Source organism: Sphingomonas mucosissima (genome assembly GCF_002197665.1).
In the GTDB taxonomy this organism is placed as follows: Bacteria; Pseudomonadota; Alphaproteobacteria; order Sphingomonadales; family Sphingomonadaceae; genus Sphingomonas; species Sphingomonas mucosissima.
Genome location: NZ_NBBJ01000006.1, coordinates 166,809 through 215,634, shown reverse-complemented (window position 1 = coordinate 215,634; position 48,826 = coordinate 166,809). Strand labels below are relative to the sequence as shown.

Below are 48,826 nucleotides of genomic sequence, written 5' to 3'. Positions count from 1 at the left end.
CGCCCACCCCGCCGCCGCCGCTCACCCACCTCCATTCCCTGGCTGCGTCATCGCCAGCGGCAAGCACCACCGCGCCAGCCACATTAGAGACCACCGCACCGCCGCCCGCGCAGGCCGGCGCACTGACCGCCTCGCCGCTCCCGCAGGCAAAGACGAGTGACGCGGCAAACGCTACGCCGATTACGGGAATGCCGGTATCGGCTCCCGAGCTAACCGCTGCACCGCCCGCGCCGACATTGACCGGGGCGGCGCTCACCAGCGCGCCCGACAAGGTCACGCCTCCGCAGGCGCCCCTCGCCGCTCCAGCCGCGCCGGAGCCGGAAGTCGCCGCGCGCGCGGGCCATGTCGGCCATGCGACCGGCGTTGCGATCGCCAAGCGGATCACCGCCGGCGGCGAGGAGCTGACGGTGCGCCTCAACCCGGCCGAGTTCGGCAAGGTCGAGGTGCGCATGGCATTCGACGATCGCGGCACGCTGCGCGCAGTCATTGCGGTCGAACGACCGGAAGCCCTTGAGCTACTGCGCCGCGACAGTGCCGATCTGACGCGCGCCGTTGTTGATGCCGGCATCCGCGCCGATCAACAGAGCTTCCGCTTCGACGCGCGCTCGGGCGGCGGCGATGCGCAGGGCTTCTGGCAGCGTCAGCAACAACAGCAGCAACGGCACCAGCAAAGCGGTGGCCATGGCAGCGAGAACCACGTCAGTGCTGGCCCGCAAGAGCCCGCTTATCAACAGCTCCGCACCGCCGGACGCGTCAACCTCATGGCTTGAGGATCAAGGCCGATGACCAACATTCTATCGACGAACACCAACTTGCCGGCCGCAGCGCAAAGCGCAGCGATGACCAAGACGACGGGCGACTTCAACATGTTCCTGAAGCTGCTGACTACGCAGATGCAGAACCAGGATCCGCTCGATCCCATGGAGACATCCGAATACACGCAGCAGCTTGTTCAATATTCTCAAGTCGAGCAGACCATCCAGCAGACGGACACGCTGAAGAGCATCCTGTCGCGGCTGAGCACGCAGGATATTGCACAGGCATCCAATTTCATCGGCCGAGAGGCTGTATTCGCCTCGTCGCAATCCGGCCTGACCGCGGCCAGCCCGGCAACGTGGAGCTATCAGGCAGAGCGGCCGATTACGTCGCTGGTCGCGACGGTAACCGATGCGACCGGCAAAGTCGTGGATACGCGCACGGCCAACGCCGACGGAAAGCAAGGGCGTTTCCATTGGGATGGCACCACCATGGCGGGCACGAAGCTGCCCGAGGGAGCCTACACGCTTGCCGTGGCCGGAAAGGATGAGGCAGGCAACAACGTGAAGGTAAACGTCAGCAGCGTCGGCACCGTGCGCGACGTGACGGCCGGCGCCGGGGGCGTCAACCTGGGCGTCAACGGCATCACGCTGCCGGCCTCGGCACTGGTCAAGGTGGGTGAGCCGGTCGGCTGACGCTCACCTGCCGCTACCATTGGAAACAAAAAGGGCGCGGTGATCGGTGATCGCCGCGCCCTTTACCTTTTAGACGGTGAGGCGATTACGCGCGCGTGGCTGCGACCTGCGTCACCAGAACGCGGTGCACGCCGCCGGCGTCATGCAGGGCGTTCTTGAGGTCCCCGGCAAGCTGTTCGGCGTTTACCGGCATCATCGGGGATGCATAAAGCCGGCCAAACTCCAATGCGGCCGCCACGCTCGCGGCGCGAACAACAGGCAGCTGCGCGCTTAGCTTCTCCGCCGCCGCCGCATCGCCCGCTTCCAGCACCAATGTGATCCGAAGAACCCCGTCGGATCGCGCGCCATCAACGATCGGCACACGGATCTCCTCGAGCGGCACGAGGTGCACTTCTGCCCCGCCCTCGCCCCCCGAAGCAGCCGCGGTTGTCGCCGGAGCAGCCAGCGCAAGCGCAGCCACGGCAGAAAAGGTTACATGACGCACGGTGCCGGTTCTCCAAATGTGGCCCCGGCTATCACGCCGAAGAGGATGCCACCTCTCTATAATAGAAGAAATTCATGCACCGGAGGCGTTGTTGAGCCACGATCAGAAGCCCGCACGTATGCGCGTCGTCAGCAGCGGCGGCTCCACCGCAGGGCGCCGCCGCGGTGACGACCCGACCATCATTGAACATGGTGCGCCCGCGGGCGGTCCCGGCAGCGCCTTGATCAGCGAGGGTGTTCCAGCGCAGTCCAGCTCGCGCGGCTCACCCGTGCTGCTGAGCGTGATCTTCATCCTGGGCTGCGCCGCCGGTGCCATCGGCCTCACGTTGTCAGGCGTGATCTGATGAGGACGGCGGCTCTTCTCGCGGCAACGGCAATGATCGTGGCCGCGGCACCGGCGCAACCGGCAGCTGACCACCCGTCGCCCGCCGATGCCCCCGCGTCGGCGCCGTTGCCGCCAGCCAGGCTTCCCGGGTTCGCGGCAGCTTTGGCCGACCAGCCCATGGCTACAGGCCCGGCCGCTTGGAAAGTGATGCCCGATGCCGAGGCATGGGCAAATCTTGCGAACACCGCTCGCGACGGCCGTCAGGCTGCGCGCTGGGCCTACGCACGCAGCCTGCTGGGTCTCAGCCGTGGCCCGGAGGCGCTGGGCGTGCTTGAGGTCATGCGACAGGATGATCCTGATCTGGCGCTCGTCCCGGCATATCAGCTTGCGGCAGGCATCGCGTTGACGTTGTCCGGGCGTAACGTCGAAGCTCTCCAGGCACTCTCGGGGCAGGAACTGTCGAGCAATCCGGAGGCGTGCCTGTGGCGGCTGCGGACGCTGGCAAAAAATGATCTTGCCGGGGACGCCACGCGCCAGTTCAATTGCGCGCTTCCCGCAATCAACGCGCGCAGCGGCGAAGCGCGCGCGCCCTTCGTGCTGGCGGCGGCACGCGCTGCGAACATGCTCGGGAGGCCTGCGCTTGCGCTGCAATGGCTCCAGCAACTGCCGGACCGTCACCCATCCGCGAACCTGCTGCGCGGCAAGGCCTATCTGGCTTTGAACGAAGCTCAGGCCGCACGCCTGAGACTGGCCCGTGTGGAGCAGAGCGGTTCACCGGTCGAGCGCATGGACGCCAAGCTGAGCACGATCGAAGCTGCGGTCGCCAGCCGAACCATGCCGCCGGCAGCCGCGCTGCAGAAGCTCGACGCCATTCGCTTTTCCTGGCGCGGCGGCGAGATCGAGGAGCGCGCACTGCGTCTGACGATGCAGATCAGCGAGCAAAGCCACGATCTCCGCCATTCCCTCGAGGCCGGCGCCAGCCTGGTTCGGTACTTCGACCTGTCAGGCACCAATGCCGCGCTGCTGCCAGCGCTGCGCGCGCAACTCGCAAGTGCGTTGGCTCCGGACAGCGGCCTGCCGATCGATCAAGCGGCGGGGCTCTATTGGGACTTTCGGGATCTCGCCCCGGCGGGAGCCGAGGGCGACTTGATGGTGGCACGTCTTGCCAACGGGCTTCAGGCCGCTGGCCTTTACGCGCGCGCCGCCGAACTACTCGGATATCAGCTGAGCCAGCGGACGAAGGATGTGGCGCAGGGACCATTGTCGGTTCGGGTCGCTAGCCTTCATATCCTCGCCGGGCGACCCGATCGCGCGCTCCAGGCGCTGCGCACCACCGATGCGGTCAACTACCCGCAAGACATGCGGTGGGAGCGCAAGCGCGTAGAAGCCGCCGCCCTGCACCTCGCCGGAAAAAGCGCCGAAGCAATGGCAGTCTTGCAGGACGTTCCCGATGGCAGCCGCATCCGCACCGAAATCCTCTGGAGAAAGCAGGACTGGAGCCAGCTAGTGGCAGCGGCGGAGCCTCTGCTGCCCAAGGCGAAAAACTTGACCGACGTCGACCAAGCCGTGGTCCTGCGCCACGCGATCGCGCTGGCGATGCTTGGCCGGGAAGACGCGCTCGCCCAACTCCGGAGCCGCTATCTCGCCGCCTTCGCGTCGCTCCCGACGCGGGACTCGTTTGACACGCTTACGCGTGCGGCAGGATCGCTGGATGCGACCAGCATCAGCAAAGCCATGGCAGCGTTGCCGAATGCCAGCCCCGCGGGCGACATCGCCGACTTGCTGGACGCAAAACCGGCCGCAGGCGGCCAGACCGCCGCCTGACGCACGCAACAACCCGCTCAAACAAGAAAGGCGCGAACGTGGTTCGCGCCTTTCTTCTATTGTCAAAGATGATCGCGCGATCAGCGCAGATAGCTTGCGAGACTAAGCCCGGAGAGCTGCCCGAACACCGAGTAGCTCGCCTGAAGCGTTGCCTTCTCTTGTGCCAGGTTGATCGCGACTTGGCCCAGATCGGCATCCTCGTTCCGGCTGATGATGTCCTTGAGCAAGATCGTGCGCTGCTCCGCGCGGGTGCTGAGCGTCTCGACCTGCGCCTGCTTTCGGCCAACCTCACCGCCGATTTCCCGCACGCCCGCCAACGCGGTGCGCAGCTCGTCCAGAGACTGAGTGAGGATCGCGCGCTGCTCCGCTGTCGGCACCTCACCGATCTCCCCGGCGCTCGCCAGCGTCCGAAACGCCTGCAGCATTCCGCTGCCCAGCTCCTTTGCCGTTACGCCATACTGAATATCGAGACTGTCGGCGACGCGCGCCGATACGCGCACTTCGTCGTTCCCGAACGCAGTCTCCGGGGCGACGGCAAGCGTGTCCTGCAAGCTTTTCGGCCGGAACGGCTCCTCGGTCTGCGATCCGCCAAATAGCGGCAGCCCGCCCTGCGAAGCGTTCAGCGAGATGCGGAATTGGGAAAATGCGGCATTGATCGCCTCTTTCAGTCCCGTTCCGCGATTGGTGCCGATGACCTGGACGATGCTTTCGGACAGGCTTTGTCCCGCATTATCGATCCCGCTGATGTTAGCGTCGTAAAAGGACAGCGTCGTGGAAAGCCGCGTTGTCACGGTCTCATGCGCTTCCTGCTTCGCCACCAGCGTGCGCGTGCTGAGATTGCGAACCGTCTCGGGGCCCAGTGCGGCAAGGCTGGTCGCCTTCTTGCCCGAGGCCAGCTGCAATTGCGTAACCGACAGCTTCTGCTGCGCACGTTGAACGGCGTCAGACATGGTGCGCTGGAGCGGAATGGTGGCGACACGGTTCATGTTGATATCCTCAGCGGATCATGCCGAGCAGCGTGTCGTACATCTCACTTGCCGTGGTGATGACGCGCGCGGCGGCGGAATAGCTGTTCTGGAACACGACCATTTGGGCGAGTTCCTCGTCGATGTTGACCCCGGCGTAGCTGTCGCGCCGGTTCACCGCATCGTCGCGGCGGGCCGCGGCGGCGCTTAGCGTGCTCGCGGCCTGTGCGGCCTGTGTTCCGGCGCGCCCGAGCAGCAGGCTGGAGAAGCGGTCAAGCGTGACCACCCCGTCCTTGCCGAGGTCGCGCGCCTTGCCGAGCTGTTCGGCAAAGGCGGTCGCCCCGCGGATATCCGCCGCGCCGAGCGCCTTCTGGCCAACGGCGGCATCAGCCTGAAACCGCGCCAGCGGCAGCCGGGTGGCGTCATTGAGGATTTCAGGCCGCACCTTCCCAAGCGCCAGCCCGCCCGCCGCTCCCGTCAGTGACGAGATGGCGGAGAAGGAAAGTCCCGTGCGGAGCCGGTTCGTGGAGTCGGATGGAATGGAGAGCGATGCGCCGGGAACGGCCGCATCCGGCTCAAATCGGAACCGCCCCCGATCATCAATCGCGAAGGTGCCGAACTGGCCCAGCGGGCTGGCGTTCAACTCGGTTGCCAAATCCCCGAAGCTCGGGCCACCCGAGCCCGTAAGGGTGTGGCGCGTCAGCACGCGTCCGGTGGAATCGCGCAGCACGATTTCCGCGGTTTCGCCCGTGCCGAAGCCATGCGGATCCTGCGCGGCAAAGCCTGACGGCCCCAACGTGCTGCGGTCGCTGCGCACAAGATCGTTGAGGCCGAAATAATGCGAAAAGCCCAGCCCCCCACGGTCCGATGGCGCATTCCCGTCCTGCGCCACGACCACGCCGTTGCCGGAGCCGTTCGCCCGGAAGGACAAGGTGCCGTTCGCCCCGAAGCTGGCGATTGCGGCGCCGCCCAGACCTGCGTTGATCGCAGCGATTGCATCATTGACGGTGGCGCCGGCGCCTAGCGCGTCGAAGTCGATCCGCGTTTTGGCGACCAGCGTGCCGTCGGCCTTGGTCACCGCAAAGGTCGCGGCTCCCGTGAAGCCCAGCCGGTCGCTGCCGACGAGCGGCGTTGCCCGTCCCTCCAGGCCTGCGGGCGGCGGCACACTGGTATTAGCGTTCGAGACGGCGTTCAGGGTTTCGGCCATTCCCGCAAACAAGGCGCCAAGCTTTTCGGAAAATTCGGGCAATGCCCGGTCGCGCACGTCGAGCAGGCCGCCGAGCCTTCCGCCGACGGCCGGCGAATCCAGCTTTTCGCCGGTGGAGGCGCCGGCCTGGCCCGCGCTATCCGCGAACCGTAGGTCGATCACGGGATAGACCGGCTGCGACACGCCCTCGCCCGACACGGGATAGGCAAGCTGGCGTAGCCGCTTGTCGAGCACCACGGCGCCCGACGCGCTCTCCAATGCCAGGCGGCCATCCGGCTGCGGCCGGACGACAACCTTCATCAGCCCGCCCAGCTCCTCAACAGCGATCATCCGCTGGTCCTCGACACCTGCAGCGCTCCGGCCCGTGCCGGACAGGCGCGACACGGTGTCGTTCAGATCATGGATCTGCTTCAACAGCCCGTTGATGCGATCAACGGTGTAACCGACCTCCGACTCCACATCGCCGCGCAGGCCGCTCACGTCGCGGTCGAGCTGCTGCAAGGTGGTGATCGCATCGTCAACGTTGGCGGTGAACACCGCAACGCTTTGAGGCGAGCCCGGCGCCGCCGTCATGGCGATCGCCGAAGACGAGATCGCGTCGAGCCGCGCCGGCAGCCCCGAGGCATCGCCTGGCGCACCCAGCAATGATTGCAGGCGATCGAGGTAATTGGCGGTCACGTCCGCCCGCCCCATGTCGCCCGCCCGTCGATACACGGTGCCTTCAAGGAACCGATCTGCGATGCGGTGTGGCTCGCCCGCGATCACGCCGTTGACCTGCCCGGCGGTGACGCCGGTGGAAATCGAGACCCGCTGGCGCGCGTACCCGGGCGTGCTCACGTTGGCGATGTTGTTGGACACGGTCCGAAGTGCGGCCTGGGAAACGCCCAGTCCGGATAATGCCGATCCAAGAATATCGCTAAGTGACACGCCCGATTACCTCCGCCCTGACAGGCCTATCAACGCTTCAGATTGCTGACTTCCTGCAGCATGTCGTCCACCGTGGTGATGATCTTGGACGACGCACTGTAGGCGCGCTGGAACCGGATCATGTTCGTAAACTCGGCCGCCAGATCGACGTTGGATGCTTCCAGCGCGCCGGCCGAAATATTGCCCGAACCGAACGTGCCCGGTGGGTTGATCGCGAAATTGCCCGACGCGTTCGACACGGCATAGCCGTTCCCCGGCAGCCGGGTCAGGCCATCGGGATTGGGGAAGGTGGCGAGCGGAAGCTGGAACACGGCGCGCGCCGTGCCGTCTTCAAAGATCGCACTCACCTTGCCGGTCGCGGTGATGTCGATGGACGCGATATTGCCCAGCAGGCCGCCGTCCACCGCAGACGTGATCAGCGCGGATTCGCTGCCGAACTGGGTTAATCCGTTGAGGCCGCCGTCCGTCCCAAGCTCAAGCGAGATCGGTACGGAGCCTGCGTTGTTGGTCCACGTCGGCGTGATCGCGTTGAACAGCGCGGGCGATGACCCTGCCCGATCAAGGCTGCCGTCCGGGTTGAAGCGCACGGTGCCGCTCGCCAGCAGGCCACCAGGCGCCGTGACGGCAGAGGCTGGGTCCGAATAGGCCTCGGCCTGCCATTCGTTCGGACCGGTCTTGATAAAGCCCAGCGTCACGCGGTGCGATCCGCCTTGTGCGTCCGAAACGTCGACCGAACGCGAGAAGTGCGAGGCCGTGCTGCCCGCAGCGATGTTGCCGGGCGTATAGGCGCCGCCAAAGGTCTCCTGCGCGGAGCTGAGGTTCGCGCGCATCTGGATTCGCGTAGTCGGCGTGGCGGTGCCGGTCAGCTCGCTGAGGCGCACCGGCTCCAGCGCGTTGAGGTTGCCGGTATTCGTGTAGCCTCCGCTTGCATCAAGGCGCCAGCCTTGCAGGTAATACCCGCTCGTATTGCGCAGGAAACCGGCTTCGTCCGGCTTGAACGAGCCGGCGCGGGTGAATGCAGTTGCGCTGTTCTCACCGATGCCGCTCCGGGTTACGAAGAAGCCGCCGCCTTCGATTGCCAGATCCGTGTTGCTGCTGGACGCCTGCAAAAGACCCTGCTTGGAAATCAGCGCCTGGGGAGCCGCGGAAACGCCGCCCGCCGAATAATTGCTGCGCGAGCGCCCGTCCGTCACCAGCGTGCGGAACTGCGTTTCCACGGCCTTGTAGCCGATGGTGTTGATGTTGGTGATATTGTCGGCAACGCCGGCCATGGCGCTGGCTTCGGCGCTCAGACCCGAGACGCCCGAATAAAGAGCGGAGTAAAGGCTCAACTTCAATCTCCCGCGGGGAATGGCATCGGCTGTCCGAATGCCCGCTTCAGCCATCATAGGAAGAGATTGCCAGGTCGGGCGCCGGCTCCGCAGAAATACTGCAGGCGGCAAAATTTGCCGGGCTGCGCACCCACCCCCCGCCGCGTCTCCTATAATCAAGGCACAGCAGGAAAGGCTTTGGTCGATGTCGCTCAAAATCACGCTTCGCGATGGCGAAAAGATGGTCATCAACGGGGCGGTCGTGCGTTCGGCCGGCCGCACCGAACTCCATGTCGAAAATCACGCGGCGATCCTCCGCGGGCGCGAGATCATGAGCCCGGACGAGGCAACGACGCCCGCACGCAAGCTCTACTTCGCCTGCATGATGGCTTATATTCAGCCCGAGCAGATCGAGCTGCACCAGGATCAGATCCTGATCCTCCTGGGCGATCTGCTGGACGCGTTTGAAACTGCAGAAGCCAAGGGCACCTGCGCCAGTTTCGCGCGCCGCATCGCGACGGGCGATTTCTACCGTGCGCTCGACGATTGCCGCACCCTCCTCGATTACGAGGCGTCGGTGCTCGCGCGCGGCAGCGGCCTGGCCGCCTGAGGGCCTTGCGATGCAGACGCTCGCCTCTGCGGCTCGCGCCATTCGCGACCTGCCGCGCGATCGCCGCTACGGCCGTGTCGTCGCGGCGCGGGGTGCGCTGATCGAAGTCGAAGGGCTGCGGGGCGCGGCGCAAATCGGATCGCGCGTTGCCATCTCCACGCCGTCCGGCCTGATCGACACGGAAGTGACGGGTCTCGATCACGCGCTGGCGCAATGCCTGCCGTTCAGCGATCCCCAGGGCGTCTCCTCCGGTGCTCGCGCCGAATTGGCGGCAGGACAGTTCGTGCTGCGCCCCAGCGCTGCCTGGCTTGGCCGCATGGTCGACGGCCTCGGCCATCCGATTGACGGAAAAGGTCCGCTGGCGCCGGGCGCCGAACCGCGGCCGATCAAGGCGTCCCCTCCCCCGGCGGCCAGCCGGGCGCGCGTCGGGGAGCGGATCGAGACAGGCGTTCGCGCCCTTGATGTCTTTGTGCCGCTTTGCCGCGGCCAGCGGCTGGGCCTCTTCGCAGGCTCAGGCGTCGGCAAGTCGGTTCTCCTGTCGATGCTCGCCCGCTGGACCAACTGCGACGTGGCAGTGATCGGCCTGATCGGAGAACGCGGCCGCGAGGTTCAGGAGTTCGTCGAGGACGATCTCGGCGAAGAGGGCCTCGCGCGCAGTGTTGTCGTGGTGGCAACCTCCGACGAGCCGGCGCTGATGCGGCGCCAGGCAGCGTGGACGACGCTGGCGATTGCCGAGCACTTCCGCGACCAGGGCCTGAACGTCCTGTGCCTCATGGATTCGGTCACCCGCTTTGCCATGGCGCAGCGCGAGATCGGCTTGGCGAGCGGCGAACCGCCGGCCGCCAAGGGCTATACGCCAACCGTGTTCGCGGAACTGCCGCGGCTGCTGGAGCGCGCCGGACCGGGCCTTCCCGGCCAGGGTTCGATCACGGGGCTGTTCACCGTCCTTGTCGATGGCGACGATCACAACGAGCCGGTCGCGGACGCCGTGCGGGGCATCCTTGATGGCCACGTGGTGATTACCCGGCGCATCGCCGAGCGCGGGCGCTATCCCGCGATCGACCTGCTGAAATCCGTCTCCCGTACCCTTCCGCACTGTCAGACGGAGGCGGAGAACGCCATCCGGCTAGAGGCACGGCGCATCCTTTCTACCTACGCCGACGTCGAAGAGCTGTTCAGGCTCGGCGCGTACAAGGCGGGGTCGAACCCCGAGGTCGATGAGGCGATCCGCCTCGCGCCCGAAATCGAGTCCCTGCTGAAGCAGGGCAAACAGGACAAGGGCGAAGGCGTCGCGACGTTCAACGCGCTTGCCGAGATGATGAAGCCGGCCGAATGAAAACGCCCTTTGACCCTGCCCTGCGCGTGCTTCAGCGCGAAATGGACGACATGCGCACCTCGATCGGCGTCGCGGCGGATCAGCTCGCGCAGATCGAGCGCCGCCGTGCGACGATCGCTGAAGCCCTCAGCACCGAGCAGACGCTGGCGTCGGCCGATTGGTGGATGCCCGCGACCGCTTATTTCTCCCGCGCCCGCGCGGAGCGCACACGGCTCGCCCATGTCGCCGCCGATACGAGCACGCACTTGGCCGCGCTGCGGAACAAGGCCGTGGAAAGCTATGGCTCCTTGCGTGCCGTTGAAGTAGCCGCGGATGACCACCGTTCGGAAACCGCGCGCACGCTCGCCAATGCCGAACAGGCGCGCATCGATGATTTCGCCTCGGCGCGGATCGCGAGGCAGCTTCGCCAGACTCGTCGCGGCAATGACCGAACACCCGCAGGAGGTGCGGCATGATCTCTCACCTTGATCTGAAGCAGCTGTCTGCTCCGCAAAAGGCGCAGCTCATTTACGGCGAGGCACGGTCGGCGGTTTCCGATCGCCTGTGGCGTGCAGCGTTGGGTGAACCCGACCGGACGGACGCTGTCAGCGATAGCAAGGCGCCGTCGGGACTTGGTCTCAATTCGTTGCTTGCGATGTTCGAAAGCAAGGCCCCGCCCTCCTCCGGCACCAGCGGATTCCAGTTCAGAACCGCACCGGCCGAAATCGGCCGAAGTGATCCGAAAGTGGCCGAGGACAGGCCGGAGATATGCTCCACGGGGCTGGGCCCGAACGCCAAGCACCTCCCCGCGCTTCAGCGCGCGGCCGACCGCACCGGACTGCCCGCCACGGCTCTCGCCGCCATCGTCAACGCGGAAGCCGGCAAGGGGCGCGACGGCGCCTGGCAATGCTATTCCCGCAATCCCCGCTCCAGCGCCGCTGGCCTCGGCCAATTCCTGAGCGGCACCTGGGAGCAAATGGCCGAAACCAAGGGAACGTGGCTGAACGACGTCGCGCGGACGCGCGGCTGGCTCAACAATCGTGGCCAGGTGACGTCCGAGTGCAGATCACAGCTGCTCTCGCTCCGATATGACCCGGAAGCGTCTATAAACTCCATAGCGGATTATGCGCGCACCAACCTGGACGGTCTGCGCCGGGCAGGCGTGACAACCGGCGACGATGCGAAAGGTATCGCCAAGGCTGCGTACATGGGCCACCACCTGGGCCTTGGCGACGCCGTCAAGTTCTTAAAGGACGGGTTGAACCCGAGCCGCGCGGCAACGCTGCTTAATGCTCAGATCGGGCGCGGCAAGGCGGGCCAGCAGATCGCGGCAGCAGGCTGCGCGACCGCAGCCCACCGCCAATGGCTGCTGTCCTACGTCGATCGCAACGTGCGACCGGATCGCTTCGCCGCCTGATCGTAGGCGTATCTGCCGCGTCGAAAGAATTTTCGCCTGCGAGCAACGGAAGCTACGGAAATATACTATAGTGAAGTCGTCGCCAGTTTAGGCAGGGGCTGATTCGATATCCCGTTTGATCGGCAATGCAGTTTATCCATGCCGCATTCGACGACGACGCTTCCCAGCAATACTGTATAACTCCGCATCCCTTAGGGTTTTCTACCTATGGGTAAAGTTTAACGGCGTTAAGACCTTTGGACCCAAAAGCATCTTCGCAACGGAGCGACGGCAACTGCCAGGGCGCTCACCAAGGGAAGAAGCTCAGATGTCCAAGATCACGATCGCGCTGGAAGCCGCCGTCGCTACCGTTATCGAAAACTCGCCCAAGGATGTGCGTCAGACTGCACGCCAGCGGGCCAATGTTGACCGCGCTTTCGCGGGCATCCTGAAGCTGATCGCACCGCGCATCCGCCACTTCATCCGTCAGTACGGCCTGGTTGCGCACTGGGACGATGCCGAGCAGTGCTGCGCCATCGCCGTCCACCGCGCCATCGAGGCTTACGATCCCGCCAAGGCGCAGTTCACGACCTTCGTGAACTGGCAGCTGCGCGGCGAGCTCCAGAGCCTGCGCTTCCGCCTGATGACCGACCAGCGCCCCTCGGCGAAGAAGGTCGAAGCGACCACCGTGTCGCTGCACGCCATCACCGTCGGCACGGAAGGTGAAGAAGCGTCGCTGGAAAGCATGATCGAGGACGAAAACGCCCTGTCGCTGACGGAGAGCGCTGCATCCGAACAGATGGCGGGTGACCTGCGCGCCGTGCTGATCGGCCGCTACGTCGATCACCTGCGCGACGTCGGCATGGAGCAGCTGAAGCGCGCCGCCCGCACCAAGCGTCCGGCCGCCCAGGACCTCGCCAAGCCGCGCTTCAAGGCGCCGAACCATGGCATCGACCCCGCCGATATCGCCGACATGGAAGCCAAGCTCGCGCAGCATGTGCACCTCGTCGAGCGCCGCATCTTCGACGACACCTGCCTTGACGATCTGGAGCAGGAATTTGGCATCGCTAAGGAGCGTCTGCGCCAGACCGCGAAGCGCGCTGCCAAGACGATTGCTGAGCTCGCCGCTGCCGAGCCGCGCTTCGCGTCCGAGCTGAACCGCAAGCTGCCGCAGCGCCGTCGCCCGAGCAAGGCTGCCGTACAGCCCGCCGTCACCATCGTTCCCGATCAGCATGCCGCTCACAACCTGCTGACCAATGTCGTCGCCATCACACCGGAAGCTGGCGAGCCGCTGGCCGAGAGCATCGATGCCCGCCTGGCAGCAACCCTCACCACGCTTGTCAGCGAGACGCTCAACTGACGCCTTGCTGACAGCCCGGCCGAAAGGCCGGGCAAGCGATTGGTCAAGCGCCGCCGACGCCACCCCGTCGATCACGGCACCGCCCGCCTCGCCGTCGCTGCGGCACTCTGCCTAGTGAAAGAGCCCAGAAGCCGCGGCACGTGACGTCGGGGCGTCTGGGCTATTCTGCGTCGGCCTCTCCCGTAGAAAACGGGCCAAATACTCGTCGCGTTGTCTGGCTTAACGGCCCGCCCCGCCCCATCAGCGCCGCTGAGAGATGCTACGACGCTGGCCCCGACACGGCTTCCCAGCACATCCACATACGACGACGCCAGCGCGGCGCCGATCAGCCGCGCGGGCTCTATAATGAACCATGATTGTTCGTTCGCCGTCTGGTGCCGACCAGAACGACCTGGATGCTGGTCCCGCGGAGCTTCCCCACTTCCCCGGGCCGCTTAGAATGGTTGCCCTCGCCGTTGCGCGAGACGCCAAAGCGCTGTTGTCGCCCGCCGGCGCACCCTGGCTAAGCGTTTCCCGACACCAAGTACGCGGACCGGCCCGGCTCTCGCTTTGGAACGCATGCTATGTTCCGGATCCCGACCTGCTGCCTACTCAAAGGGCCAGCGCGAGAGCCAGTGACACGCTCCGCTCGATCGAAAGCAACGCCGCCGCGCTCATCGACAATCTGGCAAGCCGCTGGCCTGTCACGCATATGCCGCCAGCGCTGGGCTTCATCACCGACGGTGTCGGGATCGGATTCTCCCCGGACGATCCGTGTCCCTCCAGGCCCGGCTGGCTCCTCAGCCAGCTGAGCGGCGAAACGGGGCTAACAATCGTGCTGCCTTTCGCAGGGCGCTCTCCCTGGCGATCACTCCAGCCCGCACGTCCTGATCAGTTGCGCCATTGAAGCGCGCTTCCGAGCAGCGGCGCGTGCGCAAATAGCCGCATCCGATCAGATACGCTGATCGGACTGGCGCTCCGTCGAAACGAAGCGCCGCACCGCTCGGGGGCGGGCGACGCTACGTTCAATCAGCAGGAAAATGATACTCGCGCACCTTGGCCGTCCTTACGGCCGTGCGCTCCTGACGGGCTGACCACCCATCGGCGGCCGGGCGACCCGGTTAACGGCGGCGCTCTTGCGCGCCAGCGCCATGCTCAATGCCGCCGCACCCTTCGGCGTCATGCTGGCGAGGATCATCGCGGTCGAGCGCTCGCGCATCTTGTGCGCGACCTTCATCTGCACGTCCATGTCGAGTTGCTCGAACACGACAGCCGCCTTGGCCGGCTTCATCGCCTGGTAGATGCGGGCGAGCTCCTCGAATTGGTCGTCCTCGCTCTCTCCCTTCGACAGTGGCGAAGCAGCAGCGGCGGCTTCGGTCTGCTCGCGCTTCGCCAGATCAGCCTTGATCCGCTCCTCCGTCGCCAAGGCAGCCTTTTCACGAAGGTCCAGCACCCTGGTTCGCTTGGCAGCCTCCTGATCGCGGCGGCCCATGTCCTTCGCGATGGCTGACCCCAACCGCGTGCGCGGGGCGGCATTCACCTCGGATGCAATGCCAACGCCCTGCGCCAGCGCCGAGAGCGACGCGGCCGCCGCCGTCATCATCAACAAGGAAGGCTTGCCGATCACGCCGCCACCTCTTCACTGTCGCGCACGGTGTTAGCGGCGCCAGCCGCTTCAACGAGCCGCTCGGCAGTGGCGTTAGCGATGCCGATCATCACGCTCAGCTCTTCCGCGATCTCCTTGCCATTTGCGAGCGTGCGCGAACTCGAGGCGCAATCATGCAGCGTCTGGCGAAGCTCGGACAAGACCAGGCGCGCCTGGGTGGTGGACGCGTCAAGAGCACCGACGACTTCGGTCAGCGCGCCGTCCTTCACCGCGCGCAGGCTGCGCATCATGCGTACGCTCTGCACCAACACTGCCGAGCAGAAGATCATGGTTGCGACGCTGGTTAGAATCTGGAAGCTCATTTCCGAAAACCTTTTGCTATGTCCGTGACCAGCCGCACCGCGACATTGTTGCTGCGTTGCCCGACATGGGCCCGCGCGAGCGGAATGCCGCCGCATTGCAGTTCGAGCGACTCGCCCGGCGCTGTGTGAAGCGCGATTGTCTGACCAACCTTGAGGCTTCGCACCTCCGCGAGCTCCATCATCGTCTCGCCCAGGACCACGTCCGTCAGCACCTCGGTCTGGCGGATGGCTGATGCCATGTGCGCTTCCCAGATGTTGTCGCGTCCCAGCTTTTCACCCATGAACCGCTGACCCAGCTTGTGCCGAACCGGCTCAATCGTGGCGTAGGGCAGCAACACGCTGAACCGCCCGCCGCGCCCCTCCATGTCGACGCGGAACGTCGCCACGGTGCAGATGTTGGTTGGCCCAGCAATCGCCGCGAACCGGGGGCTGGTTTCAATCCGCTCCAGCTTCATCGTGTTGGGCGTGATGGGCTGCATCGATGCGCTCATGTCCGCCAGCGCGAGCTGCAGCATCCGCGACACCAGGTTGGTCTCGATCGTCGTGAAGCCGCGACCATCGATGACCGGCGATGCACCACCCTGTCGCCCGCCAAGCAGCGCGTCGACGACGGCGTAGATTAGGCCGGAATCCACCGTGATCAGGCCATAATTCTCCCATTCTTCCACACGGAAGACGCCAATCATCGCGGGCAAGGCCACCCGGCTCATGAAATCGCCAAACCGAATGGACGTGATCTCATCGATGCTGACGTCGATCGCGTCCGATGTCAGGCTGCGCATTGAAGTCGCAAAGCTGCGGATCATGCGGTCGTAGACCACCTCCAGCATCGGCAGCCGCTCATGGCTGATGATGTTGGATTCGATAACTGCCTTGAGGCCGCTCTTGGGCGCCAGCGGCTGGCCGACGTCGCCAAACAGCGCATCGATGCCGGCTTGGTCAAACGCCAGATCGCTCTCCGGCGATAGAACCGGCGGCTCGGGGAGATCGAAATCCTCGAGCTCCTGGAACTCGCCGCTCACTGCTGGATCAGATCTTGGATGAGCACATCCTTGACCTGCCCTTTGCCCATCACGTCGCCTGCGCGCACCAGCATCTCTTCCTTGATCCGGAAGACCGCTGCCGAACCTGCCAGATCCTCTGGGCGTAGCTCGCGCAGGAACGGCTGATAAGCGTCGAGGATCAGCGGCAGCTTGGCCTTGATGCCCTCGGCCTCATCCGCGCTCGCGGGAACAAGCATGAAGTGCAGCTTGATGAAGCGCGCGCCGCCATCGGCGCTACGAAGGTTCACCACCATGGGCGGAACGTCGACGAACTCGGCCGCCTCCCCCTCGCCTTCCTTGCCATGCTCCTCTTCCGCTTTCCCGTGATCGGCCTCGGCAGCCTCCTCGCCGTGGGCGGCAGGCTTATCGTCGCCGCCCATCAGGGCAAAGGCGCCACCACCGCCGCCAAGCAGCAGGACTGCCCCTGCGGCTGCGATGATTATCTTCTTCTTGCCGAACTTCCCGGCCTTTTCCGGGGCGGGCGTGGCCGCCACTTCACTGGCTTCTTTCGACACCTGCTTATCCTTGTGATTTCCGCGCTGCCGAAGCCCGGCCCGCGATTTCCCTCCTATTATAGAGGGGTGGCCCGGCAATTTTTGCCGAGCGACAGGATCATGAAGCTTTTTTCAAAGGGCGAGAGATGGACATCTCCTCCTATGTTCTGTTGAGCCACGAGCAGGCGTTGCGACGCCGGCTCGATGTTGCGGCCAACAACATGGCGAACATGAGCACCGTCGGCTTCAAGCGGGAGCAGCCGGTGTTCCGTGAATTTGTTGAGCCGTCGCGCGATGCGGCGGTGGACGCGGCGCGCAACACGAGCTTCGTTCTCGATTTCGGCGCCATTCACGATACGGCCGCCGGCAGTTTTCAGCCAACCGGGAACCCGCTCGATTTCATGATCGAGGGGCCGGGCTATGTGGCAGTCGAAACGCCCGAGGGCGAAACGGCCTACACTCGCGCCGGCTTCGTGAAGGTGCTGGAGAGCGGCGACCTTGCCACCGCCGGGGGGCAGCGCATCCTTGGCGAAGGCGGCAACCCGATCAACGTCCCGCCGGATCAGCAGGGCCAGCTCACGCTCGGCGCCGATGGCAGCGTCATCGGTCCGGATGGTCCGCTCGGGCGCATCGCCCTCACCGTCTTCGACGACGAGCGTGCCGTTAACCCCCGCGGGGACGGCCTGATGACGGGCGACGGCGCACGCGAACTGCCCGCTGCGGAAACCAAGCTGAAGGCTGGCGGCGTCGAGGGATCAAACGTGCAGGCGATCGTGGAGACGACATCCATGGTCGAGATCCTGCGCGCCTATCAGACCAGCATGCGTATGTCGGAAGCACTGAACGACATGCGCAAGAGTGCCATCGACAAGCTCGGCCGCGCGAGCTGAACCCCAACCACTAAGCGAAAGACCTATCATGCGATCACTTTCGACCGCCGGCACGGGCATGCTCGCGCAGCAGACCAACGTCGACGTCATCTCTCACAATATCGCCAACATGAACACGACGGCGTTCAAGCGTCAGCGCGCCGAGTTCCAGGATCTTCTCTACCAGAACGTCTCGCGCCCGGGCTCTGCAACGGGCGGTGAAACCAAGGTCCCCACCGGGATTCAGATTGGCGCTGGCGTCAAGACCGGCAGCATCTACCGGATCGCCGAACAAGGCGCGCTTCAGCAGACCGACAACCGCTACGACATCGCGGTTCAGGGCCGCGGCTACTTTCAGGTGACGCTGCCGAGCGGCGAGACTGCTTATACTCGCGACGGCTCCTTCCAGCTGTCGGACCAGGGCGAACTGGTCACGGCGGACGGCTATCCCGTCCAGCCCGGTATCACCGTGCCGCAGGAGGCGGTCGACGTCGTCATTTCCAAGACCGGCGAAGTTCAGGTAAAGATTGCCGGATCGCCGGACATGCAGACCGTGGGTCAGCTCCAGCTTGCCACCTTCGTCAACGAAGCCGGGCTTGAGGCGCAGGGCGGCAACCTGCTTCTTGAGACAGCCGCCTCGGGCCAGGCGACGATCGCCAACCCCGGTGAACCGGGGCTCGGGATGTTGAGCCAGGGCTTCGTGGAGGCGTCCAACGTCAATCCGGTGTCGGAAATCACCGCACTCATCACCGCGCAGCGCGCGTATGAAATGAACAGCCGCGTCGTGAAAACGGCCGATGAAATGCTCGCCACCACGAGCCAGCTGCGATGAGCGGCGCCCGCGCCTTCCTCGGCATCGCCGGGCTTGCCGGCATCTGGGCGGCGCTGCCTGCCCTCGCTGCTGTGGCAGACACCGTCGACGTGCCGGTGCTGGCACGCGCCGTCGCACGCGGCGAGTTGCTGGATGCGACGGATTTCACCGCCGAGCCGCGCCCGGTTGCGCAAGCGCGCGGCGCCGTCGCTGCACGCGACGCGCAAGGCAAGGAAGCCGCGCGTAACCTCCCGGCGGGGGCGGTGGTACGGGGAACCGACATTACGCAGCCACGCCTCGTGAAGCGCGGCGAGCCCGTGACCATCGCCGTGCGCAAGGGAACGCTCGTTATCGCCACGCCGGGCAAGGCGCTGTCGAGCGGGAGCGCCGGCGACCTGGTGCGCGTCGTGGCCCTTTCCACCAATCGCACCCTCGACGCGATCGTCGAGAAAAGCGGCACCGTGCGCGTCGTCGCACCCTGATCATCCGGAGTTTCTTTCCATGAAGACGAAGATCGCGCTGACCTTGGCGGCCGCCAGCATGCTGGCCGGCTGCGGTGCCACCGGACGCCTGGCGAACGTTGGCAAGGGGCCGAAGTTCACGGCCGCCGAGCCGGTAGCAGCCCCGTATCTCGAGCGCTCGATCGGCACGCGTACAGGCGCCGATCGCCTCGACGGCCAGCCAGTTGCGCCTACCGCATCAACTGCAATTCCCGGTCAAAGCGCGTCGCTGTTTCGCACCGGCGCCGGCGCCTTCTTCCGGGATCAGCGGGCGGCGCGCATCGGCGACATCCTGACGATCAGGGTCAATATCGCGGACAAGGCAGACATCGGGAACACGACGTCGCGGTCTCGCACAGGATCGGAAAACAGCGGCGTCGCAGCGCTGCTCGGCGTCGAGAGCCTGATCACAAAGGTGCTGCCCGGCGACAACGACCCGGCCGCGCTGGTGAAGACCAACTCCAACTCGCAGAACAGCGGCAGCGGCACCAGCAGCCGAAGCGAGACCATCAACATGACGCTCGCTGCCGTGGTGACGGATGTGCTGCCGAACGGCAACCTCATGGTGCGCGGACGGCAGGAGGTGCGCGTCAATTTCGAGATGCGCGAGCTGGTCGTCAGCGGCATCGTCCGCCCGGAAGACATCGCGCGCGACAACAGCATCCGCCATAGCCAGATCGCGGAAGCCCGGATCAACTATGGTGGCCGCGGTCAGCTGACCGATGCGCAGCAGGCACGCTGGGGACAGCAGATCTACGACGCCCTGTTCCCCTTCTAAGCTGCTCACCACCCCTGCGCCTGAGGGCCGCCGCTCCGAACACGGGAGCGGCGGCCCTTTTCTTTTTGGCGGCGGGCGCGGCGCGATGCTTACGCGGCAATTAAGCACGAATAAATTCATCGGCCGCGTCCGCCGGACCGGATTCCTTCCCAGAATGAAGAGCGGGCTGCGCTGTTGCGGCACGTCGGGGGCCAGCGATCTGGCCCGGGCTGCAGAAGCGGCCGCTACTTCCAGAAGGAAATTACCATGGGTCTCTCCGTTAACACCAACATCGGCGCGATGGCGGCTCTCCAGAGCCTGTCCGAAACCAACCGCGGCCTGGCAACCACGCAGAGCCGGATCAACACCGGCCTGGACGTCGCCTCGGCCAAGGACGATTCGGCAAAGTTCACCATCGCGCAGAAGCTGCGTGGCGACATGGGCGAACTGAAGGCCGTCGGCTCCTCGCTCAGCCGTGCCAAGAGCACGACCGACGTGGCAGTTGCTGGCGCTGAGCAGGTTTCTGACCTCCTCAACCAGATGAAGTCGAAGGCGAAGGAAGCATCGGATACTGGCATCGACGCCAATAGCCGTACGGCGATCGCAAAGGACCTGACTGCCCTCAAGGAGCAGGTCAACACGATCATCGACTCTTCCGGCTTCAACGGCACGAACCTGCTGAAGACCGACACCGGCACGACCGGCAAGGTTTCGGCACTGCAGTCGCAGGGTTCGACCGCGACGACCGGCACTCTCGAAGTGGCCAACCAGGACTTCACCACGAAGTCCACCACGGCGCTGGGTGCTGCCGGTGCGGCGATCACGCTGGCGGACGGCGCTGCCGCCGACACGCTGAAGACCGCCATCGACACGTTCGCGAGCGATGTGAATACGAGCCTCAGCTCGCTGGGTTCGGCTTCGCGCAAGATCGACGGTCAGCTGAAGTTCAACAGCAAGCTGTCCGACGTGATCGAGGCCGGTGTTGGCAACCTTGTCGACGCCGATCTCGCGAAGGAGTCGGCAAAGCTCCAGTCGCTGCAGGTTAAGCAGCAGCTGGGCGTGCAGGCGCTTTCGATCGCCAACCAGGCACCGCAGTCGATCACCTCGCTGTTCCGTTAAGAACGGCGAGCCCGCTTCCTTCCCTTGAGCGGGATCGAGGAAAGCCGGGATGGCCATGCCATCCCGGCTTTCTGCCGTTTGCGTCGGCAATGTCTCCGAAGCGGATCAAATATTTTGGCAAGCCGCCGGTCACCGGCGCGAATGCCCATCAATACGTCGTCAGGCTCGGAGAAGCATGGTGGTCGCAAGAGTCAGGGAAATCATCGACGCGCTGGGATCTCGCGTCAGGATCGGTGTTGAGCGTCACGCCTTTGGCGGACTCGTCACGCTGGAACGTCCTGATCGGCGCGGCTGCCCGCGGATACTACTGGACATTTACGGCGCGGAAACGCTGACGGCCTATATCATGTCAGCGCGGCTGAGTGCCGATCGCCCGCTGACAGAGGAAATCGTCACCGGCGCATATCCGATGCGGGTCGAGCTTGAACACCAGCCAGCGCCCTTGCTCCGGCTTGTTGATGCAGCCGAAGTTCGTCTGGATCTTCCAGCGCCCCTGTGGGACCGGCTGTATGCCGAACTGAACGTTGCGCTTGCGCACGTGCGAGAGATGGACCGGCGGAGCACGGCTCACCTCCACTGACGATTACCCCCCACCCAGCTATTTACGAAAAGCGCACACGACGATCCTTTACGTTGGAGCAACCTTTTAACTGTCTTTACAGCTTGTTGCTTATCGGGCCAGAGAAGGAGGCGGGCAATAAGCGTCCTGTCGAGGCCAAACCGCTGCCGTACCGGAGCTGGCCCCGATAAGAACGTGGGCCGGCGTAGGGGAGCGCGTTGATGGAAGTGGCTGACTCAAGGGTCAAGGAAGGTCCGAACTCCGCCATCTCGTCGAGCTATGCGACCGCGCTTGTGTGCGTCTGGCTGGCCTTCATGTTTGCCGCCCTTCCGCTTCTCGGGTGGGCATTCGACCACCCCCTGCTCACCCGGTTCATCGCTGATGCCCGGCCAATGTGGCCTCTCACGAGCATTGGTTATATCTCGCTGACGCTGAGCCTCGCTGCCACCATCATGGATCAGCGGCGACTTGCCTTTGCCCTCGTCACTGTGCCCGCAGTGCTCGGCATCATCGCCATCGCTGAGCATCTGTTCAACGCCGGGCCCGAGCTGGACCAGATTCTCTTTCGTGAACAGCTGCTCATGTCAGACGCCCCGAGCGCCGGGCGTCCCGGATACCACGCATCCATCACGTTTCTGGTACTTACCGCCGGGATAGCGCTCGCCAATCTGAAGGGCACAAAAAGCGGTCGGATCATGACCGTTGTTGCCTCACTGACTCTTGGATTTGGAACCCTCTCCATTTCGCTGATCCTTCAAGGCGTCGGAGCTTCGGAACGCGAATGGGCGCCGCTTATCGAGACTCTGCCGGCCGCGCTTAGTGCCGCGGTGCTATCGATCGGCCTGCTGGTCTGGAAATCCGAGTCCGGCTGGAGCGACCTGATTGATATCGAAGGTGCGGAATGGCGCGTCCTTCGTGTTGCCTTCCCCGTCATCCTCACCGCCCCGACCTTGACCTCGACTCTCGAATTTTGGCTCATTCGGTCGGGAACCATGGATGCGCTCCCGGCCGAGTTTCTCAGCGTCGGGCTCAACATGGTGGTGATCGGCGGCCTCCTGTTCTGGTCATCCGCCATGCTGGTCCGTGGCCGCGCCGCGGTACAAGAAATGAGTTCGGCGCTTGATTCTGCCGCGGTTCTGCTGACCGATCTCGACGGGCGGATCCTCCATTGGTCTCACGGCTGCGAAGATCTTTACGGGTGGACGGCGGACGAGGCGATAGGCCGCCGCAAGCACGAATTGGTTGCGCCCGGCACTCCTCCGGAACATCACCCCGCGCCCGGAGAACATAGCGAGCAAACAGAGATCCGGCACGATGGACGCCGGCTTCGCGTGCTTCAACAGGTACGGCGGCTGGAACGCCGCGGCAAAGAACCCCTCCTCGTGGTGTCGATGATCGACATCACGGAGCGAACGATGGTCGAAGATGCGCTACGCGAAAGCGAAGCACGGCTCGCGATGGCACTTGATGCTCACGAGATCGGAATTTTCGAGTGGAATGCGAGGGCCGACACCATCCGGTGGTCGGCCGGGGCCGAGGAACGGCTTGGGCTCCAGCCAGGTAGCATTCACGATTACGCAAGCTGGGAGAAGCTCGTACATCCGGACGATGTCGTTGTCTTAAACGACACTGTAGCTAAGGCGATCGAAGCCAAAGCGCCGCGGTTCAGTTTTCGGTTTCGTTTCAATCAGCCGAACGGCAGGGTGCGATCCATGGAAGGATCTTCGCGCGCGTTTTACGATCAGAATGGCGAGCTTATCCGAACCATCGGCGTGAACGTTGACGTGACGGAGCGCGACGACCGCGAGGCGCAACTTCAAGCGCGCGAAGCGCAGCTCCTCTCGATCCTGCAAACCGTGCCCGATGCGATGGTGGTGATTGATGAAACGGGGCACATCCTGTCGTTCAGTCGCACGGCGGAGCAGTTGTTCGGCTATCCCGCAGATGAGGTTATCGGGCGCAATGTCTCGATCCTGACGCCGGATGAACACACCGGCCAACATGACGCCTACTTGGATCACTATCTCGCAACGGGGGAGCGGCGGGTGATCGGACGCACGCGACTGCTCACGGCCCGCGCGTCCAATGGTCGCGAAATTCCAATCGAATTGCGGGTCGGTGAAGCGGTCACTGGTGGAGAACGCCTGTTCACCGGCTTCATTCGCGATATCAGCCAGCGACTGGACAGCGAAGAGCGGCTGAATACCCTTCGATCGGAGCTGACGCACCTTTCGCGCCTGGGCGCGATGGGCGAAATGGCTGCCGGCCTGGCTCACGAACTGAACCAGCCGCTCGCCGCTTCCGTGAACTACATGGCTACGGCGTCACTGTTGCTGAAGGAAGGGTCGGACACGCCGCGGGCGGAGGAGATGCTGGAGCAGGCACGAAGCCAGGCACTTCGGGCGGGGGAGATCATTCGGCGCCTGCGGGACTTCGTGGCGCGACACGATGCGGAGGTACGCGCGGAGCCCGTGGAGGAGACGCTGCGAGACGCCGTGGCGCTCGTTTTCGTCGGGCAGAAGCAGCTCGACGTCAGTGTCCGCTACGATCTCGATCCTGGCGCCGTGCTCATGTTTGCGGATCGGGTGCAGGTCCAGCAGGTTCTGGTCAATCTGCTCCGTAATGCATCGGAAGCGATGCGATGCGCGGGGACTGAGGACATGTCCATCCTTGTGCAAACCAAGGTGATCGATCCGGAAACGCTGGAGATCGCGGTTTCCGACAATGGGCCGGGGCTCGCGCCCGATTTCCTGGATCAGGTCTACGCTCCCTTCTCGTCCACAAAGGGCGAAGCTGGCATGGGTATCGGTCTTTCGATTTGCCGGCGCATCGTGGAGTCGCACGGCGGAGAACTGACCGGGGAAAATCTGCCGCAGGGTGGAGCAAGGTTCCGCTTCACCTTGCCAATGATTGATGAAAGGGAGCTTGAGCTTTCGTGATGCGTACCATTTACATCGTGGACGACGACGACCCTGTTCGTGCTTCCCTGCAGGGCCTGCTCTCCGTCCGACAAAATCTCCTGATCAGAAGCTTTCGGTCGGGCGATGCCTTTCTTGAACAGGTCGATGAACTCGATCCCGGCGTCCTGCTGCTCGACTTCAACATGCCCGGCAGCAATGGCTTGGATGTTCTCCGGGCGCTCCGGCCGTGCGGCACGCAATTTGTCGCTATCATGCTGACCGGCCAGGGGAATATCGACATGGCAGTGCAGGCGATGAAGGCGGGCGCGATGGACTTCTTGGAGAAACCCTACGATCCGGGGGTCCTGCTTCAACTCGTGGAAACTGCCTTCCTTCAACACGAACAGCAAAACGCCGCTGCGGGACGCGCCGAACAGGCAGCCGCACGGATCGCGGCGCTGTCCCCGCGGGAACGGGATGTTCTGAAAGGCCTTATCGAGGGGCGATCGAACAAGGTGATCGCATTCGAATTGGATCTGAGCCCGCGCACGGTGGAAATCTACCGCGCCAATCTGATGCAAAAGCTCGAGGTGCGTAGCCTATCCGAAGCGCTGAAGATCGCATTCGCTGCCGGCATGTTCCCCGACACGTAAGTTCGCTGCTGAAGTCTAGCGCTGCGATGGTGCTGAGAATGTTCGTCATCAAGGTCACACGTTCGGCAAGCCTCAGGCCCTTAAAGCTGGCCGCGCCGTGATGCTCGGGTTACGGGCGCGCCTGGATGAGGCTTGCGTCTCTGGCGAGTGCGTATCTTCCACAGGCAGAGCCCGTTACTTCGCGGAACAGGCGTACCCGCCCCCTCGCCCAAACAGCCAAATACCCGGCGTCAGAAACTTACCGTCAAATCAAGATAGCCGAAGTGACTGTCGCCGCGACAGGACACGTTCGGCGCATCCCTTAGGAACCTCCCCTTGGCCAGCCACGCCGCGCCTCCCTCGACGCGCAGGCGCTTCGGCAAGATCCAGTGCCGGACGCGTCCCTCGAACTGAACGCCCGCCCAGCGCCCCGAGGCACCGGTGCGATCCTGCACGCCCGTCGCCGCAAAGCTGTCGACCGGCGAATTCAGCCACAACGCGCGGGTCATCAGTGCCGCGTCCGTCCGCTTCGAAGGCGTGACTTCCACGCGCGCTCCCACCGACATCAGGTTCGATCTGGTAACGGCGCCATAAAGCGACGTCGGTCCGAAATCGCCGCGCGGCGCCCCGAACAATGGGTCGAAGCGCGTCAGCTTGGTTGGATCGCGATCATCGCCAGTGGCGATATCGAACTGCAACGATGGCCTGATCGACCAATCGTCGGTGCCCTTGCGGCCAATCTCCACATGAACGAGATAGGCCTCTACCTCACGGTCGTTCTCGTCAGCCGGCCGCGCCGATGCCCGCGCGAGCCCCACCTGTCGGATAGCTTCTACTTCGAAGTCGAGCTTGCCACGCGCCGGTGCTCGCGACACTCTTGCCCCAAGGATGGTCAGCCGCCGGTTGCGCGTCGGATATTCTGGTGAGTCCTGCTCCTCAAGACGCAAGGCATAGGCTTCACCCAGCGCCCCGCCGAACAGATCCGCCTTGGTGAAACTCAGCCCGTACAGGCTGAGATCGTCGCTCATGCGGTCCAGCTTCACACCATTTGCATGAACATCGCTGGGCTTGTTGGGCAAGCGCGTGCTCGGCATCGTCCAGAAGCCAACAAGGCGATCTTCTGCTTGGCTGTTCCATTCGAACACAGCGCCGGTGTAGCTGTTCACGCTATTGGGGAAGTCGGGCTCCGCAATCTGACGCCCGGACCCGATCTCCAGCGTGACACGGCCCAACGTCAGCGCGGCAGTCGAGCCCGCCGAAAACAATTCACCAAGATCCGCAGCCAAATAGGCCTGAACTGGCTCAAGGCTGTTCACCTCGCCCACACCGGCGGTCGAATTCGGTCGCTGACCAGCGGCGCGCGCATCGCGCAATTCCCCGCCGATCCTGATCGGGCCCGTGTCGTATTCCGCAAACAGGATCGCGCGGTGAGACCACATGAAGTCGTTTTCCGGCCCGGACGCGCGCGCTTGATTGTCGAGCACCTCGATACGCGAGCGATACGATCCGCGCAGCGTCAGCCCCGCGGGGGCACCGGCCAGCTTCAACAGCGGATTAGCCTTGTCCTTCGCTGCAGCGGGCGCAGTAGAAAGCGCCATCGCCGCTGCGGCACAAGTGCCCAGACGCCCTGCCCCGGTGTGGACAGACTTCTTCAGAACTCGAAACATGTACTTTGCAGCTCCGCCAATGGCTTGGAGCATTATAGGTGGAGCGGACCAACACCGGGCGCGAAGGCCCAGCGCAGGCCTTTGCTAACCAGCAGCAAAAATCGCGGAAGATCCACGCGCAGCAGGAACGCGGCATCTTTCTCCTATAATGGGCTGACTTCTGCGTTTCAGAGCCGCCCCGCAGAGTGGTTCGTCCGTCGAAGCTTGATTTGCAATGCTGTTGGGAAGCACGGATGACTAAGATTCTCAATGATTGGCCGTTGTCAAAAAAGATTTTGCTGGCGTTCGCCGTCATCAGCGCACTGCTGATCGGCGTTACCGCTACGGGCATCATCGCCAGTCGCCATATCAGTAAGATCGCATCGAACCACGTGAACCGTGGCATCGCCGGAACGGAAGCGCTCGGACGCTTGATGTCGGCTCTTCGCGAACACCGCATCATCATCTTCTCTCAGATGAACACAAATTCCCCTGACGAGGTGAAGAGCTTCGAAGAACGGTATCGCAAGAACTCGCTCGCGCTGTCGGAATATATCTCCGATTACGCGCCGCTCGCTGGTGAGTTCTCGCCGAACCTGGCCCGGATACAGGCGGATATCGAGAAGCTCGACACCATTAACCGCCGGATCTTTGCCGTAAAGAAGGCTGAGGGTGCCGCCGCAGCGCTCCCGATTGTCACCGGCGACGGCAAGAAGCTGTCGCGCACGGCAATCGACGACACGGACGAACTGATCGAGCTGCATCAAAAGCGCGCGATGGAGGCGGACCACGCTGGCACCCGCTACGGAGATAACGCTCTCTACTTCGCCTTGGCGCTCTCCACCCTGGCGCTGGCAGCGTTGCTGGGGATCTGGCGGATGCTCGGAAAGACGGTCGCTTCGCCTCTGGCGGAGCTTTCGTCGGTCACCGCCACGCTCGCGGCCGGCGGCAAGGCCGAGGTGCCGCATCGCTCGAGGGGCGACGAACTAGGCGAGGTTGCGCGAGCTGTCGAAACCTTCCGTGCGGCAGCGATTAGCCGTGCGGAGGCGGATGGGCGCGTGGCCGCCGAGCAGCAGGTCGTCACCTCCTCGCTCCGCGACAGTCTTGCCGCCCTCACCGCCGGCGATCTGACGACGCCGATCGCGGCAGAGTTCCCGCCCGCCTATGCGGAACTGAAGACGAACTTCAACGAAGCGCTGGCATCGCTGCGCGCGTTGATCGGCTCCGTCATGGAAAGCGCGTCGTCCATCCGCACGGGCTCGGTCGAGATCGCGCAGGCGTCGGAGGATCTGGCACGCCGCACGGAAGGCAATGCCGCGAGCCTGGAAGAGACCTCGGCAGCCATCTCGCAGATGGACGAGCGGCTGCGCACGTCCGCTGCCGCTGCCGCGACCACGGTGGAGCGGGCCGATGGGGCGATCACCACGGTATCGGGTGGACGCTCGGTTGCCGATCAGGCGGTGCAGGCAATGGGCCGCGTTTCCGAGAGCGCCAAGGGCATCGACAGTGTGATCGAGGGGCTGGACAAGATCGCGTTCCAGACCCGCGTTCTCGCAATGAACGCCGCCGTCGAGGCCGGCCGTGCCGGAGATGCAGGCCGCGGCTTCGCCGTCGTTGCCGATCTCGTCTCCGCGCTCGCGATGCGCGCCGAGGAAGAGGCCAAGCGCGCCCGCGATCAGCTCACCGTCACGCAGACCGACATCGTCTGTGCGGTGGAGATGGTGCAGAAGGTGGACGGCGCGCTCGCCGACATCTCGGGCGACGTTGGCCAGGTGCACGAGCTGCTCGCCACCATGGCGGCCGACAACCAGGCGCAATCCTCCGCGATCACCCAGATCTCGGCGGCGGTCGGCACCATGGATCAGTCCACCCAGCAGAACGCCGCCATGGTGGAGGAGACGTCGGCTGCCGCCCGTAACCTCACCAGCGAGGTTCAGGCGCTCAGCGATCAGGCCGCCCGCTTCAAGGTCGACAATGGCACCAGCCGATCGATCCACGCCAGGGTGGAAGCGATGAAGCCCAAGCCGCACGACAGCGGCTACGTCTCGCCCGTCAAACCGCTCGCACCTGCCGCCGTCTCCGCCCTCACCCGGCCGAACAGCGATGACTGGAATGCGTTCTGAACCGCGCCTTCCGGTGATCAGCTAAGCAAGCGAAACTCGAGAGGAGGCATATGCCTCCTCTTTTTTTGTGTTGTCGTGCGCCAGGGCGCGGCTGCGCTACCGCCCGACAGAAAAGGTCAGAACGGAAAGAAGATCGGAATGGCGATCACCCCAGCGATCCACGTGACGATGTTCAGCGGAACCCCGACCCTGACATAATCCATGTACCGGTACCCGCCGGCTTGAAAGACAAGCACGTTGGTTTGATAGCCGAACGGGGTCGCGAAGGCAGCGCTCGCAGCCATCATCACGGCAATCAGGAACGGCCGGGGCGCAACCCCAAGGCTCTCCGCCAAGGCAACGGCAACTGGGGTGATCAGCACCGCCACGGCGGCGTTGGACAGGAACTCCGTCGCGAACAGCGTGACGCCATAAAGCGCGGCAAGTGCGAACAGCGGCCCAAAGGGTCTGATCAGATCGATGAGCAGCGCCGTTCCGGTTGCGGCCAGCCCCGTCACTTCGATCGCGAGCCCGACGACGACCATGCCGGCGATCAGGAGCAGCACCTCCGGGCGCAAACCGGCATAGGCCTCCTCCGGGCTGATGACCTTGAGCAGGATCAGGAGCACCGCACCGGCAAAGGCGCCGGCCGCGATCGAGGTGACGCCCACCGCCGCGGCAAGGACCACCATCAGGAAGACGCCGAGCGAAATGACCGCCTTCTTGGTGTCGAAGGGCTTTTCGACGGCAAATAGCTCGGCATTGCCCAGCGTGCCGTCGCCCGTCTGCCCTTGCAAATCGCGAGTCTCCGGCGGCGCGTCGCCAGCGGCATTGGCGAGAATTCGGCCACCGATCAGGAAAAGGTAAAGGCCGCCGGCCGCAGCGACGACCAGCCCGACTGGCGTGATCTCGAACAACCCGAATACCGGCTGCCCCGCGTTCCTTGCCATGTCGTTGACCAGCAGATTGGTGGACGATCCAATCAGGGTGCAGGCGCCGCCCATGATCGTGATGTAGCTAAGCGGGATCAGGAAGCGCTTGGGCGACAAGCCGAGCGATGTTGCGACGTCCTTCACCACCGGAGCGGCAAGCACGACGATCGGCGTGTTGTTGAGAAAGGCCGATCCCGCACCGCACAGCACAAGGACGAGCCATAAGCCGGCGCTTCCCAGCCGAGCGCACATTCTGGTCGCACGGCGAATGAGCACGGCGAGCAGCCCGGACAGTTCAATGGCATAAGCAATGATGAACAGGCACGCGAGCGCAATGATCGCCGGGCTGGCGAACGCCGCTTGCACCTCCACGGGACGGATGACGCCCAACAGCATCAGCGTGGCGGCAGCGCTGAGTGCTGCAACTTCCGCCCGAACCTTGCCGTGGATCAGCACACCCACAACCACGACAAGGACGACCAGCGCCGCGATTTGGTTGAAGCTCATGGGCCCGGCAAAGCCTGATGGCACCGCTGCGTCAAGCGTTGCTCCACCCGGCGCTCCCATTACGCCTGTGCTGGTGCTACCGTAACGATATGTTCAGCCACTATGTCGACGCCAGCGCCCGCGCCTCTTGGGCAGCAATAGCCGCCACTCTGTCGCTTGCGGCATCGACACTGGGCGGATGCGATCGGCGCGCACCCGATCCGGTCACGACGAATGCACAGAGCGAGACGGCGCGGCCATCCCCCACCCCCGCCGCGCCCGCGATTTCGGCACCCTCGCCCGCGCTGACCCGAAGCGATCTCATCGCTGCGGCCAACCAGGCCGCATCCGCCTATGCCGGGGGTGAGGAGCTGGCATCGCCTGATCCCTTGGTGGGCCGCAACTTCGCGGTCCGGCTGCCCTTCGGATGCAAGGGGCCGGCGCCGAACGCGTCACCCGAGCAGGTTTCCGACGGCCTCGCCTCATGGGCGTGGGGCGCGGATCAGAAGACGATCCGGCTGCGGATGATGCCGGGGGACTGGACCAGGTCCGCAACGCTCGGCAATGCTGGCAGTGCGGAGTGGGAAGCCGTGGAAGGGTTCTGGATCCCGCGCCCTTGGTCGCTTGCCGAGACATGCCCGTCTATCAAGGCTGACCCCCTCCAAACCGACGTACCGGCCGCGTCGGCGCAAACGCTGGGTATCGCTGCCGTGTTCGACGCGGGCGGTTCACGCTTGGGCCGCCGAAACGGTCGTGCCTACGAATATGTGATCAGGTCGGCCGGCGATGATCCCCTGCCCGCCCCCAAACAGGGCTTCCGCATGCTCCTGGAGGGCAGGGTCTCGTCCTTCCCCAGCCGCCGCGCGGTCGAATGCCGCGCGCCGGGACCGGATCAGCGGCCCGTCTGCATCATTGCCGTCCAGCTCGACCGCGTCGCCTATGAGGACGCGGAAGGTGGCACCTTGAGCGAATGGCGGCCGGGCTGACGGCGCCTGCGGCCCGCTTCACGGGGCGGGCATTCGGCCACGAATACGCGTGAAACGCGGCCCCGGCCGCGCACCTTGCGTCCTTGAAGACACAAAATGTCGCACCGTTCATTGTCCCCATGGGATAGGCACGGATCAAGGAGCGCGCATGGTAGAGAAGGTGGCAGTAGTAACCGGCGGTAGCGCCGGTATCGGGCTCGCAACGGCTGAGGCGCTGGGTCGCGCCGGCTGGTCGGTGGCGATTATCGCGCGCGACCCTGCCCGCCTGGAGGAAGCGGCTGCGCTGGTTCGCGCAAGCGGCGCGCGCGCGCTTGCCGTACCGGCCGATGTGGCCGATGCCGCCGCCGTCGATGCCGCCGCCGATCTAATCGAGCGCGAGCTGGGTCCGATCGAGGCTTGGGTAAATAACGCGATGTCCACCGTCATCGCGCGCGCAGACGAGGTGACGGCGGAGGAATATGCACGCGTCACCGCGACCACCTATCTTGGGCAGGTCCACGGAACGCTCGCCGCGCTGCGGCACATGAAACCTCGCGGGCGAGGCGCGATCATCCAGATCTCCTCGATCCTGGGCTTCCGCGGCGTTCCGATGCAGGCAGCATATTGCGCAGCGAAGTTCGCGGTTTCCGGCTTTACCGACTCCCTGCGCGCGGAGCTGATCGCAGAAGAGTCGAAGGTCACACTGACCGTCATTTACCTGCCGGCGGTCAACACGCCGCAATTCAGCTGGTCGCGCAATCGCAGCGGCAGAAAGCAGCTCGCCCCGCCCCCGGTCTATGATCCGCGCGTCTGTGCGCAGGCGGTGCTTCGCGCTGTCGAGTCTCCGACCCGTGAGCTTTGGGTCGGGCTCCGCACCTTCGGCATGGGTGTGGGCCAGGCCGCCGCACCGGGCCTTGCCGACCAGATGGCAAGCGGGTTCGAGGAGGATCAGATGGGTGAACCGGTTCCCGATCGTCTCGGCAACCTGTTTGAGCCCGTCCCGGCGCCCGCCCAGATTGACGGGCCGTGGCAGGCCGATGTCACCTCCGCGACGGGCCGCATCGTCACCAGCCGCAATCGCACGGCACTGAAGATCACGCTCGGCACAGCCGGCGGGATCCTCGCGCTGCTCGGCACCCGATCGCTCGCCAACATCGTGCGAGGGCGCGCATGAAGGCGGGCGAGGCGCCGACCGCAAGCCGCACGGAAGCACGGCAAAGGGGTCAGCGCACCGACGGCTTTCTGCCACTGGAAGATTATGCAGCACTCGGCGACGGCCGCTCGGTCGCGCTTTCGGGCGCGGACGGATCGATCGACTGGTGGTGCGCACCGAACCTCGATTCCCCGCCGCTGTTCGATCGGCTGCTCTCCCCGGAAAAGGGCGGCTGCTTCATTATCGCGCCGGACGGCCCCTTCACCGTCACGCAGCGCTATCTGCCCGGCAGCAATGTCCACGAGACCATCTTCACCGCCGCCGATGGCGAGGCCGCCTTGGTGGAATCGCTCAACAGCAACACGGCCGGGCGTCTTCCCTGGTGCGAACTCGCGCGGCGTGTCGAGGGACGCCGGGGCATTGTTCGCTTCCGCTTTCTGCTGCGTATCGGGACAAGGGCCGAAACGGTGTCGCCGTATCTGACCCATACGGCGCATGGCGTGCTGTTTCACGCCGGCGCGCTCGCGGGCTGCCTTCGCCGCAGCGCCGGCGTCACGATCACGCGGGAGGAGGACGGCGAGACGGAGGGCAGCTTCACCGTCGAGCCCGGCACCCGCGAAACCCTAGCGATCGTCGCCGGTGAGAACGAGCCGCTGGTGCTCCCCGACATTGCCGCTATCGATCAGCGCATCGACGTATCGCACGAGGAATGGCGCGAATGGTCGCGGCGCCTGCATCACGACGGCCCATATCGCGACCTTGTTTTACGCAACGCGCTCGCCCTCAAGCTGCTGCTCTATTCGCCGACCGGCGCCATCGCGGCCGCAGCGACGACGTCCCTGCCCGAGGGCGTCGGCGGCCCAAAGAACTGGGACTATCGCTACGCCTGGATCAGGGACGCGGGCTACACCATCAAGGCCTTTTTGCGCATCGGCGCGGAAGCGGAGGCCAAGGCGGCGCTCACCTGGCTGATGCATCGGTTGTGCGAGCATGGGCCGCACGTGATGTACAAACTCGACGGGCATCTCGTGCCCGACGAGACTGAGATCGATGTGCCAGGCTGGCGCAACAGCCGGCCCGTCAGGATCGGCAATGTCGCCTCCTGCCAGCACCAGCATGCTGTCTACGGCGACATTTTCGAGACCGCCGAACGCTTCGTCGAGTGCGGCAACATCCTCGATCACCGGTCCGCGGACATGCTGGCGCAGCTCGCCACCCGGTGCGCGGATCATTGGCGGCAAATGGACAGCGGCATCTGGGAGCTGCCGGAGGAACAGCATTACACCAATTCAAAGATCAGCTGCTGGCAGGCATTGGCCCGCGCCGTCGAACTGGCCGACAACGGGCACATCCCCGCCACATGGCGCGATCGCTGGGCACGCGAACGCGATCGCGTGGCGACGTGGATTGACGAGCATTGCTGGTCGGAAGAGCGGCAAACGTATCTCGCCTTTCCCGGGAGTGACATGCTCGACGCATCGATCGCGCTCGCCGTCCGTTTCCGCTTCGGCGCCGACGGCCGCATGGAAAAGACCATTCGCGCGCTGGACCGCGATCTTGGCGCTGGCCCGTTCCACTATCGCTACAGCGGGGTAGCGCGCGAAGAGGCGTGCTTCCTCGCCTGCACATTCTGGATCATCGAGGCAAAGGCACTGCTTGGTCATGAGGAGGAGGCGCGGCGCCAGTTCGACACGGCGATCGCGCGGCTCGACCATGGCACCGGCATCTATGCGGAAATGATCGATCCGGAGACCGACGCTTTTCTCGGCAATCTGCCGCAGGGGCTCACCCATCTCGCGGTGATCCAGGCAGCCTCAACCTTGTCGGGCCATCCGCTATGATGCCACCGAGCAGTTACTGTGGGACGCCGCCGCTGCCCGGCGACCTGTGGCTCCGCTGGAACCTTGATCCCGTCCTGCTCCTCGGCATCGCAGCCGCCGGCATAGTCCTCTGGCGCATGACGGCCGGCGCACCGCCCGCGCGCCGGTCGGCGATGCTAGGGGTCGGCGTGCTGCTGGCCGCCTTTGTCTCACCGCTCTGCGCGCTCACCAACGCGTTGTTCGCCGCACGAACGGTGCACCACATCCTGCTCATATTGACCGCCGCGCCGCTGCTCGCCGCCGCTTTCCGCGCAGAGAAACACCCGGCGGGCTCGCCGCTCCCCGCGCTGCTCGCCGCCGCGGCAATTCTGTGGTTCTGGCACTGGCCGCCTGCTTATGCATCGGCGCTGTCGAGCGACAGCGTATATTGGGCGATGCAGGCAAGCCTGCTCGGCAGCGCCATCTGGTTTTGGCACCGGGTCCTGCGCCCATCGGCCGAGCCGGTGACCGCGCTGCTCACGATCCTCGCCGCCATGGCGCAGATGGGCTTGCTCGGCGCTATCCTCACCTTTGCGCCCGCACCCTTCTATGCCGCGCATTTCGGCACCACCGCGCCGTTCGGCTTTTCGCCGCAGGAGGATCAGCAACTCGCCGGCCTCATCATGTGGGTGCCGGCCATGCTGCCCTATTTCCTGGCGGGCGCCCTGGTAGCGCGCCGCGCCTGGCGCCGGGATCTGTCGCTGGCATGACGATCACCATCCTGAAGGCGCTGCATATCATTGCGCTGCTCCTGTGGATGGCGGGGTTGCTATCGCTCCCGCTGATGCTCGCCCGGCATGAGGAGGGTGAGCATCAGTTCCGCTACGCCCGCATCCGCAAGTTCACCCATTACAGCTACACGCGTCTCGTCACGCCGGCGGCGGTCATCGCGATTGCTGCGGGAACGCCGCTGATCTTTCTTCGCGGAATGTTCGTGCCGTGGCTGTTCGCCAAGCTGGCGCTGGTCGCGCTGCTCGTCGCGCTTCACGCCTATGTCGGCCATGTCGTGTTGAAGATGGGCGAAGAGGCGGGCGAGCAGCCCGCCCCGCCCGCCTGGCCGATCATGATCGCGCTGGGCGTGCTGATCCTCGGTATCCTGTCACTCGTGCTGATGAAGCCGCCGTTGGATGCGCAGCACCTGCCCGAGCTGCTGCACCAGCCGATCGGCCGTCATTTGCCGCTGGACGAGGTCCCCAATTGATAGTCGAAGACCAGCTTTCCCCCGTGCCAGCCGGTGAAACCCGTGAAGCCGACGCCCAGCAGCGACATGAGAATGCCGAGCGGCAGCACCGCCTGCTCATATCCGCCGAGGCGGTATCCCCAATTCGCCCCCAGCAGCGACAGCAGCATCACCGCGATGATGAAATGCGTCCAACTGGCGGAGCGCGCCCGGATGCCGGGCACCAGCAGCAGTTCCACGGTGCCGGAAATGCCGGCCAGCACGCCCATCAGGAATGCCATGCCGATCGCCCAAAGCGCGGCACGCGCCCAGAACGCATCGCCCGTCCACCAGTAGAATATGTCGGCGCCCAAGGTGCACACGCTCATCGCGATCGGAAAGGCGACCAGCATCGCGTGGATCGGGTGCCCGGCAATGGCGATCTTCGATTCAGACCGGTGAAAGTGCGGATTGGCGCTGATCGGATCCACCAGCTGCGCTTCGGACGTCGTGTCTTTGTCGGCCATGTGCCCCACTCTAGTCACTACACCGCGGCACTGACACCCCCTGCGGCGCTGGTCATGGCACTCACCGCCGCCGGCTGCAGCGGCCCGATGTCGACGCTCGACCCCGCTGGCCCCTCGGCCGCCGCGATTGCGCAGCTCTGGTGGATCATGCTGGCAGGGGCAGCCGCGATCCTGGCTCTCGTGCTGGGGCTGCTCGCGCTTTCCTTCCGCCCGCCCCGTCAAAGCTCCGAGCGCCTGTGGCTCATCGGTGGCGGCATCGTGTTTCCGCTGACGGTTCTGACCGCGCTGCTCGTCGCCGGCATCGTCTTGGGCGAGCGCTCGATCCCCGCGCGCACCGATGCCTTGGAGGTCACGGCAGAGGCGAGCCAATATCGTTGGCGCTTCTCCTACCCCACCGGCGCCGCACCGACCGACGGCATTTTACATATCCCCGCAGGAGAGCCGGTGACCGTTGCCATCACCACGACGGACGTGATCCACAGCTTCTGGGTGCCACGTCTTGGTGGAAAGATGGATGCGGTGCCGGGTCACGTGAACCGGCTGACGATCGAGGCATCGGCGCCGGGCACCTATCTCGGGATCTGCGCCGAATATTGCGGCACGGGCCATGCCCGGCACGGCTTTCGCGTCGTTGCGCACGCGCCGCCGCAATGGCGGGCCTTCAACTCGGGAGGTGCGCAGTGAAGGCGCTTCGTCTCCATCGCGAATTCGAGGCCATCTGGCGCGCGCCGGCGGGATGGCGCGGCACGATCAGCTCGGTCAATCATAGCGATATCGGCCGTCGCCTGATCATCGCGGCGTTCGTCTTCTTCGCCATCGGCGGCGTTCTCGCCATGCTGATCCGCGCGCAATTGGCCACACCGCGCAGCGCCTTTGTCGGGCCGGAAATCTACAACCAGCTTTTCACGATGCACGGCAGCATCATGATGTTCCTGTTCGCCATCCCGATGTTCGAGGGGCTGGCGATCTACATGCTGCCCAAGCTGTTGGGCGCGCGCGACCTCGCCTTTCCCCGGCTCTCCGCGTACGGTTGGTGGTGCTACCTGTTCGGCGCATCGCTGCTGATCCTGTCGATGCTGCTGGGCGTCGCGCCCGACAGCGGCTGGTTCATGTACACGCCGCTGTCCTCCCGGCCCTATTCGCCAGGCATCAATTCGGATTTCTGGCTGCTCGGCATCACCTTTGTCGAGATTTCCGCGATCGCGGCGGCCGTTGATATCACCGTGTCGATCCTGCGGGTGCGGGCGCCGAGCATGTCGCTGGATCAACTGCCGCTTTTCGCTTGGTATCTGCTCGCCACCGCATTGATGATGCTGCTCGGCTTCCCGCCGCTGATCCTGGGATCGATCCTCCTGGAGATCGAGCGCGCGTTCGACTGGCCGTTCTTTGACGTAACCCGCGGCGGCGATTCGCTGTTGTGGCAGCACCTGTTCTGGCTCTTCGGCCACCCGGAAGTGTACATCATCTTCCTGCCGGCGGCCGGCGTGGTATCGACGGTGCTGCCGGTGATGGCCCGCACTCCGATCCTGGGCTACCGCATCATCGTCGCCGCAGTGCTGAGCCTCGCGTTCCTCAGCTTTGGCCTATGGGTGCACCACATGTTCACCGTGGGCATCCCGCACATGGCGCTGGCCTTTTTCTCGGCGGCCTCGACGCTGGTGGCCGTGCCGACTGGGGTGCAGATCTTTGCCTGGCTCGGCACCTTGTGGGCCGGTCGACCCCAGATGAAGCTGCCGATGCTGTACCTGGTCGGCTTCTTCGTCACCTTCGTCATGGGCGGCCTGACCGGCGTGATGGTGGCAGTGGTCCCGTTCGATTGGCAGGTGCACGACACCGCCTTTGTCACGGCGCATCTCCACTATGTGCTCGTGGGCGGCTTCGTCTTTCCGATGCTGGCGGGGGCGTATTACTGGCTCCCGCACTTCACCGGACGGCAGCGCACCTTCCGCCTGGGTGAGCTTGCCTTCTGGCTGATCTTCATCGGCTTCCACGCGACGTTCTTCCTGATGCACCTCGCCGGCCTGCTCGGGCAGCCGCGCCGCGTCGAAAGCTATCCGGAAGCCGCCGGCTGGACCTGGATCAACCTCATCTCCTCGGTAGGCGGCTTCGTGATGGCGATCGGCTTCGCGCTGTTCGCCATCGACATGGCCTTGCAGCTTTTCCTCTCGCGCCGTTCTCCGCGTAATCCGTGGCAGGCAGGCACGTTGGAATGGGCGATGATGACGCCGCCGGCCAGCTACAACATCGCCAGCCTCCCGCATGTCCGCTCGCGCGAGCCGGCCTATGACGAGCCCGATCTCGCCAACGCACTCGCCCGCGGCGAGGGGTATCTGGGAACCCCGCGGCACAGCTGGCGCGAAACGCTGTCGGTGGACCTCAAGGGCCGTATCCAGCATATCATCGTGCTCCCCGGCAACACGCGCCTCCCGATCGTGACAGCGGTCGTCACCGGCTGCTTCTTCGTGGCGCTGCTGCTCAAGATCTACTGGGTCGCCCCGTTTGCTCTGGCCGGCGTCGCGGCGCTTGGGTGGCGCTGGGCCTGGGCGCTTGGCCGCCAAAAGGATCTCGGGGCATTGCCGATCGGCCGCGGCGAGCACGCGCCGACGCACGCCGAAGTGGACGACCCACCAGGTTGGCTCGGCAGCGTGTTCCTGCTGCTGGCGGACTCGACCTTGTTCGGCTCGCTTTTGTTCGGGCAGGCCTTCCTGCTGACGGTTGCACCGGGGTGGCCGCCGCCCGCCATCTTCGATGGATCGTGGCTGGTCATCCTGCTGGCCGGCGCCGCTGCGTCCGCGGCCGTTTTTCTCCCGAGACAGGCCGGCGCGGTCGTTGAACAGGCCATTTGGGGCCATTTGCTGCTCGTGTTGACCCTCGCCGCCAGCCAATGGATGGCACCCGTGCCGACTGGTCACGCCGCCGCCGCGCTGATCGGCGTGCTCAACGGCTACGGCCTTTTCCACGCCGCCGTTGCGCTCCTCATGCTGTTCTTCGTAAGGGCCCGCCGACGTGCCGGCTTCCTCTCGGCCGCACGGCGCGGTGAGGTGCGCATCGCGTTGCTCTGGAGCGACTATGCCGCCGCTACCGGCGTCATCGTTGCCCTGAGCTCACAACTTCCGGCATTGCTGCGATGATCGCGTTTGCGCGCGCCATGACGGGGCTGATCGGCTGGGCGGTCGCCTTTTCAGTGCTTTACGGCCTTCAAGGTCTCGTTTGCTCCCCGCGCCTGGCCCCGCTGGTCGGCCCCCTTCCCTACAACGGCCGCGAGCTCATCATCGGGGCCTGGCTGCTCTTCCTGACGATCCTGGCCTGGGCAAGCTGGGCAATATGGCGCCGCCAGCAGAACGGCACGCTATTGGACTGGCTGGCCCGGATTCTTGCGCTGACAGGCTTGGCTTCGCTGCTGTTTACTGGCTTCCCCGTCGTCTTCGCGACAACCTGCGCCTAATTCAGCGAGGCGATATCGACGGACTCCGTCGCGAGCCGACGTGAGTTCAACCGACGGCTCCAGCGCCGGGAGACCCGCCATCGCCAGCAAATGTGCACCAGGGCATAGCCCAGGGTGGATGTAGCGAGTGCGAGTAGCACGAGACCGGTGACCGTGGGCGCCGCAACATCAAGCAGCCAGGTAACTGCCGACCGGGCGTGAGCATGCCCAGAATCGGTAGAAGCCGCGCCAGTCACGTTGCGTCCCAACCAATAAGCAGCGAAGTAAATGGGTGGAAAGGTCAATGGGTTGGTCACAAACGTCGCGCTTGCTGCGACGATGATGTTGGCTCGCGCTGAAAACGCAAGAAGAGCCGCCAAAACGATCTGTCCGAACGGCAGGATCAAACCCGCGAAAAGGCCAAGCGCCAGGCCCCGCGCCGCCGAGCGGCGGTTCAGATGCCACAGCAGCGGATGGCTGAGCCGATGCGCAAAGGGCCGCAGCCAGCGGTTTGCCAGCAGGCTATCGCGATCAGGCAATTTCGAAACTATCCAGCGCACGCTAATCGACCTTTACGCAAGGACAGCGCCTAGCAGGACCGATGTTACCGGTCCATGAACCGGTCAGCCAACCTGCGCGCGCCATGTCCGCGGGTGATCCGCCGTCACGCCTACGGCTGAAGACCCAGCGCCTCTCGATCGGCCGTTGCCGCGGCCAATTCGGCGCGGGCTGCGGCAATACGGGCCTGCGCATCAATCAGCCTAACCCTCGCGTCGTTGGCGGTTTCCTCCCGCTGATTGACAAGGAAGAAATCACTGGAGCCCAGTTCAAAGCGACGCCGTTCAGCCACCGCCAAGCGCTCTGCGAGCAAGCGTTCCTGTTCGGCGATCTCCGCGAGGCGCTCGGCCGCGCCCACGCCGATGTTGATGCCTTGAACTTCTGTCGTGATCTGGTCGCGCAAGAAGCGGCTGCGCGCCTCAAGCGCGTCGATCTCTGCTCGCGCTTCCGCGATCCGACCGCGCGCGGCCCGGTTTTCCAGCGGCACAGACAAGCGAAAGCCGACGACGCCCTCGAGAGGTGTCCGCGAGCGGCCGCCCAGGCCTTCGTCACCAACGTCTTTCCCTACCTCGCCGCGTAGGTCGAGCCGCGGCCGCAGATCGTTCTCGGCAAGCGCCAGTCGCGCGCTGCCCTGCTCGATGCGCGCTAGCAAGACCTGTAAGTCCGGGCGGCGCTGCGCGAAGTTCGCGCGGGCGGCAGCCGCGACCCCGCTTAGCGCCGAGCTATCGGTGGGAAGACGCTCAGCGCCGACCAGCACCGGCTGTCCTGCTTCGTCGCGATAGTACAGCGACAGCGCGTTTGCAGCAGCCTGGAAGTCGCCCTCCGCTCGTACGACCAGCGCGCGTCGGCGGACCAGATTTTGGTCATTCTCGGCCAGCAGGATTTCAGGCCGAGCACCTAGCTGAACCTGGCGTGCAATCGCGCCGCGGCGGCTCTCCGACAAGTTCAGCAAGTCGCGATAGGCGGCAAGGCGCAAGCCCGTGACGACCCAGTTTTGATACGCATCGATAGCGCGCCGCTGCACGCCGATCGTAACCGCCTCCCGCTCGAACCGTGCAATGTCGATGTCGCCTGCGGCGAGCGTACGCCGGGTACGGCGCTCGTCTACCAGTCGGTCGCGGAGCAGCGAGTAGAGTGCGCCTACCTTCAGCTCGCCGAGCCGATTGGTGTAGCTTTCATCCTCGTAGATCGGGAAATTACCCCGGCTGACGCGGTAGCCGCCGTAGAGATAACCACCATTGTCGGTGAGCGGTCGGGTTGCCCGCGCGGACACGACAGAGCCATCGTAATAACCAAGCGCACGCGAGCGCCCGTCAACCTCGAACACGGTGTCGAACGCACCGGCAGCACTAAGCGCCCGGCCCTCCGCAGCACGTTCCCTTGCCAGTGCTTCCACAATCTGGGGGGCGGCCCGGGCAGAAGCGCGCAGCACCTCGTCAAGCGTAAGAGGCGCTTGCGCGGGCGCTGGCGCGTTCGCTTGCACCTCTCCCTGAAGCGGGGCGCCGAATGCCGGCGCTGCGGCGAGGAGCGGCAGCAATAGCAGCAGTCGGATCATTTCGGCTTTCCTGCCTTCGCCGCGACCTTGGCATCGTCTTCCTTGATCTCGCCCTTGTCTGTCGCGGTTTGACCGAAATCGAGCGGGAAGTCGTTCAATTGCCGCCATAACTCGTAACCGACCAACACCGTTTCGCCCTGCACCCACCCCTGAACCTTGCCGCCAAGCCGAACAAAACGGCGGTCAGGCCATGCCGGCTTGCCCGGCGCAGGCTCGACAAGGATGCGGAACAGACCTTGTGCATTGGCCGTCGCATCAATCGCCCGTACCCGTCCGTCAAAGAAGCCGTAGGCGACCGACGGCCAGCCGCTGAACTGAATGGCGGGCCAGCCTTCAAATTCCAGCCGCACCGGCCGCCCTGGCCGCAGCAGCGGCACATCCCGGCCGTCCATCAGCAACTCCACGGCGCGCTCGACCCGCTCAGGCGCGACCAACGCCAAGACCGTGCCGGCAGATACGAGGGCACCACCGGCAGCTGCGTTCAGGTTCTGAATACGTCCGTCGCGAGGCGCGCGGACCAGCTGCGCCGATTGGCGATTAAGCTGAACGTCGATCCGGTTGAGCTTGGCGCGCGACTCCGCCAGTTTCGCATCCGCTTCTGCCACCTTGATCTGCGCCTGCTCGTAGTCGCGGCGTGCCGCGAGCCCTTCAGCAAGCAATTGCCGTGTGCGGCCCACATCGATCCCGGCCACCGATTGTGCCTGCCTTACTGCAGCGATTTCTGCCTGCACCTGAGCGCGCTCTGCGGCGAGGCGGGACAGGAAATTGGGATCAACGTCGATCACGCGCGCAATCGGGTCGCCCCGCTCGACGTGCTGACCGTCCTGAACATACCAGCGCTCGACCCGCCCCGGCACGAGCGCCGTGACTTCCTGTGCGCGGTCCGCCGGATCGAGAGCGACGACCTGTCCGCGCCCTTGTGCGGTCTGAAGCCACGGCACGAAGAAGAGGATGAAGACGGCGGCGACGATTCCCAGGGCAACCAGCCATGCCAGGGCAATACCGACCCGCGGCGGTCGCATCGCTCCCAGGGTATGGAAATGCGCGAGATGCTCAGGCCTATGCGGCATGGTCGCCCTCCTGCGAGGCGGTGAAATGGAGATCGGCAGGGCTCTCGCAGCGACGCTGTTCGTTCATTCCAAGGTACAGATAGCCGTCCAGTTGCAGATCTTTTGGGCGTCCGGTGCACACCAACACCGTAGTGCCATGCGCTTTCAACAGACGAAGCGATGCCGCCAGCCGCGCGGGCGGCAGGAGATCATAAAGCTGGCCGAGGATCAGAAGCTTCGGACGGAGCAGCAACGCATTGGCAAGCTTGAGCGCCATGGCTTCCCCGACGCTAAGCGGATAGCCGGACGAGGCGAGCAGCGTATCCAAGCCCTGTGGCAAACTTGCGATCCGCCGCTCCAGCCCTACAGCCGCCAGCGCTTCCATTGCAGCAACGGCATTGTCGTTTGACGCAAGCTGCAGGTATTCGCGGATCGTCACTTCCACGATCGTCGACCTGTCCAGAACGGTCACGTCCGAGCGCAGATGGTACATATCAAGGGCGCCCAAATCCGTGCCACCGATGTGGATCAGCCCGCGCTCTGGGTGCGCGTGCCGCTTTAGCAGCAAAGCCAAGCGGTGCTCGACCCCTGGATCAGCCCATGTGACCAGTTGTTCCCCAGCGGCGATGGAAAACGCGAATTGAGCGCCATCGAATGCTACATCGGTGAGCCTCACCGCACCGTCCCGTGGCCCGCCGCCCCCCTGGACCAGCGGTTCCTGGGGAATGGCAAACAGCAGCGACAGTTCCTCCGAGCTCGCCACGAGATCGTAGAAGGTGTCGAGGTACCAGCCAAGCTGTGAGATCCCGTAGAACACGCCAGACAGGATCAGCTCGGCCGCGACGAGCTGACCGAGCGACAATTGCCCCCGCAGGATCAGCGTGCCGCCTAGAAGCAGCAGCGCAGCACCGGCGAAGGCATAGATCAGCAGAAACGCGACCGTTTGCGCGAAGTGGTAGCGAAAGTAGCGTCGGTGCGCGCCGACGTAAGAGGCAGTCATCACCTCCGACCGGTCCATCGCAAAGCCGAGATGGCGCGCCGACTTGTAGAAGCCGTTGGAGCCCCCAACGCTTTCCAGCCATCGGGCCGCCGAGTGCTTGGCGTGGCTGAGCGCAACGGCGCCCGTGATCGCTCCGCGGCGCCACACCTGCCAAACCAGCAGCATCGCCAGCACCAGCACAACGTTGAACGCGAGGAAGAACGGATGGTAGAAGCTGGTGATCGTAAGCCCGACGACGGCTTGCAGCACGATGGTGAAGCCGCCGATGACCAGGCTCGGCACGGCCTTTTGCACCACCACCATATCGAAGAAGCGGTTGAACAGTTCACCGCGGTTGGCGTCTGCAAAGAACGGGTTCTGCGCATGAACGGCGCGAACGGTCACTTCCGCAACAACGCGCGCGAACACGCGCCGCTCGAACGCCGCCATCACCCAGACCCGAAACGCGCTAAGCCCGGCCACCACAAGCAGTAGCAGCAGCAGCACGCCGGACAGCGCCCATAGGGGCGCCGGAAGTGCCGTGTTCGCCACGCTGTTGATCAGCAGCTGCACCGAGATTGGCGTCGCCAGTGAAAGCAGGCTGATCGCTGCGGTGTAGACAATGCCCAGCCGCACGTAAGCGGCATCCGGGCCTACGATCTGCGCTAGCCACGCGGCTGCCTGCCGAAAACCCAATCGCTCCGCAGCCACAAATCACTCCCTTTTCGTCCGCTTAGAGCCATTACCTAAGGTGAAGAAGCTCTCTCAACCCCTTCATGGGGCTTCGATGGTGATGTCCTTCGACTTCAGACCGCCAGCTGACCGCGGTTTCCTTCCAATTCGCCGGGTCGTCCGGATCGAGCCAGGCTACTTGCCAACCAGCGCTAACTCGATCGCGACTGCAATTCTCCGCCTCCGCTCCGTGCGGCCGCGCTAGCCCTCAGCCGAGAGGTGGAGCATTCATGAGAATGCAGCAGAGGCGCAGAGGCGCCTGTCCGTACGATGCGCATCGATGCTCCATGCCGACCCGAGGGTTTCCCGCAGCCGCGCAGTTAGGAAGCGGTTGCAGCGTCGCCCAATCGGAATATTTGCCTCCAAACTATAGGTTGTGACTATATCCGCTCGTGCCGACATTGCGACAGCTCGAATATTTGGTGACGATTGCCGATACGCAGTCCTTCGTGGAAGCGGCGCGGGTCACGAATGTGTCTCAACCAACGCTCAGCCAGCAGGTACGCGCCTTGGAGGATCGCCTCGGCGTGAAACTCCTCGATCGTGGCGCAACCGGCGCGGTGCTTACCCCAGTTGGCCGCAGGATTGTGGCAACCGCGCGCCGGATGCTCAGCGACGCCCGAGACATCATGACGCTTGCGGCGAGCGCGTCGGACAATCTCACCGGCACGTTGAAGCTTGGCACGACCCCCACCCTCGGCCCTTATCTCCTGTCACCGATCATCGCCGAGTTGCATCGTGTCGCGCCCGGTCTGCGGCTTCACGTTCGCGAAGGCATCCCCGACGATCAGGTCCGCGAGCTGTCCCGCGGCAATATCGATGTCGTCCTCGGCCCCATGCCGATGTCCGGCGATGATCTGACGATCGAGCCCCTGTTTCGGGAACCGCTCCACTTGGTCGGGCCGCACGATCACCCTCTCGCGGCTGACGAACCAATCTCGCCAGGCGCGCTGGCCGGCCACCCCATTCTGACGCTCGATCCCCGGCACCACATCGCGCGCCAGACAATCGAGATCGCCGATGCATACCGAATGGCGGTTGCTCCGGACTATTATGGCACCAGCCTCAACAGCCTACATCAAATGGTCGCGAGCGGCCTTGGCCTGAGTGTGCTTCCAAGCTTGTACCTCATGTCGGACGTGGGCGGAACAATCGGCGTAAAGACGCTGACTGTCCGGGACTGGCATCGACACCGCTCCATCGCCATGGCGTGGCGCAAGCAATCGCCAATGGCTGCCTCGTTCCGCTTGATCGGGGAATATGTGCAGGGCTGCGCACGCAGGATCCTCGACGGCGCGTCCCCTGCAGACGCCGCTCAGCAATGATCGTCTGAACCTCCATGGCGCCTATCGTGCGCCTCGATGCAGCCGGAATCCCGCCGAGGTGGCTGACTAAACAGTTCACAATCTGCAAATTGACGGGCGGCGATATGTGCTATCCAGCACAAGCGCATGCATAATCGCCCTTTTCGGTCCAGAAGGGGCGGCGGCGGCGAGCGGATGTGGAAAGGTTGCTAGCGTGGAGGAGAATGGGCGGCGTGCTGAAGGCGACCTGACGCCAAGTGATCCGAGCGGTCACCATGACCTTGCAGCGGAAGCGCTAAGACTGGAGTGGCAGCTTTGCTTTCCCTTGTACGCCGCGTCGAACTTGTTGACCCGCCTATATCGGCCTGCGTTGGACGATCTCGGCCTGACCTACCCCCAGTACCTCGTCATGCTCGTTCTCTGGGAAACCGACGGGCAAAGCGTGAGCCAGATCGGAAGGCGCCTTCACCTCGACAGTGGCACGCTGACGCCCTTGCTCAAGCGGATGGAAACGAACGGACTGGTGGCACGCCGCCGCGACATAGAAGATGAGCGCCGGGTCCTGATTACATTGACCAAGGAAGGCGACGCGCTTCGCACGGCGGCGCTTCGCGTACCTGAAAAGATGGTCGCGAACCCCGCCCTGACGCAAGAAGAGGGCGAGACACTCCGCACGATCGCGCGCAAACTAGTTGCGAATCTCGCCTCTCGTAGCGACGCGGCCGGGCGGAGTTAGCAGCGTAATGGCGAATGCCGGCGCGCCTTTGCGCGCCTTCATGGTCGAGCGTTGACAGCTAAGGAGAGTTGAGTCGGTTATGAAGGTCGCCGTGTTCAGCACGAAAAGCTATGACCGCCGCTTCCTTGAAGCGGCCAATGCAAACGCCGGCCACGAGCTCCATTTTATTGAGGCCCGCCTCTCCGCGCAGACATCCGCTTTGGCGAAAGGCACGGTTGCCGTGTGCGCCTTCGTGAATGATACCATTGATCGCGAGACGCTCAGCCGGCTCAAGGAAGGTGGATGTCGGCTGGTGGCGCTGCGCAGCGCCGGATTTAACAATGTCGATCTGCCAGCCGCGCGCGAGTTCGACATCGCGGTGGCGCGAGTCCCCGCCTACTCGCCGTACGCAGTCGCGGAACACACGATCGCGCTGATCCTGGCGCTGAATCGCAACATTCACCGGGCCTACGCCCGTGTCCGCGAGGGAAACTTCGCCCTGGAAGGTCTGCTCGGCTTTGATCTGCGCGGGCGAACGGCCGGGATTGTCGGCACGGGCACGATCGGGGTCGAAACTGCCCGCATCCTGCGCGGCTTCGGCTGCCGGGTTCTTGGGAGTGATCCGCAGAGGTGCGACGACTTCATCGCGCTAGGCGGCGAGTACGTGGCGCTCGCCACCCTGTTGGCCGAAAGCGACATTGTCAGCCTTCACTGCCCGCTCAATCCCGCTACCCACCATCTGATCGATGAGGCGGCGATATCGACCATGAAGCCGGGGGTTATGCTGATCAACACGAGCCGCGGCGCCGTGGTGGACACGCGTGCGGTGATCCGCGGCCTGAAGTCGGGGCAGATCGGGCATCTCGGGCTCGACGTCTATGAGGAGGAAGGCGACCTGTTTTTCGAAGATCTGTCGGATCACATGATCCGCGACGACGTGTTCGCGAGGCTCCTCACCTTTCCCAACGTGCTCATCACCGGCCACCAGGCCTTCTTTACGGCCGAGGCGCTGACCGCGATTGCGGAAACGACCATCGGTAACATCACCTCGTTCGCGCAGACGGGGCGACCAGCGCACGAAGTCTCGGTGGAGAGGATCGCCTGAAGCAGGCGGTGCTTGCCGCTACTCCATCTTGGCGACGATGGCGCTAATCGTCGGTCAGCCGCCGCCGCGGGAGTCTTGAGCGCCGCGCTAACGGCTGTGATCGCTGCCACGTGGCTTGGCCCTGTGGCTGCTTCAAGGCCAACGAATACGGGCGGCCCGCCCAAGCCAGCCGCCCGCCGATTCTATTCCGCGGCCTCGCTGGTGACGACCGGCTCCTTCCACACGAGCTTCGGTTTGCGCGCGGCGAGCGTCTCGTCGAGGCGGCTGCGCGGCGCGAAATGCGGCGCGGTCTTAAGGCTCTGATCACCCGCCTTGGCGCGCTCCGCCACCGAGCGCAGCGCGCCGATGAACTGATCCAGCGCGGCCTTTGACTCCGTCTCCGTCGGCTCGACCAGCATCGCACCGTGAACAACCAGCGGAAAATACATGGTCATCGGGTGGAAGCCCTCGTCGATCAGCGCCTTGGCGACGTCGATCGTCGAGAAGCCTTCAGGGAAGCCTTCGTCAGAGAAGATCGCCTCGTGCATGCACGGGCCGGAGAAGGCGAACGGCGCGTCGAGCGTGTCTTCCAGCGAGCGCAGGACGTAGTTCGCGTTGAGCACCGCATCCTCGGCGACCTGGCGCAGGCCATCGGCGCCGTGGCTGAGGATGTAGGTCAGCGCGCGGGTGAACATGCCCATCTGGCCGTGGAAGGCCGTCATGCGGCCAAAGCTATCCAGCTTGCCGCCGAAATGCTCGGCCGAGAACTCGTCCGCGCGCTCCTCCTCGATGAGGTGGATGTGACCGTCCTTAGTCCGCGCGGTGTAGGGCAGCGGTGCGAACGGGCTGAGCGCTTCCGACAAAACGGTCGGGCCCGAACCGGGGCCCCCGCCGCCGTGCGGGGTGGAGAAGGTCTTGTGCAGGTTGATGTGCATCGCATCGACGCCGAGGTCGCCGGGGCGGACCCGGCCGACGATGGCGTTGAAGTTCGCGCCGTCGCAATAGACATAGCCGCCTGCCGCGTGGACCGCGTCCGAGATCGCCTTCAAATCGCGCTCGAACAGCCCGCAGGTATTGGGGTTGGTGATCATCACCGCCGCCACATCCGGCCCGAGCCGCGCCTTCAGCGCATCCGTATCGACGCGGCCTTCCGCGGTCGCCGGGATATCCTCGACAGTGAAGCCGGCGAATGCCGCCGTCGCCGGGTTCGTGCCATGGGCACTTTCGGGCACCAGCACGACCTTGCGATGCCCCTCGCCGCGCTTCTCCAGCGCCGCCTTGATGCACAGCATGCCGCACAGCTCACCATGTGCGCCGGCCTTGGGGCTCATCGCGACACCGTGCATGCCGGTGAGCTCGATCAGCCACATCGCGAGTTCGTTCATGATGCCAAGCGCGCCCTGGACGGTATCGACGGGCTGGAGCGGGTGAACGTCCGCAAAGCCTGGCAGCCGCGCCATCTTCTCGTTCAGGCGCGGGTTGTGCTTCATCGTGCACGAGCCGAGCGGGAACAGGCCGAGGTCGATGGCATAATTCTGCCGGCTGAGGCGGGTGTAGTGGCGGACCGTCTCCGGCTCGCTGAGACCCGGCAGGCCGATCGGCGCGGTGCGCGCGAGATTGCCGAGGCGGCTGGCGGTGCTGACCGGTTCGGCCACCTCGACGCCGCTGGTGTCGGTGGAGCCGATCTCGAAGATCAGCGCCTCTTCCAGCATCAGCGCCTTGTTGCCGGTGAAGGTTGCCGAAGTTGCCGAGCCCTGCTCGGGGCTCGTCGGACGCCAGCCGCTCTGGTTCAA

The 48,826-nt window shown here is 64.7% G+C and carries 45 protein-coding genes (1 of these 45 running past the window's edge); 29 read left to right on the top strand and 16 right to left on the bottom strand.

Annotated elements, in window-relative coordinates; all coding sequences use genetic code 11:
- Positions 1–770, top strand: a 770-nt coding sequence (locus tag SPMU_RS15675; protein ID WP_140418493.1) for a flagellar hook-length control protein FliK, incomplete at its 5' end; no start/stop codon positions are given.
- 12 nt (positions 771–782) lie between these two features.
- Positions 783–1,451, top strand: coding sequence for a flagellar hook assembly protein FlgD (locus tag SPMU_RS15670; protein WP_088335117.1), 669 nt, complete (start codon positions 783–785; stop codon positions 1,449–1,451).
- An 85-nt stretch (positions 1,452–1,536) separates the two neighbouring features.
- Here the strand turns inward: SPMU_RS15670 and SPMU_RS15665 are convergent, their stop codons facing one another.
- A complete protein-coding gene (locus SPMU_RS15665) occupies positions 1,537–1,935 on the bottom strand; it encodes a hypothetical protein (protein WP_140418492.1) in 399 nt (132 codons plus the stop codon).
- A gap of 91 nt (positions 1,936–2,026) precedes the next feature.
- Between SPMU_RS15665 and SPMU_RS15660 the strand changes: the two genes are divergently transcribed.
- Both SPMU_RS15660 and SPMU_RS15655 read left to right on the top strand, forming a co-directional pair.
- Entirely contained in the window at positions 2,027–2,278 is a 252-nt protein-coding gene (locus SPMU_RS15660; RefSeq protein WP_140418491.1) for a hypothetical protein, read from the top strand.
- Between the two features lie 158 nt (positions 2,279–2,436).
- Positions 2,437–4,083, top strand: coding sequence for a hypothetical protein (locus SPMU_RS15655; RefSeq protein WP_342746453.1), 1,647 nt, complete (start codon positions 2,437–2,439; stop codon positions 4,081–4,083).
- 80 nt (positions 4,084–4,163) lie between these two features.
- On the opposite strand, the gene SPMU_RS15650 is transcribed toward SPMU_RS15655, so the two are convergent.
- The 3 genes from SPMU_RS15650 to SPMU_RS15640 are packed head-to-tail and all read right to left on the bottom strand — an operon-like array spanning position 4,164 to position 8,513.
- Entirely contained in the window at positions 4,164–5,069 is a 906-nt protein-coding gene (locus SPMU_RS15650; RefSeq protein ID WP_088335109.1) for a flagellin, read from the bottom strand.
- A gap of 10 nt (positions 5,070–5,079) precedes the next feature.
- Positions 5,080–7,182, bottom strand: coding sequence for a flagellar hook-associated protein FlgK (locus tag SPMU_RS15645; protein WP_088335107.1), 2,103 nt, complete (start codon positions 7,180–7,182; stop codon positions 5,080–5,082).
- A 29-nt stretch (positions 7,183–7,211) separates the two neighbouring features.
- Positions 7,212–8,513 (bottom strand): flagellar hook protein FlgE, encoded by a 1,302-nt coding sequence (locus SPMU_RS15640; RefSeq protein WP_281250996.1) that lies wholly within the window; start codon positions 8,511–8,513, stop codon positions 7,212–7,214.
- Between the two features lie 184 nt (positions 8,514–8,697).
- On the opposite strand from SPMU_RS15640, the gene SPMU_RS15635 reads away from it, so the two are divergent.
- The 5 genes from SPMU_RS15635 to SPMU_RS15615 all read left to right on the top strand — a co-directional run bounded on the left by SPMU_RS15635 (position 8,698) and on the right by SPMU_RS15615 (position 13,173).
- On the top strand, positions 8,698–9,102 hold the full coding sequence (locus SPMU_RS15635; protein ID WP_088335105.1) for a flagellar biosynthesis repressor FlbT: 405 nt from the start codon (positions 8,698–8,700) through the stop codon (positions 9,100–9,102).
- 10 nt (positions 9,103–9,112) lie between these two features.
- The gene (gene fliI / locus SPMU_RS15630) at positions 9,113–10,438 is read left to right on the top strand and encodes a flagellar protein export ATPase FliI (RefSeq protein ID WP_088335103.1); all 1,326 of its coding nucleotides are present in this window, start codon (positions 9,113–9,115) and stop codon (positions 10,436–10,438) included.
- A complete protein-coding gene (locus tag SPMU_RS15625; protein WP_088335101.1) occupies positions 10,435–10,893 on the top strand; it encodes a flagellar export protein FliJ in 459 nt (152 codons plus the stop codon). Before fliI ends, SPMU_RS15625 begins: the two co-directional genes overlap by 4 nt.
- Positions 10,890–11,834 carry a peptidoglycan-binding protein gene (locus tag SPMU_RS15620; RefSeq protein WP_088335099.1) on the top strand — a complete coding sequence of 315 codons (945 nt, stop codon included), beginning with the start codon at positions 10,890–10,892 and terminating at the stop codon, positions 11,832–11,834. The genes SPMU_RS15625 and SPMU_RS15620 overlap by 4 nt, the downstream gene beginning before the upstream one ends.
- A 307-nt stretch (positions 11,835–12,141) precedes the next feature.
- The gene (locus SPMU_RS15615; RefSeq protein WP_211275830.1) at positions 12,142–13,173 is read left to right on the top strand and encodes a sigma-70 family RNA polymerase sigma factor; all 1,032 of its coding nucleotides are present in this window, start codon (positions 12,142–12,144) and stop codon (positions 13,171–13,173) included.
- A gap of 1,045 nt (positions 13,174–14,218) precedes the next feature.
- Here the strand turns inward: SPMU_RS15615 and SPMU_RS15610 are convergent.
- From SPMU_RS15610 to SPMU_RS15595, 4 genes are read right to left on the bottom strand one after another with little or no spacing between them, the layout of a single operon-like run.
- Positions 14,219–14,779: a MotE family protein gene (locus SPMU_RS15610; protein WP_245833407.1), complete on the bottom strand. Its 561-nt coding sequence runs from the start codon at positions 14,777–14,779 to the stop codon at positions 14,219–14,221.
- The gene (locus tag SPMU_RS15605; RefSeq protein ID WP_088335095.1) at positions 14,776–15,120 is read right to left on the bottom strand and encodes a DUF6468 domain-containing protein; all 345 of its coding nucleotides are present in this window, start codon (positions 15,118–15,120) and stop codon (positions 14,776–14,778) included. The genes SPMU_RS15610 and SPMU_RS15605 overlap by 4 nt, the downstream gene beginning before the upstream one ends.
- Positions 15,117–16,142, bottom strand: coding sequence for a flagellar motor switch protein FliM (gene fliM / locus SPMU_RS15600; RefSeq protein ID WP_088335093.1), 1,026 nt, complete (start codon positions 16,140–16,142; stop codon positions 15,117–15,119). The genes SPMU_RS15605 and fliM overlap by 4 nt, the downstream gene beginning before the upstream one ends.
- On the bottom strand, positions 16,139–16,678 hold the full coding sequence (locus tag SPMU_RS15595; RefSeq protein WP_425442202.1) for a flagellar basal body-associated FliL family protein: 540 nt from the start codon (positions 16,676–16,678) through the stop codon (positions 16,139–16,141). The genes fliM and SPMU_RS15595 overlap by 4 nt, the downstream gene beginning before the upstream one ends.
- Before the next feature lie 125 nt (positions 16,679–16,803).
- Here SPMU_RS15595 and SPMU_RS15590 point away from each other — a divergent pair, with 125 nt between their 5' ends.
- The 8 genes from SPMU_RS15590 to SPMU_RS15555 all read left to right on the top strand — a co-directional run bounded on the left by SPMU_RS15590 (position 16,804) and on the right by SPMU_RS15555 (position 24,825).
- Positions 16,804–17,547 (top strand): flagellar hook-basal body complex protein, encoded by a 744-nt coding sequence (locus SPMU_RS15590; RefSeq protein ID WP_088335092.1) that lies wholly within the window; start codon positions 16,804–16,806, stop codon positions 17,545–17,547.
- 28 nt (positions 17,548–17,575) lie between these two features.
- Positions 17,576–18,358 carry a flagellar basal-body rod protein FlgG gene (gene flgG, locus SPMU_RS15585; RefSeq protein WP_088335090.1) on the top strand — a complete coding sequence of 261 codons (783 nt, stop codon included), beginning with the start codon at positions 17,576–17,578 and terminating at the stop codon, positions 18,356–18,358.
- A complete protein-coding gene (gene flgA / locus SPMU_RS15580; protein WP_088335088.1) occupies positions 18,355–18,819 on the top strand; it encodes a flagellar basal body P-ring formation chaperone FlgA in 465 nt (154 codons plus the stop codon). The genes flgG and flgA overlap by 4 nt, the downstream gene beginning before the upstream one ends.
- A gap of 19 nt (positions 18,820–18,838) precedes the next feature.
- Positions 18,839–19,615 (top strand): flagellar basal body L-ring protein FlgH, encoded by a 777-nt coding sequence (flgH, locus tag SPMU_RS15575; protein WP_088335086.1) that lies wholly within the window; start codon positions 18,839–18,841, stop codon positions 19,613–19,615.
- A gap of 246 nt (positions 19,616–19,861) precedes the next feature.
- Positions 19,862–20,713: a flagellin gene (locus SPMU_RS15570; protein ID WP_088335084.1), complete on the top strand. Its 852-nt coding sequence runs from the start codon at positions 19,862–19,864 to the stop codon at positions 20,711–20,713.
- Between the two features lie 175 nt (positions 20,714–20,888).
- Entirely contained in the window at positions 20,889–21,293 is a 405-nt protein-coding gene (locus SPMU_RS15565; protein ID WP_245833405.1) for a hypothetical protein, read from the top strand.
- A gap of 200 nt (positions 21,294–21,493) precedes the next feature.
- Positions 21,494–24,211, top strand: a complete 2,718-nt coding sequence (locus SPMU_RS15560; protein ID WP_088335082.1) for a PAS domain S-box protein — start codon at positions 21,494–21,496, stop codon at positions 24,209–24,211.
- Positions 24,211–24,825 carry a response regulator transcription factor gene (locus tag SPMU_RS15555; RefSeq protein WP_088335081.1) on the top strand — a complete coding sequence of 205 codons (615 nt, stop codon included), beginning with the start codon at positions 24,211–24,213 and terminating at the stop codon, positions 24,823–24,825. The genes SPMU_RS15560 and SPMU_RS15555 overlap by 1 nt, the downstream gene beginning before the upstream one ends.
- Positions 24,826–25,055: 230 nt before the next feature.
- Here the strand turns inward: SPMU_RS15555 and SPMU_RS15550 are convergent, their stop codons facing one another.
- On the bottom strand, positions 25,056–26,471 hold the full coding sequence (locus SPMU_RS15550) for an alginate export family protein (protein ID WP_169715738.1): 1,416 nt from the start codon (positions 26,469–26,471) through the stop codon (positions 25,056–25,058).
- 233 nt (positions 26,472–26,704) lie between these two features.
- Here SPMU_RS15550 and SPMU_RS15545 point away from each other — a divergent pair, with 233 nt between their 5' ends.
- On the top strand, positions 26,705–28,573 hold the full coding sequence (locus SPMU_RS15545; RefSeq protein WP_088335077.1) for a methyl-accepting chemotaxis protein: 1,869 nt from the start codon (positions 26,705–26,707) through the stop codon (positions 28,571–28,573).
- Between the two features lie 116 nt (positions 28,574–28,689).
- On the opposite strand, the gene SPMU_RS15540 is transcribed toward SPMU_RS15545, so the two are convergent.
- The gene (locus tag SPMU_RS15540) at positions 28,690–29,991 is read right to left on the bottom strand and encodes an SLC13 family permease (RefSeq protein WP_088335075.1); all 1,302 of its coding nucleotides are present in this window, start codon (positions 29,989–29,991) and stop codon (positions 28,690–28,692) included.
- 17 nt (positions 29,992–30,008) lie between these two features.
- Between SPMU_RS15540 and SPMU_RS15535 the strand changes: the two genes are divergently transcribed.
- The 5 genes from SPMU_RS15535 to SPMU_RS15515 all read left to right on the top strand — a co-directional run bounded on the left by SPMU_RS15535 (position 30,009) and on the right by SPMU_RS15515 (position 35,148).
- Positions 30,009–30,956, top strand: a complete 948-nt coding sequence (locus SPMU_RS15535; RefSeq protein WP_211275829.1) for a hypothetical protein — start codon at positions 30,009–30,011, stop codon at positions 30,954–30,956.
- Between the two features lie 148 nt (positions 30,957–31,104).
- Positions 31,105–32,109, top strand: a complete 1,005-nt coding sequence (locus SPMU_RS15530) for an SDR family oxidoreductase (RefSeq protein ID WP_088335071.1) — start codon at positions 31,105–31,107, stop codon at positions 32,107–32,109.
- A complete protein-coding gene (locus SPMU_RS15525; protein WP_088335069.1) occupies positions 32,106–33,929 on the top strand; it encodes a glycoside hydrolase family 15 protein in 1,824 nt (607 codons plus the stop codon). Before SPMU_RS15530 ends, SPMU_RS15525 begins: the two co-directional genes overlap by 4 nt.
- Positions 33,926–34,657 (top strand): cytochrome c oxidase assembly protein, encoded by a 732-nt coding sequence (locus SPMU_RS15520; protein WP_245833404.1) that lies wholly within the window; start codon positions 33,926–33,928, stop codon positions 34,655–34,657. Before SPMU_RS15525 ends, SPMU_RS15520 begins: the two co-directional genes overlap by 4 nt.
- Positions 34,654–35,148, top strand: a complete 495-nt coding sequence (locus SPMU_RS15515) for a CopD family protein (RefSeq protein ID WP_088335067.1) — start codon at positions 34,654–34,656, stop codon at positions 35,146–35,148. Before SPMU_RS15520 ends, SPMU_RS15515 begins: the two co-directional genes overlap by 4 nt.
- Here the strand turns inward: SPMU_RS15515 and SPMU_RS15510 are convergent.
- Positions 35,118–35,633, bottom strand: a complete 516-nt coding sequence (locus SPMU_RS15510; protein ID WP_088335065.1) for a DUF2231 domain-containing protein — start codon at positions 35,631–35,633, stop codon at positions 35,118–35,120. The two genes, SPMU_RS15515 and SPMU_RS15510, sit on opposite strands and share 31 nt — an antisense overlap.
- 54 nt (positions 35,634–35,687) lie before the next feature.
- Here SPMU_RS15510 and coxB point away from each other — a divergent pair, with 54 nt between their 5' ends.
- From coxB to SPMU_RS15495, 3 genes are read left to right on the top strand one after another with little or no spacing between them, the layout of a single operon-like run.
- On the top strand, positions 35,688–36,317 hold the full coding sequence (coxB, locus tag SPMU_RS15505; protein WP_140418490.1) for a cytochrome c oxidase subunit II: 630 nt from the start codon (positions 35,688–35,690) through the stop codon (positions 36,315–36,317).
- Positions 36,314–38,764: a cytochrome c oxidase subunit I gene (ctaD, locus tag SPMU_RS15500; RefSeq protein ID WP_088335064.1), complete on the top strand. Its 2,451-nt coding sequence runs from the start codon at positions 36,314–36,316 to the stop codon at positions 38,762–38,764. Before coxB ends, ctaD begins: the two co-directional genes overlap by 4 nt.
- A complete protein-coding gene (locus SPMU_RS15495; RefSeq protein ID WP_088335062.1) occupies positions 38,761–39,078 on the top strand; it encodes a hypothetical protein in 318 nt (105 codons plus the stop codon). The genes ctaD and SPMU_RS15495 overlap by 4 nt, the downstream gene beginning before the upstream one ends.
- Here SPMU_RS15495 and SPMU_RS15490 read toward each other — a convergent pair.
- The 4 genes from SPMU_RS15490 to SPMU_RS15475 all read right to left on the bottom strand — a co-directional run bounded on the left by SPMU_RS15490 (position 39,075) and on the right by SPMU_RS15475 (position 43,909).
- Positions 39,075–39,617: a DUF2062 domain-containing protein gene (locus tag SPMU_RS15490; RefSeq protein ID WP_088335060.1), complete on the bottom strand. Its 543-nt coding sequence runs from the start codon at positions 39,615–39,617 to the stop codon at positions 39,075–39,077. The two genes, SPMU_RS15495 and SPMU_RS15490, sit on opposite strands and share 4 nt — an antisense overlap.
- 110 nt (positions 39,618–39,727) lie before the next feature.
- Positions 39,728–41,170 carry a TolC family protein gene (locus SPMU_RS15485; RefSeq protein ID WP_088335059.1) on the bottom strand — a complete coding sequence of 481 codons (1,443 nt, stop codon included), beginning with the start codon at positions 41,168–41,170 and terminating at the stop codon, positions 39,728–39,730.
- Positions 41,167–42,240: an efflux RND transporter periplasmic adaptor subunit gene (locus tag SPMU_RS15480; RefSeq protein ID WP_088335057.1), complete on the bottom strand. Its 1,074-nt coding sequence runs from the start codon at positions 42,238–42,240 to the stop codon at positions 41,167–41,169. Before SPMU_RS15480 ends, SPMU_RS15485 begins: the two co-directional genes overlap by 4 nt.
- The gene (locus tag SPMU_RS15475; RefSeq protein WP_088335055.1) at positions 42,230–43,909 is read right to left on the bottom strand and encodes an ABC transporter transmembrane domain-containing protein; all 1,680 of its coding nucleotides are present in this window, start codon (positions 43,907–43,909) and stop codon (positions 42,230–42,232) included. Before SPMU_RS15475 ends, SPMU_RS15480 begins: the two co-directional genes overlap by 11 nt.
- Positions 43,910–44,322: 413 nt before the next feature.
- Here SPMU_RS15475 and SPMU_RS15470 point away from each other — a divergent pair, with 413 nt between their 5' ends.
- The 3 genes from SPMU_RS15470 to SPMU_RS15460 all read left to right on the top strand — a co-directional run bounded on the left by SPMU_RS15470 (position 44,323) and on the right by SPMU_RS15460 (position 47,054).
- Positions 44,323–45,255, top strand: a complete 933-nt coding sequence (locus tag SPMU_RS15470) for a LysR family transcriptional regulator (RefSeq protein WP_088335053.1) — start codon at positions 44,323–44,325, stop codon at positions 45,253–45,255.
- Positions 45,256–45,580: 325 nt separating this feature from the next.
- Positions 45,581–45,970: a MarR family winged helix-turn-helix transcriptional regulator gene (locus tag SPMU_RS15465; RefSeq protein WP_245833403.1), complete on the top strand. Its 390-nt coding sequence runs from the start codon at positions 45,581–45,583 to the stop codon at positions 45,968–45,970.
- A 79-nt stretch (positions 45,971–46,049) separates the two neighbouring features.
- Positions 46,050–47,054: a 2-hydroxyacid dehydrogenase gene (locus SPMU_RS15460; protein WP_088335051.1), complete on the top strand. Its 1,005-nt coding sequence runs from the start codon at positions 46,050–46,052 to the stop codon at positions 47,052–47,054.
- Positions 47,055–47,236: 182 nt separating this feature from the next.
- On the opposite strand, the gene gcvPB is transcribed toward SPMU_RS15460, so the two are convergent.
- A protein-coding gene (gene gcvPB, locus SPMU_RS15455; RefSeq protein WP_088335049.1) for an aminomethyl-transferring glycine dehydrogenase subunit GcvPB crosses the window boundary here: on the bottom strand, positions 47,237–48,826 show its 3' portion. The gene runs 6 nt beyond the window's last position; the window shows 1,590 of its 1,596 coding nt (coding positions 7–1,596); its start codon lies beyond the right edge, outside the window; its stop codon occupies positions 47,237–47,239.

Excerpts from the sequence above, each read along its gene's own strand:
- SPMU_RS15590 (WP_088335092.1), top strand. The coding sequence starts at position 16,804 with ATGGACATCTCCTCCTATGTTCTGTTGAGCCACGAGCAGGCGTTGCGA.
- SPMU_RS15460 (WP_088335051.1), top strand. The coding sequence starts at position 46,050 with ATGAAGGTCGCCGTGTTCAGCACGAAAAGCTATGACCGCCGCTTCCTT.
- SPMU_RS15615 (WP_211275830.1), top strand. The coding sequence starts at position 12,142 with ATGTCCAAGATCACGATCGCGCTGGAAGCCGCCGTCGCTACCGTTATC.
- SPMU_RS15545 (WP_088335077.1), top strand. The coding sequence starts at position 26,705 with ATGACTAAGATTCTCAATGATTGGCCGTTGTCAAAAAAGATTTTGCTG.
- SPMU_RS15670 (WP_088335117.1), top strand. The coding sequence starts at position 783 with ATGACCAACATTCTATCGACGAACACCAACTTGCCGGCCGCAGCGCAA.
- SPMU_RS15570 (WP_088335084.1), top strand. The coding sequence starts at position 19,862 with ATGGGTCTCTCCGTTAACACCAACATCGGCGCGATGGCGGCTCTCCAG.
- SPMU_RS15560 (WP_088335082.1), top strand. The coding sequence starts at position 21,494 with ATGGAAGTGGCTGACTCAAGGGTCAAGGAAGGTCCGAACTCCGCCATC.
- SPMU_RS15535 (WP_211275829.1), top strand. The coding sequence starts at position 30,009 with ATGGCACCGCTGCGTCAAGCGTTGCTCCACCCGGCGCTCCCATTACGC.
- SPMU_RS15550 (WP_169715738.1), bottom strand. The coding sequence starts at position 26,471 with ATGTTTCGAGTTCTGAAGAAGTCTGTCCACACCGGGGCAGGGCGTCTG.
- flgH (WP_088335086.1), top strand. The coding sequence starts at position 18,839 with ATGAAGACGAAGATCGCGCTGACCTTGGCGGCCGCCAGCATGCTGGCC.
- SPMU_RS15605 (WP_088335095.1), bottom strand. The coding sequence starts at position 15,120 with ATGAGCTTCCAGATTCTAACCAGCGTCGCAACCATGATCTTCTGCTCG.
- SPMU_RS15540 (WP_088335075.1), bottom strand. The coding sequence starts at position 29,991 with ATGAGCTTCAACCAAATCGCGGCGCTGGTCGTCCTTGTCGTGGTTGTG.
- SPMU_RS15655 (WP_342746453.1), top strand. The coding sequence starts at position 2,437 with ATGGCTACAGGCCCGGCCGCTTGGAAAGTGATGCCCGATGCCGAGGCA.
- SPMU_RS15520 (WP_245833404.1), top strand. The coding sequence starts at position 33,926 with ATGATGCCACCGAGCAGTTACTGTGGGACGCCGCCGCTGCCCGGCGAC.
- SPMU_RS15565 (WP_245833405.1), top strand. The coding sequence starts at position 20,889 with ATGGTGGTCGCAAGAGTCAGGGAAATCATCGACGCGCTGGGATCTCGC.
- SPMU_RS15515 (WP_088335067.1), top strand. The coding sequence starts at position 34,654 with ATGACGATCACCATCCTGAAGGCGCTGCATATCATTGCGCTGCTCCTG.
- SPMU_RS15485 (WP_088335059.1), bottom strand. The coding sequence starts at position 41,170 with ATGATCCGACTGCTGCTATTGCTGCCGCTCCTCGCCGCAGCGCCGGCA.
- coxB (WP_140418490.1), top strand. The coding sequence starts at position 35,688 with ATGGCACTCACCGCCGCCGGCTGCAGCGGCCCGATGTCGACGCTCGAC.
- SPMU_RS15495 (WP_088335062.1), top strand. The coding sequence starts at position 38,761 with ATGATCGCGTTTGCGCGCGCCATGACGGGGCTGATCGGCTGGGCGGTC.
- SPMU_RS15625 (WP_088335101.1), top strand. The coding sequence starts at position 10,435 with ATGAAAACGCCCTTTGACCCTGCCCTGCGCGTGCTTCAGCGCGAAATG.
- SPMU_RS15650 (WP_088335109.1), bottom strand. The coding sequence starts at position 5,069 with ATGAACCGTGTCGCCACCATTCCGCTCCAGCGCACCATGTCTGACGCC.
- SPMU_RS15620 (WP_088335099.1), top strand. The coding sequence starts at position 10,890 with ATGATCTCTCACCTTGATCTGAAGCAGCTGTCTGCTCCGCAAAAGGCG.
- flgG (WP_088335090.1), top strand. The coding sequence starts at position 17,576 with ATGCGATCACTTTCGACCGCCGGCACGGGCATGCTCGCGCAGCAGACC.
- SPMU_RS15480 (WP_088335057.1), bottom strand. The coding sequence starts at position 42,240 with ATGCCGCATAGGCCTGAGCATCTCGCGCATTTCCATACCCTGGGAGCG.
- SPMU_RS15530 (WP_088335071.1), top strand. The coding sequence starts at position 31,105 with ATGGTAGAGAAGGTGGCAGTAGTAACCGGCGGTAGCGCCGGTATCGGG.
- SPMU_RS15635 (WP_088335105.1), top strand. The coding sequence starts at position 8,698 with ATGTCGCTCAAAATCACGCTTCGCGATGGCGAAAAGATGGTCATCAAC.
- SPMU_RS15525 (WP_088335069.1), top strand. The coding sequence starts at position 32,106 with ATGAAGGCGGGCGAGGCGCCGACCGCAAGCCGCACGGAAGCACGGCAA.
- flgA (WP_088335088.1), top strand. The coding sequence starts at position 18,355 with ATGAGCGGCGCCCGCGCCTTCCTCGGCATCGCCGGGCTTGCCGGCATC.
- SPMU_RS15510 (WP_088335065.1), bottom strand. The coding sequence starts at position 35,633 with ATGGCCGACAAAGACACGACGTCCGAAGCGCAGCTGGTGGATCCGATC.
- fliI (WP_088335103.1), top strand. The coding sequence starts at position 9,113 with ATGCAGACGCTCGCCTCTGCGGCTCGCGCCATTCGCGACCTGCCGCGC.
- SPMU_RS15555 (WP_088335081.1), top strand. The coding sequence starts at position 24,211 with ATGCGTACCATTTACATCGTGGACGACGACGACCCTGTTCGTGCTTCC.